Origin of the sequence: Paraburkholderia sp. Ac-20342 (genome assembly GCF_017104985.1) — a bacterium.
Classification (GTDB): domain Bacteria; phylum Pseudomonadota; class Gammaproteobacteria; order Burkholderiales; family Burkholderiaceae; genus Paraburkholderia.
Genome location: NZ_JAAGPQ010000054.1, coordinates 1 through 57,671, shown reverse-complemented (window position 1 = coordinate 57,671; position 57,671 = coordinate 1). Strand labels below are relative to the sequence as shown.

The 57,671-nt window shown below is 63.8% G+C and carries 49 protein-coding genes and 1 pseudogene (1 of these 50 running past the window's edge); 29 read left to right on the top strand and 21 right to left on the bottom strand.

From position 1 onward, the window contains the following. The 3 genes from G3N58_RS21530 to G3N58_RS21520 form a co-directional block, all read right to left on the bottom strand. Window positions 1-351, bottom strand: partial view of a DUF2778 domain-containing protein gene (locus G3N58_RS21530; RefSeq protein WP_167042011.1) — the 5' portion only. 165 nt of this gene lie to the left of the window's left edge; the window shows 351 of its 516 coding nt (coding positions 1-351); the start codon lies at window positions 349-351; its stop codon lies beyond the left edge, outside the window. 264 nt (window positions 352-615) lie between these two features. Continuing rightward, on the bottom strand, window positions 616-849 hold the full coding sequence (locus G3N58_RS21525) for a hypothetical protein (RefSeq protein ID WP_167281681.1): 234 nt from the start codon (window positions 847-849) through the stop codon (window positions 616-618). Between the two features lie 4 nt (window positions 850-853). Beyond that, on the bottom strand, window positions 854-1,057 hold the full coding sequence (locus G3N58_RS21520; RefSeq protein ID WP_206000165.1) for a hypothetical protein: 204 nt from the start codon (window positions 1,055-1,057) through the stop codon (window positions 854-856). A 305-nt stretch (window positions 1,058-1,362) separates the two neighbouring features. Between G3N58_RS21520 and G3N58_RS21515 the strand changes: the two genes are divergently transcribed. From G3N58_RS21515 to G3N58_RS21485, 7 genes are all read left to right on the top strand, one after another. Beyond that, window positions 1,363-2,262, top strand: a complete 900-nt coding sequence (locus G3N58_RS21515) for a LysR family transcriptional regulator (RefSeq protein ID WP_167041950.1) — start codon at window positions 1,363-1,365, stop codon at window positions 2,260-2,262. A 56-nt stretch (window positions 2,263-2,318) separates the two neighbouring features. Further along, a complete protein-coding gene (locus G3N58_RS21510) occupies window positions 2,319-3,035 on the top strand; it encodes a substrate-binding domain-containing protein (protein ID WP_241016255.1) in 717 nt (238 codons plus the stop codon). A gap of 32 nt (window positions 3,036-3,067) precedes the next feature. After that, window positions 3,068-4,105 carry an amidohydrolase family protein gene (locus G3N58_RS21505; protein ID WP_206000164.1) on the top strand — a complete coding sequence of 346 codons (1,038 nt, stop codon included), beginning with the start codon at window positions 3,068-3,070 and terminating at the stop codon, window positions 4,103-4,105. Next, entirely contained in the window at window positions 4,098-4,781 is a 684-nt protein-coding gene (gene ligK, locus G3N58_RS21500; RefSeq protein WP_167041945.1) for a 4-carboxy-4-hydroxy-2-oxoadipate aldolase/oxaloacetate decarboxylase, read from the top strand. Before G3N58_RS21505 ends, ligK begins: the two co-directional genes overlap by 8 nt. 10 nt (window positions 4,782-4,791) lie before the next feature. Next, entirely contained in the window at window positions 4,792-5,736 is a 945-nt protein-coding gene (locus G3N58_RS21495; protein ID WP_167041943.1) for an amidohydrolase family protein, read from the top strand. A gap of 111 nt (window positions 5,737-5,847) precedes the next feature. After that, window positions 5,848-7,188, top strand: a complete 1,341-nt coding sequence (locus tag G3N58_RS21490; protein WP_167041941.1) for an MFS transporter — start codon at window positions 5,848-5,850, stop codon at window positions 7,186-7,188. Between the two features lie 159 nt (window positions 7,189-7,347). Continuing rightward, complete coding sequence (locus G3N58_RS21485) at window positions 7,348-8,415, top strand: porin (protein WP_206000163.1); 1,068 nt, start codon at window positions 7,348-7,350, stop codon at window positions 8,413-8,415. A gap of 370 nt (window positions 8,416-8,785) precedes the next feature. On the opposite strand, the gene G3N58_RS21480 is transcribed toward G3N58_RS21485, so the two are convergent. After that, window positions 8,786-11,611, bottom strand: a complete 2,826-nt coding sequence (locus tag G3N58_RS21480; protein WP_241017194.1) for a GH92 family glycosyl hydrolase — start codon at window positions 11,609-11,611, stop codon at window positions 8,786-8,788. 932 nt (window positions 11,612-12,543) lie between these two features. Between G3N58_RS21480 and G3N58_RS21475 the strand changes: the two genes are divergently transcribed. From G3N58_RS21475 to G3N58_RS21460, 4 genes are all read left to right on the top strand, one after another. Further along, entirely contained in the window at window positions 12,544-14,040 is a 1,497-nt protein-coding gene (locus G3N58_RS21475) for an amino acid permease (RefSeq protein WP_346778285.1), read from the top strand. 878 nt (window positions 14,041-14,918) lie between these two features. Next, window positions 14,919-16,142, top strand: coding sequence for an efflux RND transporter periplasmic adaptor subunit (locus tag G3N58_RS21470; protein WP_206000161.1), 1,224 nt, complete (start codon window positions 14,919-14,921; stop codon window positions 16,140-16,142). Window positions 16,143-16,153: 11 nt separating this feature from the next. Beyond that, complete coding sequence (locus tag G3N58_RS21465) at window positions 16,154-19,366, top strand: multidrug efflux RND transporter permease subunit (RefSeq protein WP_206000160.1); 3,213 nt, start codon at window positions 16,154-16,156, stop codon at window positions 19,364-19,366. A gap of 31 nt (window positions 19,367-19,397) precedes the next feature. Then, entirely contained in the window at window positions 19,398-20,894 is a 1,497-nt protein-coding gene (locus tag G3N58_RS21460) for an efflux transporter outer membrane subunit (RefSeq protein ID WP_240158919.1), read from the top strand. Between the two features lie 65 nt (window positions 20,895-20,959). Here G3N58_RS21460 and G3N58_RS21455 read toward each other — a convergent pair whose 3' ends face one another. Further along, a complete protein-coding gene (locus tag G3N58_RS21455) occupies window positions 20,960-22,372 on the bottom strand; it encodes a trypsin-like peptidase domain-containing protein (RefSeq protein WP_206000159.1) in 1,413 nt (470 codons plus the stop codon). Between the two features lie 307 nt (window positions 22,373-22,679). Between G3N58_RS21455 and G3N58_RS21450 the strand changes: the two genes are divergently transcribed. The 7 genes from G3N58_RS21450 to G3N58_RS21420 all read left to right on the top strand — a co-directional run bounded on the left by G3N58_RS21450 (window position 22,680) and on the right by G3N58_RS21420 (window position 29,025). Continuing rightward, window positions 22,680-23,201: a 2,4'-dihydroxyacetophenone dioxygenase family protein gene (locus G3N58_RS21450; RefSeq protein WP_206000158.1), complete on the top strand. Its 522-nt coding sequence runs from the start codon at window positions 22,680-22,682 to the stop codon at window positions 23,199-23,201. Window positions 23,202-23,212: 11 nt separating this feature from the next. After that, on the top strand, window positions 23,213-23,956 hold the full coding sequence (locus G3N58_RS21445; protein WP_167041922.1) for an SDR family NAD(P)-dependent oxidoreductase: 744 nt from the start codon (window positions 23,213-23,215) through the stop codon (window positions 23,954-23,956). Between the two features lie 96 nt (window positions 23,957-24,052). Continuing rightward, on the top strand, window positions 24,053-25,354 hold the full coding sequence (locus tag G3N58_RS21440) for an MFS transporter (protein ID WP_206000157.1): 1,302 nt from the start codon (window positions 24,053-24,055) through the stop codon (window positions 25,352-25,354). A 37-nt stretch (window positions 25,355-25,391) separates the two neighbouring features. Further along, complete coding sequence (locus G3N58_RS21435) at window positions 25,392-26,117, top strand: SDR family oxidoreductase (protein ID WP_206000156.1); 726 nt, start codon at window positions 25,392-25,394, stop codon at window positions 26,115-26,117. A gap of 248 nt (window positions 26,118-26,365) precedes the next feature. Next, window positions 26,366-27,157 carry an IclR family transcriptional regulator gene (locus tag G3N58_RS21430; protein WP_206000166.1) on the top strand — a complete coding sequence of 264 codons (792 nt, stop codon included), beginning with the start codon at window positions 26,366-26,368 and terminating at the stop codon, window positions 27,155-27,157. A 210-nt stretch (window positions 27,158-27,367) separates the two neighbouring features. Then, window positions 27,368-28,411 carry a rod shape-determining protein gene (locus G3N58_RS21425; RefSeq protein WP_167041916.1) on the top strand — a complete coding sequence of 348 codons (1,044 nt, stop codon included), beginning with the start codon at window positions 27,368-27,370 and terminating at the stop codon, window positions 28,409-28,411. Window positions 28,412-28,506: 95 nt separating this feature from the next. Further along, window positions 28,507-29,025 carry an SLATT domain-containing protein gene (locus G3N58_RS21420; protein WP_206000155.1) on the top strand — a complete coding sequence of 173 codons (519 nt, stop codon included), beginning with the start codon at window positions 28,507-28,509 and terminating at the stop codon, window positions 29,023-29,025. 138 nt (window positions 29,026-29,163) lie between these two features. Here G3N58_RS21420 and G3N58_RS21415 read toward each other — a convergent pair whose 3' ends face one another. Both G3N58_RS21415 and G3N58_RS21410 read right to left on the bottom strand, forming a co-directional pair. Continuing rightward, entirely contained in the window at window positions 29,164-29,856 is a 693-nt protein-coding gene (locus G3N58_RS21415; protein WP_167041910.1) for a YceH family protein, read from the bottom strand. A 200-nt stretch (window positions 29,857-30,056) separates the two neighbouring features. Continuing rightward, entirely contained in the window at window positions 30,057-30,452 is a 396-nt protein-coding gene (locus G3N58_RS21410) for a PaaI family thioesterase (protein WP_167041907.1), read from the bottom strand. Between the two features lie 183 nt (window positions 30,453-30,635). Here G3N58_RS21410 and G3N58_RS21405 point away from each other — a divergent pair, with 183 nt between their 5' ends. Then, complete coding sequence (locus G3N58_RS21405; protein ID WP_206000154.1) at window positions 30,636-30,890, top strand: BON domain-containing protein; 255 nt, start codon at window positions 30,636-30,638, stop codon at window positions 30,888-30,890. Here the strand turns inward: G3N58_RS21405 and G3N58_RS21400 are convergent. Next, window positions 30,887-32,131 carry an acetate/propionate family kinase gene (locus G3N58_RS21400; protein ID WP_206000153.1) on the bottom strand — a complete coding sequence of 415 codons (1,245 nt, stop codon included), beginning with the start codon at window positions 32,129-32,131 and terminating at the stop codon, window positions 30,887-30,889. The genes G3N58_RS21405 and G3N58_RS21400 overlap by 4 nt on opposite strands. An 11-nt stretch (window positions 32,132-32,142) precedes the next feature. Next, entirely contained in the window at window positions 32,143-34,536 is a 2,394-nt protein-coding gene (locus G3N58_RS21395) for a phosphoketolase family protein (protein ID WP_206000152.1), read from the bottom strand. A gap of 509 nt (window positions 34,537-35,045) precedes the next feature. On the opposite strand from G3N58_RS21395, the gene G3N58_RS34535 reads away from it, so the two are divergent. Then, window positions 35,046-35,174: a hypothetical protein gene (locus G3N58_RS34535; RefSeq protein ID WP_275691437.1), complete on the top strand. Its 129-nt coding sequence runs from the start codon at window positions 35,046-35,048 to the stop codon at window positions 35,172-35,174. 65 nt (window positions 35,175-35,239) lie between these two features. Here G3N58_RS34535 and G3N58_RS21390 read toward each other — a convergent pair whose 3' ends face one another. The 3 genes from G3N58_RS21390 to G3N58_RS21380 all read right to left on the bottom strand — a co-directional run bounded on the left by G3N58_RS21390 (window position 35,240) and on the right by G3N58_RS21380 (window position 38,874). Then, entirely contained in the window at window positions 35,240-35,935 is a 696-nt protein-coding gene (locus tag G3N58_RS21390; protein WP_167041895.1) for an HAD family hydrolase, read from the bottom strand. A 176-nt stretch (window positions 35,936-36,111) separates the two neighbouring features. Continuing rightward, window positions 36,112-37,209 (bottom strand): phosphogluconate dehydrogenase (NAD(+)-dependent, decarboxylating), encoded by a 1,098-nt coding sequence (gene gnd, locus G3N58_RS21385; RefSeq protein ID WP_206000151.1) that lies wholly within the window; start codon window positions 37,207-37,209, stop codon window positions 36,112-36,114. Window positions 37,210-37,530: 321 nt separating this feature from the next. Beyond that, window positions 37,531-38,874, bottom strand: coding sequence for a sugar efflux transporter (locus tag G3N58_RS21380; RefSeq protein WP_205988571.1), 1,344 nt, complete (start codon window positions 38,872-38,874; stop codon window positions 37,531-37,533). Window positions 38,875-38,990: 116 nt separating this feature from the next. Between G3N58_RS21380 and G3N58_RS21375 the strand changes: the two genes are divergently transcribed. Continuing rightward, a complete protein-coding gene (locus G3N58_RS21375; protein ID WP_206000167.1) occupies window positions 38,991-39,179 on the top strand; it encodes a hypothetical protein in 189 nt (62 codons plus the stop codon). Next, on the top strand, window positions 39,176-39,403 hold the full coding sequence (locus G3N58_RS21370; protein ID WP_206000150.1) for a hypothetical protein: 228 nt from the start codon (window positions 39,176-39,178) through the stop codon (window positions 39,401-39,403). The genes G3N58_RS21375 and G3N58_RS21370 overlap by 4 nt, the downstream gene beginning before the upstream one ends. A 207-nt stretch (window positions 39,404-39,610) precedes the next feature. On the opposite strand, the gene G3N58_RS21365 is transcribed toward G3N58_RS21370, so the two are convergent. Then, window positions 39,611-39,907, bottom strand: a complete 297-nt coding sequence (locus tag G3N58_RS21365; protein WP_167041883.1) for a DUF2628 domain-containing protein — start codon at window positions 39,905-39,907, stop codon at window positions 39,611-39,613. A 305-nt stretch (window positions 39,908-40,212) separates the two neighbouring features. Here G3N58_RS21365 and G3N58_RS21360 point away from each other — a divergent pair, with 305 nt between their 5' ends. The 3 genes from G3N58_RS21360 (at window position 40,213) to G3N58_RS21350 (ending at window position 42,486) form a co-directional block, all read left to right on the top strand. After that, window positions 40,213-40,533 (top strand): thioredoxin family protein, encoded by a 321-nt coding sequence (locus tag G3N58_RS21360; protein WP_167041881.1) that lies wholly within the window; start codon window positions 40,213-40,215, stop codon window positions 40,531-40,533. A 227-nt stretch (window positions 40,534-40,760) separates the two neighbouring features. Then, complete coding sequence (locus G3N58_RS21355; RefSeq protein ID WP_206000149.1) at window positions 40,761-41,180, top strand: secondary thiamine-phosphate synthase enzyme YjbQ; 420 nt, start codon at window positions 40,761-40,763, stop codon at window positions 41,178-41,180. Between the two features lie 286 nt (window positions 41,181-41,466). Further along, entirely contained in the window at window positions 41,467-42,486 is a 1,020-nt protein-coding gene (locus G3N58_RS21350; protein ID WP_206000148.1) for a class I fructose-bisphosphate aldolase, read from the top strand. A 15-nt stretch (window positions 42,487-42,501) separates the two neighbouring features. On the opposite strand, the gene G3N58_RS21340 is transcribed toward G3N58_RS21350, so the two are convergent. The 5 genes from G3N58_RS21340 to G3N58_RS21320 all read right to left on the bottom strand — a co-directional run bounded on the left by G3N58_RS21340 (window position 42,502) and on the right by G3N58_RS21320 (window position 49,242). Beyond that, on the bottom strand, window positions 42,502-43,545 hold the full coding sequence (locus tag G3N58_RS21340) for a ShlB/FhaC/HecB family hemolysin secretion/activation protein (RefSeq protein WP_346778284.1): 1,044 nt from the start codon (window positions 43,543-43,545) through the stop codon (window positions 42,502-42,504). Between the two features lie 256 nt (window positions 43,546-43,801). Beyond that, window positions 43,802-45,949 (bottom strand): hybrid sensor histidine kinase/response regulator, encoded by a 2,148-nt coding sequence (locus G3N58_RS21335; protein WP_206000147.1) that lies wholly within the window; start codon window positions 45,947-45,949, stop codon window positions 43,802-43,804. A gap of 298 nt (window positions 45,950-46,247) precedes the next feature. After that, window positions 46,248-48,467 carry a glycogen debranching protein GlgX gene (gene glgX / locus G3N58_RS21330; protein ID WP_206000146.1) on the bottom strand — a complete coding sequence of 740 codons (2,220 nt, stop codon included), beginning with the start codon at window positions 48,465-48,467 and terminating at the stop codon, window positions 46,248-46,250. Window positions 48,468-48,535: 68 nt separating this feature from the next. Continuing rightward, window positions 48,536-48,673: a hypothetical protein gene (locus tag G3N58_RS21325; RefSeq protein WP_205988563.1), complete on the bottom strand. Its 138-nt coding sequence runs from the start codon at window positions 48,671-48,673 to the stop codon at window positions 48,536-48,538. A gap of 110 nt (window positions 48,674-48,783) precedes the next feature. Next, entirely contained in the window at window positions 48,784-49,242 is a 459-nt protein-coding gene (locus tag G3N58_RS21320; protein WP_167041866.1) for a response regulator, read from the bottom strand. A gap of 616 nt (window positions 49,243-49,858) precedes the next feature. Between G3N58_RS21320 and G3N58_RS21315 the strand changes: the two genes are divergently transcribed. Beyond that, a complete protein-coding gene (locus tag G3N58_RS21315) occupies window positions 49,859-50,761 on the top strand; it encodes a YihY/virulence factor BrkB family protein (protein ID WP_167281725.1) in 903 nt (300 codons plus the stop codon). Between the two features lie 287 nt (window positions 50,762-51,048). Beyond that, window positions 51,049-52,146: a cell division protein ZapE gene (zapE, locus tag G3N58_RS21310; protein WP_206000145.1), complete on the top strand. Its 1,098-nt coding sequence runs from the start codon at window positions 51,049-51,051 to the stop codon at window positions 52,144-52,146. A 172-nt stretch (window positions 52,147-52,318) separates the two neighbouring features. On the opposite strand, the gene G3N58_RS21305 is transcribed toward zapE, so the two are convergent. From G3N58_RS21305 to G3N58_RS21295, 3 genes are all read right to left on the bottom strand, one after another. Beyond that, complete coding sequence (locus tag G3N58_RS21305; RefSeq protein ID WP_206000144.1) at window positions 52,319-52,618, bottom strand: hypothetical protein; 300 nt, start codon at window positions 52,616-52,618, stop codon at window positions 52,319-52,321. A gap of 134 nt (window positions 52,619-52,752) precedes the next feature. Beyond that, the gene (gene tkt, locus G3N58_RS21300; protein ID WP_206000143.1) at window positions 52,753-54,828 is read right to left on the bottom strand and encodes a transketolase; all 2,076 of its coding nucleotides are present in this window, start codon (window positions 54,826-54,828) and stop codon (window positions 52,753-52,755) included. A 286-nt stretch (window positions 54,829-55,114) separates the two neighbouring features. Further along, window positions 55,115-55,360, bottom strand: coding sequence for a DUF6723 family protein (locus G3N58_RS21295; protein WP_167041851.1), 246 nt, complete (start codon window positions 55,358-55,360; stop codon window positions 55,115-55,117). 326 nt (window positions 55,361-55,686) lie between these two features. Here G3N58_RS21295 and G3N58_RS21290 point away from each other — a divergent pair, with 326 nt between their 5' ends. Together G3N58_RS21290 and G3N58_RS21285 are read left to right on the top strand one after the other, a co-directional pair. Then, complete coding sequence (locus G3N58_RS21290) at window positions 55,687-56,952, top strand: AAA family ATPase (protein ID WP_206000142.1); 1,266 nt, start codon at window positions 55,687-55,689, stop codon at window positions 56,950-56,952. A 60-nt stretch (window positions 56,953-57,012) separates the two neighbouring features. After that, a pseudogene (locus G3N58_RS21285) lies at window positions 57,013-57,671 on the top strand (cobalamin biosynthesis protein CobT); the annotation flags it as partial.

Here is a 57,671-nt window from a genome sequence, read left to right as displayed (position 1 = left end):
TGCTGGGTGCAAGCGGAATTGTCCGCGCTCGACACCATTAATCCAGGTGTGGTCATCGATAATGCCGTCGTCACGATAAAGTGCGAACCACTCTTCATGATTAGTACGTCGGCCGACTACGCCGCTCCAGATGTCTTTTGCATGCGCTTCAGTTCTGGATCTGAATCCGCCTGTTGGACGATCTACTATCCAATAGATCCCTGTTGGAAGCGGACCATTATCAGGCACCGTAGTACAGCCTCCTTTGTTCCGATAGATACCGTCACCTGAGTATGCTTTAAATGTACCAATGCCGGGAATAATCAATGAAGATCTGTCCTTATCGATTATAAATTTTCCATAAAACGCCAATTGATGCACTCCCCTTGTGTCGATTATTTAATCAGAATGCCACGTAAGAGAAAGCGCAAGGTATCTTAATAATGCCCTGTTGCTGATTAACATCAGACAATATGGAATTATTAAAAATCAGAAAATTCCTAATCCCACGGACAGAAAATTCCTGTATCGGCCCCCTGCAGGTTACTCGATCACCGTTGGATTTTCAGGCAGCGGAGAGTATGTACCGAATTACCTTGGGCTCGGCGCCGCCGAGCCTGTCCCACTCGCGCGACCTCACTGATAGCCGTGGCTGCCGAGTACCTGCTGCATGTTGGAGCCTTCCCACGAACCGGACCGGCTATTCGTCATAGCCGCGTCCTCGGCCAACATGGCAAGCAACTTCGGCACAGTCATCGAACCGTGCGTCGTCTCGTTCGGGTCAACCCGGTTGCAGCTATCGACCACAACCTGCAGATCATTGTAGACAGCCTGTGGAATCTCCATCTCGATCTTCACGATGCCAGTCATCACGTCACTCCTGGATAAGCCGGAACGTATCCATACTCACACTGACTCTGTAGCGTCGCAGCTGGTCCGGGTGCGCGACGATCTCCGTCGTCACCTCGACGTCGTGGCCACCGTCGCTGAGTGCGATGAGGTGCTCACCCGGCACGGCATACCGGTGGACTTGCTGCGACTGGCGCCGCGCCGCAGCTTCCTTACCGTCGACCCGCACGCGCTCCGGGGTCTGAGATATCCAAACCTTAAAATATGTTCAACGTAAATTAAATTACCACCCCCAAATTTGTAGGTCCCAAATAGAAATGTCGTGTTTGCGGGTTCAGGCTGGTAGCCAGCATTCGTTGAGGAGCGCCAGCCATGAACGCTATTGTAGTGACTCAGTTGCATGAACCGGTCCCGCTGAGCGCCCATCCACTTGCAGTATGCTTTGCGCGTGCCCCCCGGCATGTGCCTTTATTTCGCTCCCGATGTCCCGCGTTGCACCCGGGATCGGGAGCATCCACTCTTGCGAAAGGCAAAATGAATCTCAAGCAGCTGGAGTACTTCGTTCGCGTCGCCGAGTTGGGCAGCTTCGGCAAGGCTGCCATGCAACTGAACATGACCCAGCCGGCGCTTTCGCGTCAGGTGCGGCTACTGGAGACGGATCTGCGCGCGACGCTGCTGATCCGTAACGGACGAGGCGTTGTCCTGACCGAAATCGGCAAGCGTCTATTCGATCATGGCGTGAGCATCCTGCGGCTTGTCGCGAGCGTCACCGAAGACATCGAAGCCGCGCGCGACGAGCCGTCCGGACACATCGTGCTGGGACTACCGCCGAGCATGACCCGGCGGCTGACGCCGTTCCTTGTCGATACTTTCCGCCGCGAATTGCCGGCTGCATCGCTGGCCATCGTCGAGGGGCTTTCGACCCATCTCGTCGAATGGATTGCAATGGGCCGGGTGGATCTGGGCCTCATCCACAATCCCCAACCCAATCCGGCTATCGAGATCACGCCCGTGCTCGACGAGGCGCTTGGCCTCGTGAGCCGCGCGACGCGTGGCGATGCGAAAGCCAAACCGCTGCCCTTTTCCCAGCTCGCCGACTATCCCCTGATTCTTCCCGGACACACTCACGCGATGCGCCGGCTTCTCGACACCCAGGCGGCCATGTCCGGGGTGAAGCTGAATATCGCCCTGGAAGTTTCGAGCGTCCCGTCCATTCTCGATCTCGTCAATGCAGGCTACGGCCATGCCGTACTGCCCCAGACAGCGCTTGCCGCCTCGGATCGGCCGAAGGCATTCACGCTGCGCCCGTTCAAGGACCCCATGCTGACCAGTACGCTGTGTCTCGCGGAATCCGCGCACAAGCCGACCAGCCGGCTCGTGCGGCAGACCGCCCGGCTGCTGCGCGAGATCGTTTCCCATGCCGAATCGTTATAGCAGCTAGTAGGATCGTTGTACTAGGCAATGCATACCCCAATGGCCAGAATCGGGCCATGGAAAACTTTGCTGCTTCTGTTCGTTCCGACGCGAGACTTTCCGGCGTCTCGTCGATGGCGACCCGCCTGCTGCTCGCCGATATCGGCACGTTATACCGCGAGCAACGCGGTATCGACGTGCATTTCAGGTCTGTCGGCGGCGTCGATGCCGCGCGGCTCGTGCGTGACGGCCATCCCTTCGATCTTGCCGTACTCGCGAGCGACGCCATCGACGCACTGATCGCAAGCGGCCATCTCGTGAGCGACAGCAGGACCGATGTCGCCCGCTCGAACGTCGCCGTGGCGGTCCGCGCCGGCGCGCCCCATCCCGCGATCCATAACGCAAAGGCATTGCGCGAAGCGCTGCTCGGCGCGCATAGCGTGGGCTATTCCACGGGACCGAGCGGCACGGCCCTCATGAATCTGCTTGAAACGTGGGGGATTCGGGACGCCATGGCCGATCGCTTCGTGCTGGCAGCGCCCGGCGTACCGGTCGGCCAGCTTGTTGCCGATGGCGTCGTGGAACTCGGCTTCCAGCAACTCAGCGAACTCATGAATCTGCCCGGCATCGACGTGCTGGGAACCATGCCGCACGACTGCGCGATCGTGACGACATTCTCCGCCGCGCTTTGCACGGGTGCGGCTCATCCCGACCCTGCGCGCGATCTGCTTCAGGTCCTGCACTCAGCCATCACTGACGAACTCAAGCATCGCCACGGCATGGAACCCGCGTGAGCGAGCGCACTTCCCTTCTTCAAGAACTCCTCATGATTATCGACATACACGGTCACTACACGACGGCGCCCAAGGCGCTCGAAGCATGGCGCAATCGCCAGATCGCCGGCATCGCGGACCCCGCACAGATGCCGCGCGTCTCGGAACTCGTCATCACCGACGACGAGCTTCGCGAGAGCATCGAGAATAATCAGCTCAGCAAGATGCGCGAGCGCGGCTCCGACCTCACGGTGTTTTCGCCGCGCGCGAGCTTCATGGCCCATCACATTGGCGACTTCAACGTCAGCAGCACGTGGGCGGCGATCTGCAACGAACTGATCCATCGCGTCTCGGCGCTCTTCCCCGCTCATTTCATCGGCGCGGCCATGCTGCCCCAGTCGCCCGGCGTCGATCCGCGCTCGTGTATTCCCGAGCTCGAACGATGCGTCAGGGACTACGGATTCGTTGCTGTCAATCTGAATCCGGACCCATCGGGCGGTCACTGGACTTCGCCGCCGCTCACGGACCGGCACTGGTATCCGCTGTACGAAAAGCTGGTGGAGCTCGACGTTCCCGCGATGATCCACGTCTCGACCTCGTGCAACGCATGCTTTCACACGACGGGCGCGCACTACATCAACGCCGACACGACAGCATTCATGCAACTGGTTCAGGGCGATCTGTTCAGGGATTTTCCGACGCTCAGGTTCGTGATCCCGCACGGCGGCGGCGCTGCACCCTATCACTGGGGACGCTATCGCGGTCTCGCGCAGGAACTGAAAAAGCCGCTGCTCACGGAACATCTGCTCAACAACGTCTTCTTCGATACCTGCGTCTATCACCAGCCCGGTATCGACCTGCTCACGAAGGTCATTCCCGTCGATAACATCCTCTTTGCGTCCGAGATGATCGGCGCGGTTCGTGGGATCGATCCGGAAACCGGCCATTACTACGACGATACGCGGCGCTACATCGAGGCGACGCTCAACCTCAGTGCGGAGGAGCGTTACAAGGTCTACGAAGGTAACGCGCGCCGTGTCTATCCGCGTCTGGACGCGGCACTCGAAAAGAAGGAGAAACAGAATGTTTGAACTCGGCGTCGTACATCGCCATATCGAACGCACGGAGCCGGCGCTTGCCGGCGCATTCGCAGGCTACGGCTGTGCCACCGTGCACGAGGCCATGGGCCGTGTCGGTCTCATGAAGCCGTATATGCGTCCGATCTATGCCGGCGCCCAGGTTGCCGGTACGGCCGTCACCGTCCTGCTGCAACCGGGCGACAACTGGATGCTCCACGTCGTGGCCGAACAGATCCAGCCGGGCGATATCGTCGTTGCCGCGGTCACGGCGGAGTGCTCGGATGGCTATTTCGGCGACCTGCTGGCGACCAGCTTCAAGGCGCGCGGCGCGCGCGCGCTCGTGATCGACGCGGGCGTGCGTGACGTCAGGACGCTCACGGAGATGCAGTTTCCCGTCTGGAGCCGTTTCGTCAGCGCGAAGGGGACGATCAAGGCCACGCCCGGTTCCGTGAACATCCCGCTGGTGTGTGCCGGTGCGCTCGTCACGCCGGGTGACGTGATCGTGGCCGACGACGACGGCGTGGTCTGTGTGCCGCGCGGTATCGCGCAAGAGGCACTCGAAGCCGCGAGGTCACGCGAGGCCAATGAAGCGGGCAAACGCGAGAAGCTCGCCAGCGGCGTGCTGGGGCTCGATATGTACGGCATGCGCGAGCCTCTGGCGAAAGCCGGCCTCCGCTACGTTGATTGAGGAGACGCACATGTCCAGCACAAATTCCAGAATCACCACGGGTCCCTTCGAGAAAACGCCGGGTTGGCTCGACTGGTTGGAAAACCCGAGCCGCCCGCTATTCGCCCTGCCCGCTGGCGCCGTGGACGCGCATTGCCACGTGTTCGGTCCGGGCGAGCAGTTCCCGTACGCACCGCAACGCAAGTACACGCCGTGCGATGCCTCGAAGGAACAGCTCTTCGCGCTGCGCGATCATCTCGGCTTTGCACGCAACGTGGTCGTTCAGGCGACCTGCCACGGGTCCGACAATCGCGCGATGGTCGATGCGCTGATTCATTCGAATGGGCGTGCGCGGGGCGTCGCCACGCTGCCTTTCGACGTTACCGACGCGGAACTGCAACGCCTGCACGACGTGGGCGTGCGCGGTGTGCGCTTTAACTATGTCCGGCGCCTCGTGGACATCACGCCTGCCGATGAACTGCTGAAAATGGCTCACCGCATTGCTCCGCTCGGCTGGCATGTCGTGATCTATTTCGAGGCGCCGGATCTCCCGGAGTTGTGGGACTTCTTTACCTCGTTGCCGACTACCGTTGTTGTAGACCACATGGGGCGCCCGGATGTGACGAAGCCGGTCGACGGTCCCGAATTCGAGCTCTTCGTGCGCTTCATGCGCGAGAACCCGAACGTGTGGTCCAAGGTCACCTGCCCGGAGCGTCTTTCCGTTTCCGGTCCGGCTGCGCTGGATGGTCAGCGCGCGGCCTATCGCGACGTCGTGCCGTTTGCCCGCCGCCTCGTCGAAACTTTCCCGGATCGCGTGCTTTGGGGTACTGACTGGCCGCATCCGAACCTGACCGCGCACATGCCCGACGATGGCCTGCTGGTCGACTTCATTCCGCAGATCGCGCCGACGGCAGCGCTTCAGAAGAGCCTGCTGGTCGATAATCCGATGCGCCTGTACTGGCCAGAGGAAACCTGAACAGTTTTTCCCGCACTGCCTGGATTTCGTGGCGGGCATGGCAACGTGCCGTGACTCTCAGGCCCCTCGGGCCCGCCACTTCACTCATCGATAATACAAGGAGACATCCCCGTGCAATCCGCGCCTACCCAAGCCGCGGGTCTCGTACTCACCCCCTGGCAGAAATCGCAGGCAGTTGCGATGTCCTGTCTTGGCTGGGCATTCGACCTCTTCGACCTCTTTATCCTGCTGTACGTGGCGCCGATACTCGCCACGGTATTCTTCGACTCGTCGCGGCAGATGCTGTCGCTGGCCGCAGTCTACGGTGCTTTCACGGCGACGCTGATCATGCGTCCGGTCGGCGGCTATCTGTTCGGCCGGTACTCGGATCGTCATGGCCGCAAGAAGACGCTGGTGGTCGCATCCGTCGGGGTGGGCGTATCGACGGCACTCATGGGCACGATCCCAACCTATCAGAGCATCGGCATCCTCGCGCCGATGCTCTTTTTGCTGTTGCGCCTGATTCAGGGCGTGTATATGGGCGGGATGGTCGCGGCCACCCATACGCTCGGCACCGAATCGATCGGTCCGAAGTACCGGGGGTTGGCTTCGGGGATCATCTGCGGTGGCGGCTCCGGCATCGGCAAGCTCTTCGCCTCTCTTATCTTCGTGCTGGTGAGTGCCCTGATTCCGCCCGCGGCATTCACGGCGTGGGGCTGGCGCATCATGTTCTTCTCCGGCCTCGCGAGTTCGCTGCTTGGCCTGTTCGTTTTCACACGCCTTCAGGAGTCGCCGCTGTGGCTCGCACTCGCGGCGCAACATCGCGCGGCACCGACGAGGCCGCAGAAGAAGGCCAGTGCGCTGAGCGGCGGCTTCGTGGGCATCACGGTCGGGTGCGTATTGCTGACCCTCGCCGGCGGCGGCCTGTCGTATCTCACTTCGGGTTACCTGCCGACATTCCTGAAGATCGTCAATCACGTACCGCACACCACGATGGGTATGATCCTGAGCGTGTCCGCCGTGTGCGTGAGCCTGACGTCGGTGCTGGCGGGCGCGCTCACGGACCGCATCGGCCGGCGGCGCGCGATGCTTTTCTACGGCCTGATCTCGTTGGTGTCGATCCCCTTGCTGTACCTCGGGTTGACCCATGCCGAGGGAATCGGCGCAATTGCGGTCTATACGATTGCACTCAGCTCCATCGGCACGTTCTGCTATTCACCGCTCGTGATCGTGCTCAATGAGCGCTTTCCGACCGCGATCCGTTCGAGTGGCACCGCCATCTCGTGGAACGTGGGCTTTGCCATCGGCGGCTCGATGCCGACTCTCGTCTCGCTGCTCGCGACCGACGTCGGCGCCCTACCGATGACGCTGGCTACGGTCAGCGCGCTCGTCAGCCTCGTGTATCTGGCCGTCGTATTCCTGATGCCGGAGACGAAGGGCGCGATGGACGAATCTTCCGTGCCGGCGGCATAGCGGGTTTTCGCGGCATCGGGGCGTATCCGCTTCAGCCGGTACTGTCGTCGCTCCGATCCTTCTTATCTCTTCGTTTCGATCCTGTCATCGGGGTGCGGCTCGTGGCCGACGCCCCGGACAGGTGTCGAAAAAAATAACAATTAATCAGGATGACAAATCATGGATCAAAGCCAGGGATCCGGAAAGCTTCGTGCAATCAGCGTTGCCTCTCTCGCCTGTGCCTCTCTTGCCATGTGTGTGGGCGATGCGCATGCGGCCACGCTTTCAGGCGACGATTCGTCGTCGGTTAACCTGTACGGTTTGATCGGCACGTACGTTACCCAGTCGAAGCTCAGCACGACACCGAAGGGGACGGTTCAGATGGGCGGCGGCGGACTCACGACCTCATACTGGGGCATGAGCGGCAATGGGGCGCTGGGTGGCGGGACTCGCGTCATTTTCAAGCTCGAAAGCTTTTTTCGGCCCAATACCGGCCAGATGGGCCGCAACACCACCGATGGCCTGTTCTCGCGTAACGCGTATGTGGGGCTGGCAAACGACACCTACGGGACAGTCAAGTTCGGCCTGCAGACGACGCAGACGTATCTGAACCAGAGCATGCTCAATCCGTTCGGATCGTCCGTCGTGTTTTCGCCGCTCGTCGTGCAGTCGTACGTGGCAGGCTACAACGGACAGGTGATCGGCGATACCGTCTGGGGCAATACGCTCGGCTACTATTCGCCTTCGTTCTACGGGCTGACGGGTGTCGTTCAGTATTCGGTCAGCAGCGTGGCGGGTCAGCAGGGGCGCGACAATCTCGGCCTGCACCTCGTCTACGAGCATGGGCCTGTGCAGGCCGCGTTTTCGGCTCAGCGGGTGCGAGGGGCGCCGAATTCTCCTGGGGTGGATCAAACGCTCTACCTCGCGGGTGCGACCTATAACGCGCAGTTCGCGAAGTTCTACGGCACACTCCAGACCACGAATACCACGACTTCGCACATTGGCACGCATACGTACCAGCTCGGCGTATCCGTTCCGGTGACTGCGGTATCGTACATACTCGCCTCATGGGCCACCACCCGGCAGAGCGCGCCATCAAACCAGGATTCGGTGCATAACACGGGATCGATCGGCTACGACTACTATCTCTCGAAACGCACGGATGTCTATGGTGTGTATTCGTACGACAGGATTTCCGCGCATCCTTCGGGCAGCACCTATGGTGCGGGGATCCGGCATCTGTTTTGATGCGAGGGGATTTCCGGTTCAGCTTCCCGGTCAACTTTGTCGCCATCCAGTCAATGACGTGACTTCGCAGTCTTTCGTGGCCTTTGCCCAATAGCGGAGCAACCACGCCACCGGCACTATGACACCACGGCATTGGTTCGCTGAAAGCGCTTCGTCGTAGAACAGTAGCTACCGCCCGCGAAAAACATGGCAGAAAGTAAAACGCCCGCTATACGCGGGCGTTCGTTTGTCCATCAATACCTGAATCGACCATCCTCGCCACACATTCCAGGACAACCCCGCAACCCGAAACGATCGATTCATCGAACCGCGCATCCCGCCGTCATGACGTCAATCAAACCGTCATCATGGCCGGATACGCGTATTTCCATCAGCCCGCTACCGAGATGCCGAAAACGTGCATCTTGCCGGCGCTGACATTCGCGGGCAGCGTCACGCTCTGCACGATCTTGGTCGGGTCGATCGCGATCGCCTGCGAGAACAGATAGCTCTTCGTGTTGTCACGGGCACCCGACGCGTTGTTGCGATAGGTCATCGTCACCGCGGCCGTATTCGTCAGCGTGCCGCCGCCGCCATTCAACGTGCCGTCGTCGAGCGTCAGCGATGCGGAGAGGCTCGTGCCGTCCGTGTAGTGGACCGTCACCGTGCCGGTGCTCGGCCCGTTGCCCGATGCGCCGAGGAACACGAGGCTCGAACCCTTCGAACCGGCCGGCATGTCGATCGTCTGACCGGCCACGACCACGTTATCGAGCGACTGCTGGTTCTGCGTCAGGTTGACCGGCAACGAGAACGTTGCGCCGAGCGTCGTCACGCTGCCCGACGAACCGATCGCTGCCGCGAGGGCCGTCGTCGACAGGCTGTTCAGGCTGCCGTCGAATGCCGCGCCGGTACCGGCGGTAGCGCTGCTGCCGTCGAGGCTGAAGCCCTGGTTGTTGAAGGCGTCGGCGAGGCTCGTGTATTCAGGCAGACCGAACGACGGCGGCGGATTGGACGGATCGGTACCCCAGCCCGATGCCGAGCTGCCCATCGAATAGGCGAGCGAGCCGCCGTTCGAGACGTCGGCAAACGACAGCCACGGCGCATTGGCCGCCTTGCCGTTGACCATCAGCGACTGCACGTAGTTCGAGTTCGGTGCGCCAGGAGCCGTGATCTTGATCTGCTTGCCGTTCTCCAGCGTGATCGTGGCTGCTGCAACCTGCGGGCTATGCAATGCGAAACCCGCCACGCCCGGGACTTCCGGATACATGCCGATCATCGCCCAGACATACCAGCTCGACATCGCGCCCATATCGTCGTTGCCCGGCAGACCGCCCGGCGTCGCCGCGAACTGCGTCGTGACGATTTTCTGAATCAGGTCGGACGTCTTGGACGGTGCGCCAGCCCAGTTGTACACCCAGGGAATCGCAAACGAGGGCTCGTTGCCGATGTACAGGTAAGGCGACCCGTTGCCGGCATTGAGCTGGGTCTGCATGGTGTCGAGGCGTGTCTGCACCGTGCTGTTGCCACCGAGCAGCGAGACGAGTCCGGAAAGATTCCAGGGCACCATCCACGTGTACTGCTCCGCGCTGCCTTGCTCGTAATTGTCAGTACTGCTCTGGGTTTCGTTCGTGTATGCCCCGCCCGTCGTACGCGCGGTGAGCAGCGGCGGCGTATCGGCGGTGTCGATCGAGTACTGCCAGCCGGCCGAACGGCCCAGCGCCTGCTTCGCCATCCACGTGTTGCCGAGCGCGGCCGCAAATTGCGAGGCGGCGAAATCGGTCTGGTTGTATTCGAGGCTCGACGACGCGATCGCGCTTTCGCCCGACGTGATGTAGCCGAACTTCAGATAGGTCGACCGCCCGCCGTTCACGCCGATCGTGCTGCCGCCCGAGTTCTTGCACACGGCCAGGTTGTTCGTGTTCAGCTGCGCCATGATGTGATTCAGCGCGCCGGTCGTGTCGAACTTCTGCGCGCCGAACGCGTACGCGGTCGCCACGATGTTCGTGCCGCCGTCGCCGACCATCGTGCCCGAATCGTAGTTGTCGTTGACCCAGCGCGGAATCGCACCGCACTGGTCCGCGTCGTTGAGCAGCGACTGCACCATGTCGCTCGTCTCGGTCGGGAACAGCATTGCGCGCAACGGCATCTGCGAACGATAGACGTCCCAGTTCGAGAAGCCGGTGTACTGCGCGTTCTGGCCGTTGGCGACCGTGTGGACCGTACCGTCGAAGCCGAGGTACTGGCCGTTCGTGTCGCTGAAGATGCTCGGCGCCCACAGCGCGTGGTAGAGCGCCGTGTAGAAGTTGGTCATCGAGTCGCTCGAACTCGGCGTGATGGCGATCGTGCTGAGGCGCTGATTCCAGGCCGTGTCGGCGGCATTCTTGATGCCGTCGAAGTCCCAGCCGGCATTCTCGGTGTCGAGATTCTGCTTGGCATTGGCCATGCTGACGTACGAAATGCCGACCTTCACGAGCACTTGCGCGCCCGGCGCGAAGGACAGGTCGGCAACGCCGGCGCTGACCGTCGAGGACTGGATCGGCTGGCTGAACTCGGCGTAGAAGTAAACCGGCACGCGGCTCGACGAGCTTTCGAAATTGCCGCCCACCGTATAGCCCGCGACTTCGGTGCTCGAGATCTGGGTAATCTGGCCCGTCGTCGATTGCAGCGTATTGGTGTGGGTGGTGTCGATATGGATGAACGCCGGGTTGTTCGCCGGGAACGTGAAGCGCCCGAAGCCCGTGCGCAGCGTGGCGGTCAGCTCGACCTTCACCGAGTTGTCGAGCGCGACGGCGTAGTAGCCGGGCTTGGCCGTCTCGTTCGCGTGCGAGAACGTCGGCGTCAGATTCGCGAGGCTGGTGGTCGCGACAAACGGAATTTCACCGTCGTTGCCCTGCCCGCCGGTGCCGCTCATGTGCGTCAGGCTGAAACCCGCGATCGAGTTGAGGTCGTAGTAGTAGCCAGAGGGCGAACCCGGTTCGGCGGTGGAGCTGGAAGCCGGCGTCGTATTGGTATCGGGCCCCCACTGCACCATGCCCGACGGCAGTCCGGCCGCCGGCAGCGTGTTGCCGCCCGCGCCGTGCGCGGTCGGCGTCGGCGAAGTGCCCGGCGCCGTGCCGATCAGCGGATTGACGTATTGCGTCAGCGACTGCGCGACCGGCGGGGTCGTCGAGCCACCCGACGGCGGCGTCGTGGTCGACCCGCCAGGTGAGGTCGGCAATCCGCCCTGCGGCGATGACGGCGACGACGGAGCCGTGTTGTTCGTGCTGCCCCCGCACCCCGCCAGGATTAATGTGGTAAGTGTTCCTACCGCCCCAAGCCGTATTTTATTTAACATACCCAATTGCCCTATTAAAAATAAAATATCCGGCGTACGTTACGCCGCCAGATTCCGTTAATTCATTCTTATTGATCTGAAACTACATGAATAAACTGGGCGGACAACGGCCTCGCCAACTGGAACGGTCTCCCGGTCCGGTTACGAAAAGGCAGCGCAATCCATTTGGAATATCGCGATGGGCGGCATTATCAGTGTGAAATATAACGATTTCGTTTAATAAACATGACTGGGGCGTGAAAGTGTCAGGCATTCGTAAAGTAATGGGGAAAACGCTTTACCGTGTTTCGCGGCGCATGCCGCAGCGGTCGCGACGTGTGTTGATGGTGAGGAGACGACGGATGGTTTCGCGCTTCAGTCCGTTGCGAAGACCGGTATCGCGATAGCGCGTCAGGCACGAAGGTAGCAGTCGTGTCTTGCTGCTTCACTCGTTCTTGAAGCCGCCTGTCACGATCGTTGCGTAGTGCTGCGCTGCGGGCGCACCCATGTGTTCCGCTATAACAAGGATCGAGCACTCTCTTCTTTCCGTGAATTCCGCAAGTGCACATTGCAATAATCCACTTAATCGATAGGAGAGCTTGTAATCGCAATCCGCGAATCCAGATTCTTGCCGTGCATCAAATACGCCACGAGAGAACATCTCCCGCGTCTTTTCGCTGTCGATAAAACCTGCGGATATTTCCCTTTGCTTTTAATCCGGCATACACTGAATTCAACCTTCTTCCATCGGGCTTGCTTCTGCTTTACCGCTGCCGTTCCTCGGGAACGGATGTTGTTTGCCGTGCTTCGCGAGCCGACGCAAGCCGGGCCGGTTCGTGACCCATCATCATCTGAACGGGACGATCATCATGGCCAATACGAATTACATGGCGCGCAAGACCATCGCCGATATCGTCGGAAGCGCCGACGTGGAAGGCGCCCACGCGCTGTCGAAAACGCTCGGCGCGGCCAGCATCACGGCAATGGGCATCGGTGCGATCATCGGCGCGGGCATTTTCGTGCTAACCGGCACGGCCGCCGCACAATTCGCAGGCCCAAGCATCACGCTGTCGTTCGTGCTGGGCGGCATCGCGTGCGCGTTCGTCGGCCTGTGCTACTCGGAACTCGCGGCGATGCTGCCCGTGTGCGGCAGCAGTTACACGTACACCTATGCGACGCTCGGCGAGATCTTCGCGTGGATCATCGGCTGGGACCTGATCCTCGAATATGCAATGGGCGCGGCGACCGTCGCGGTCGGCTGGTCGGGCTATATCGTGAGTCTGCTGCGCAACGTGGGCATCAACATTCCACCGGCTCTCGCCGCCGCGCCCGGCACCGTCGTCAAGCTCGCCGACGGTTCGAGCGTCACCGGCCTCGTCAATCTGCCGGCCGTGCTCATCGTCGCGATCCTCACGACGATGCTCGTGCTCGGCACCAAAGAATCCGCGCGGCTCAACAACGTGATGGTCGCAATCAAGCTCGTGGTGGTGGTGGCGTTCATTGCGATCGGCGTGTTCTTCATCAAGCCCGAAAACTGGCATCCGTTCATTCCGGCCAATACCGGGCAGTTCGGCAGCTTCGGCATGAGCGGCATTCTGCGCGGCTCGGCCGTGGTGTTCTTCGCGTTCATCGGTTTCGATGCGGTGTCCACTGCCGCGCAGGAAGCGCGACAGCCGCAACGCGACATGCCGATCGGCATCCTCGGTTCGCTGGTCATCTGCACGGTGCTCTATATCCTCGTTGCGGGCGTGCTCACCGGGCTCGTGCCCTACGCCGATCTGAACGTTCCCGATCCGATCGCGAAAGGCGTCGACGCGATCGGCCTGAACTGGTTCGCGATCCTGATCAAGATCGGCGCGCTGACGGGGCTGACGACCGTGATTCTCGTGCTGCTCTATGGACAGAGCCGCATCTTCTTCACGATGTCGCAGGACGGCTTGCTGCCGCCGCTCTTTGCGAACGTGCATCCGCGTCTGCAGACGCCGTATCTGAGCCAGATGCTGATCGGCGCGGTCGTTGCGGTGGTCGCCGCGTTGACGCCGATCGGCGTGCTGGGCGAGATGGTCAGCATCGGCACGCTGTTCGCGTTCATCCTCGTGTGCGGCGCGGTGATCTATCTGCGCCGCAGCGATTCGAACGCGATGCGCCCGTTCCGCGTGCCCGGCGTGCCGGTCGTACCGGTGCTGGGCATCCTGTTCTGTCTGCTGCTGATGGTGGGGCTGCCGCTCATTACATGGTTGCGGCTCGTCGTGTGGCTCGTGATCGGGATGACGATTTATCTGTCGTATGGGCGCAATCATTCGGCGCTGCGGAATCCGGAGCGGCGCCGGTGAGCGATTGGGGGCCGGGCGTTTGCGGAAAGTGCTGCGCCTGGCTCTTTTTCTTGTGCTTCTTATGAGGTTGGTCGTTCAACCGAAATCGGCAGAATACTTAGCTCTGCAATTTTTCAGAGTTTTCCGATTTTTCTTATCTCTACCTTGCCCTACTCTGCGCACTCCACGACTTGCTGCTTGAAAGCAGGAGTGCCGTTGTCGACGCGTCAATGAACGGTAAATCCGGCCAGGCAGTTTTTTGAATCAATATAAGAGGCACATTGACCGGTTTCCGTACCGCTGCAAAATATATGAGAAAAATTGCCACGAAGATATTGGCCGTTCCGGTTCTCGTTGCGCTATCCATGATAGGCGGATGGCAACTGACCTATGTAATCGACAGATTGCCTTTCAATATGCCGGACTCGGTGGATAGGTTCATCGCTTCTGTCTGCTACAGGCAACGACGAGCTTGCCAATCCCGACGATATGGAAGTACTCGTCTTGCTGCTCTACTGGGCATTGGCCACGCTATTTGTCGGCACACTTCTGTATTTGGCCGCTCGGGTGACGTGCCATTTGCATGCGAGAAAAAACTCACAGAAATATATTTAAAAAGCATCGTCATGCAAAGTTCTCATTTGTGAATTCATTGCCGATTCTTGTGAAATTTACTTAATTGTGAATTCAATGACATCTCTCCTGTTGCGAGTTCATTCAACTCGCAACACCCAAAATAAATTGACAAGTTATCCAGACAATGTACGATCAACGGAAATCTTTTCGGGCATTGTCGTGTCCGCCCGTTCAATAGCGCCTGGCGCAATCAAGCATAACGCCGTTAAACCGTAGTCGATCTCACGCGTAAAAAGAGTAGTGCCTTCACCGAGGAGTCTCTCTTGCTCTGCTCCGCATACCGTCTGCGTAGTCGTGCCGTACTGCTTCTGATCGCGGGTTTGCCGCTACTCGTTGCCGGTTGCAACGACCGGCAGGAAGCTCCCACCGCCGCATCGATGCCGCCGCTCCCCGTGCTCGTCGAAACGATCTCGACTACGCCTGTCGCCGATGTGGTCGAACTGCCCGGCCGTATCGAGGCGGTGCGCACCGCGGAGATTCGCGCACGCGTCGACGGTATCGTTCAGCGCACGCTCTACCAGGAAGGCACGGACCTAGCGGCTAATGCGCCGCTGTTTCAGATCGACCCCAGCGACTATCGCGCACAATTGCAGCAGGCGCAGGCGGCACTCGCGCGTGCGACCGCCGTACGCGACAACGCGGCTTCGGTTGTCGATCGCTTCAAGCCGCTCGTCGGCCGCCATGCGGTGAGTGCGCAGGAATACGACGCCGCGCTCGCGACGCAGCAGCAGGCCCAGGCCAACGTTGCCGATGCTCGGGCAGCCGTTTCGCTGGCGCAGCTACGGCTCGACCGCTGCATCGTGCGCACGCCGATCGCCGGGCGCGCGGGCCGCGCGCTCGTCACCGAAGGCGCGCTGGTGAGCGCGGGCGCGGCCACCCTGCTCACCCAGGTCAATCAGCTTACGCCGATCAACGCCGTGTTCACGCAGTCGAACACGGCAACGCTCGACATCGAGCAGCAGATCCAGTCGGGCGCGCGCAAGCCGACCGACATGAAGCACGTCGAGGTGCAACTGATTCTCGCCAACGGCCAGGTCTACAGCGAGCGCGGCTTTCTCGACTTCGCCGATCTCGTCGTCGATCCGTCCACCGGCACGCAGACCGTGCGCGCGCAATTCGCCAATCCTGCGCGCACGCTATTGCCGGGGCAGTTCGTGCGCGGGCGCATCATCGCGGCGGGCAATCTGCGCGGCATCCGCATTCCCGAGCGCGCGGTGCAGCTCGATAACGGCGTGGCGAGCGTCGCGCTCGTGGCCGACGACGGCACCGTGGTTCGCCGCAACGTCGATCTCGGCGAACAGGGCGAAGGCCGCTGGACCGTGCGCGATGGGCTCAAGGCCGGCGAGCGTCTGATCGTCGATGGCTGGCAGAAGGTGCAGCCGGGTCAGCGCGTCGAGGCACGGCCCGTAAGCGACGGGCCACCAGCGTCGGCCGCAGCCGCGGACCCTCCGGCCGCCCATCCCGCCGCCGCTTCGATCACGCACTGACGGGCCCGCCGATGAATCGATTCTTCGTCGCCCGTCCGGTCTTCGCGTGGGTCATCGCCCTCTTCACGGTGCTGTTCGGCGGGATCGCGGTTGCGCTGCTGCCGGTCGAGCAGTATCCCGATGTTGCCCCGCCATCGCTGAGCATCTCGGCGGTCTTCAGCGGCGCCGATGCGCGCACGCTCGAACGCACTGTCACCTCGATCATCGAGGACGAGATGAACGGCATCGAGAATTTTCTCTACATGTCGTCGGTGAGCCGCGCCAACGGCACGATGCAGATCACGGTCGTGCTCAAGCCCGGCACCAATCTCGACATCGCGCGCAGCCAGGTGCAGGACCGCCTGAGCCGTGTCGAGCCGCGTCTGCCGCTCGAAGTCCGGCAGATCGGCGTGAGCGTGACCAAGGCTTCATCCGGCTTCCTGATGCTGCTCGCGCTGCAGGCGACCGACGGCGCCACCAACGCGGTCGCGATGGGCAACTTTGCGTCGAACAATATCGTCAACGAGTTGCGCCGCATCGACGGCGTCGGCGACGTGCAGCTTTTCGGCTCGTCGTACGCGATGCGAATCTGGCTCGATCCGCGCAAGCTCGCGGGCTTCGGTCTCTCCGCGAGCGAGGTGTTGCAGGCGGTCCAGGAACAGAACAGTCAGACCGCGGGCGGTGGCCTCGGCGACCAGCCGATCGCGCCGGGCTCCGAATTCACTGCACAGATCGTCACGCAAAGCCGCTTCTCGACGCCCGAGCAGTTCCGCGAGGTCATCGTGCGCGCCAATCCGGACGGTTCGACCGTGCGCCTCGGCGACGTCGCTCGCGTCGAACTCGGCAACGACAGCTATGGCAACCGGCTGACCGTGAACGGCAAGGCGTCGGCCGGCATCGCGATCCAGCTTGCGAGCGGTGCCAATGCACTTGCGGTTGCCAGGGCGGTGCGCCAGCGCATGACCGAGCTGGAGCCGACCTTTCCGCGCGGCATGACGTGGACCGTGCCGTTCGACACCACGCCGTTCATCACGACTTCCGTGCACGGCGTCATGCAGACGATGGTCGAGGCGCTGCTGCTCGTGACCGTCGTCGTGTTCCTGTTCCTGCAGGACTGGCGCGCGACCGTGATTCCCACGATCGTCGTGCCGATCGCACTGATCGGCACCTGCGCGGGGCTCTATCTGTTCGGGCTGTCGATCAACATCCTGTCGCTGTTCGGCATGGTCGTCGCGATCGGTATCCTCAACGACGATGCGATCGTCGTCGTCGAAAACGTTGCGCGCATCATGCGCGAGGAAAAACTCAGCGCGCCGCGCGCGACCGTCAAGGCGATCGGCCAGATTTCGGGCGCGGCGATCGCGAGTACGCTCGTGCTCGTCGCCGTGTTCATTCCGATGGCGTTTTTCCCCGGCTCGACGGGCGGCATCTACCGGCAGTTCTCGGTCACGCTGGCCGTGTCGATCACGCTCTCGACGCTGCTGGCGCTCACGCTCGGCGCGGCCTTGTGCGCGGCACTGCTGCGCAGCGAAGAGGCCAGCGGGCCGCCGAAAAATGCGGCCTCGCGTCTACTGCAGCGGGTATTCGACGGCTTCAATCGCGGTCTCGACGCGGGCACCGGCCGCTATATCGGCGGCGTCGATTCGATGCTGCGCTCGCCGTTGCGCTGGCTGCTCGTGTTCGTCGCGGCCTGCGTAATCACCGCGTATTTCTTCGTACGCCTGCCGACCGGTTTTCTGCCAACCGAGGATCAGGGGCATATCTTCGTCACGTATACCGGCGCGCCGGGTTCCACCGAGCAGCGCACGCAACGCGCGGTCGATCAGGTCGAGGCGTTCTTGCGGCAACAGCCGCAGGTGCGCAACGTCGCTTCGGTAACCGGCTTCAGCTTCTTCGGCCAGGGGCAATCGGCGGCGATGTCGTTCGTCGATCTGAAGCCCTGGAACGAACGCTCCGGCGAGGCGAATTCGGCCAGCGCGCTCGTGCGCCGCGCAAATGCCGCGTTCCGGCAGATTCCCGAGGCCGTCATCTTCGCGCTCGATCCGCCGCCGATTCCATCGCTCGGCAATGCAACCGGCTTCACGATGAAGATCCAGGACCGCAGCGGCGTTGGCGGCGAAGCGCTGCAGCAGGCCGCGCGGCGCATGATGATCGAGGCATCGCAAAGTCCCCTGCTCGCAGGCGTGCGTACCGAGGGCATGCCCGAAGCGCCGCAGCTTTACGTCGATATCGATCGCGTGAAGGCGCGCGCGCTCGGTTTGCAGATCGGCCAGGTCAATCAGGCGCTCGCGCTGACGTTCGGTTCGAACTACGTGAACGACTTCGTATTCGAGGGCAATGTACTGCGCGTGCTGCTGCAAGCGGATGCCGAGCAGCGCATGCGCGCCGAGGACGTGACCTCGCTGCGCCTGCGCAACAACCGCGGCGAAATGGTGCCGTTCTCGGCGTTCACGCGCGTGCGCTGGATTTCCGGGCCGCAGCAGCTCGAACGCTATAACGGCTTTCCCTCCGCGACGCTGTCGGGCCAGGCCGCTGCGGGCCGTTCGAGCGGCGCGGCGATCGCCGAGATGGAGCGTATCGCCTCGCACGTGCTGACCGGCAATCTCACCTACGAATGGACCGGCACCGCCTTCGAGGAGAAACAGGCGGCCGGCCAGATCGGCATGCTGCTCGGGCTCTCGCTCGTGGTCGTGTTCCTGCTGCTCGCGGCGCTCTACGAGAGCTGGGCGATTCCGGTGGCGGTGCTGCTGATCATTCCGTTCGGCGTGATCGGCGCGGTGCTGCTGACGATGCTGCGGGGCCTTTCCGCGGACGTGTACTTCAACATCGGGCTGGTGACGATCATCGGGCTCGCGGCGAAGAACGCGATTCTGATCGTGGAGTTCGCCATCAAGGAGGAATCCGAAGGAAAGGATGCGATGACGGCCGCGAAGAACGGCGCGCAACAGCGCCTGCGTCCAATCCTGATGACGAGCGTCACGTTCGTGCTCGGCATGCTGCCGCTCGTGCTCGCGACCGGCGCGGGCGCGGCGAGCCGGCGCGCGGTCGGCACCGGCGTGATGGGCAGCATGTTGACGGCGACGCTGTTCGGCATCTTCTTCACGCCGCTGTTCTATGTGGCTACGCGCCGCTGGCTGAGCCGCAAGAAACGGCCTGTCGATCTCGGCGACGACGATTCTCCGACACCCGCGTCGGCACCCGTGCCGGGAGCCGGAGAATTAAGCGGAGGGTCACGCGATGCGTAAGCGCCCCTACAGGAACTTGCCTACGCGCCTGATGCTTCCGCTTTTCTGCTGTTCGCTGGCCGCCTGCAATTTTGCGCCGAGGTATCAGCAGCCCGATCTGCCGATTGCCGATCACTTCGACATGATGGAGACGGTCAATCCGGCTACCACGCATCTCGCCAGCGAGATCGACTGGCAAACCTTCTTCGCCGATCCGCAACTGAAGCTGCTGATCGAGGCGGCGTTGCAGCACAACCGCGATCTCGCGGCGTCGATGGCGCGCATCGAGCAGGCGCAGGCGTTTTATCGCATCCAGAACGCCGCGCGTTTGCCGCACGTCAATGCCAACGCGAGCGCCACGCGCACCAAGGCTCCGCTCGGCTCGATCGACCCCGAGTTCGACAACACCGACGTATCGGTCAAATTCAATCAGTACAACGTGCAAGCCGTGGTGACGTCGTTCGAACTCGACTTCTGGGGACGCGTGCGCAACATGAGCGAGGCGGCCCGCCGCCGATATCTCGCGAGCGTCGAGGCGCAACGCGCGTTTCGTCTGTCGCTGATCGGCAACGTCGCGGCGAACTACTACGCGATCCGCTCGGGCGAAGAAGGCGTCGAACTCGCGCAGCGTACGCTCGAAACGCGCCGCTATGCGCTCGATGTCGCGAAGCTGCGGCTCGATGCGGGCGTTACGTCGACGGTCGATTACGAACAGGCCGCCGTGCTCGTCACGCAAGCGCAGACGCAGCTCGCGGAGTTGCAGCGGACCACCGCGCAGCAGCGCAATCTGCTTGAAGTGCTGGTCGGCGGACCGCTTGGCGATACGCTGCCGCTCGCAACGCCGATCGCCGACGCGAGGCAGTTCGGCGACCTCGACCCGGGGTTGCCGTCCGGGCTGCTCGTCAATCGTCCCGACATCCAGCAGGCCGAGCAGCAACTGCGCGCGGCGGATGCCGATATCGGCGCGGCGCGCGCGAACTTCTTCCCGCGTATCGCGTTGACGGGCAGCTTCGGCTACGTGTCGCCGGAACTCGGCGACCTGTTCGTGCCCGGCAAGCAGGCGTGGTCGGTCGGTGCGCTCGTCGGCATGCCGATTTTCGATGCTGGTCAACGTCAGGCGCAACTGGCGCAGGCGCGCGCACGGCGCGACGAACTGGTGGCCGATTACCAGCGCACCGTGCAGAACGCATTTCGTGAGGTATCCGATGCATTGATCGGACGGCAGCGCTACAAGGAACAGATCGCGGCGCAGGAGCAGGCCGTCGAGGCGCAGCGGCAACTCGCCGAAACAGCCGAATTGCGCTATGAGAACGGGATCTCGATCTATCTCGAGGTCGTGGACGCGCGCCGCAATCTGTTCTCGGCCGAGCAGCAACTGATCCAGTTGCGCGCGACCGCTTTGCAGAATGGCGTATCGCTGTATGTTGCACTGGGTGGCGGCCCCGATGCGCCTCGTACGCCTGATGCGTCAGGCGACGTGCCGCCCACTACGGTGCAAGGCACGTCGCAGCGAACCTCACAGGTGAACGGAGCGCATCCGCCCAATTGATCGAGGCACGCGCGCTTCCTGGGCGTCGTGCCCGCCGCCGGCATTGCGCCGGAGGGTCAAACCGGTCAGCCGAGCGTGACGTCGACCGATGCTTCTTCGCCATTGCGCACGACGGTGAGGGACACACTGTCGTCGGCCTGGGCGATCATGCGCTTCAGTTGCTCGACGCCGTGAATCACTTTGCCGTCGACCGCAACGATGATGTCGCCGGCCTCGATGCCGGCCTCGGCGGCCGGGCCGGTGGCCTGTTGCACGATCACGCCACCCGGCAACGACGCTTCCTGCTGCTCGTCTTCGCTGAGCGGGCGCACGGCCACGCCGAGACGCGGACGGCCCTGTTGCTGCCGCGGCTCCTGCTGCATGCGCGGTTCGGCCGACGCCACGTCGGACGACCGCGCGCCCACCGTGATCGACAGCTTGCGCTCGCCGCCATTGCGCCATACGTTGAGCGTCGCGTCGGTACCGGGCGACAGTTGCGCGACCTGCCCGACCAGTTCGGTCGTGTTGCCGATCCGCTTGCCGTTCACGGCGACGATCACGTCGCCCTGCCGCAAGCCGGCCGCCTGTGCGGGGCCGCTCGGATCGACCGAGCCGACCAGCGCGCCGGCCGCCGAATCGAGGCCGAGCTTCTTCGCCTGCTCGGCGCTAAGCGGCTGCACGCCCACGCCGATACGGCCGCGAGTCACGTGACCGGTACTCACGAGCTGGTCTTTCACGTGCATGGCCGCGTCGATCGGAATCGCGAACGACAGGCCCTGGAAGCCGCCGGTGCGAGAATAGATCATCGAGTTGATGCCGATCACTTCGCCGTTCAGATTGAACAGCGGACCACCCGAGTTACCGGGATTGACCGGCACGTCGGTCTGGATAAAGGGGATAGGACTGTCGTCCGAGAAGGAGCGCGATTTCGCGCTGATGATGCCCGAGGTCACCGTGCTGTCGAAGCCGTACGGCGAGCCGATTGCCACCACCCATTCGCCGACCTTGCTGTTGTCGGGATTGCCGATCTTCACGGTCGGCAGATTCGTCGCTTCGATCTTCACCACGGCGACGTCGGTGGTCTTGTCCTTGCCGATCACACGGGCGCGGAATTCGCGGCCGTCCGTGAGTTTCACGCTCACGCTGCTCGCGCCGTCGACGACATGGTTGTTGGTCAGGATGTACCCGTCCTGGCTGATGATGAAGCCCGAACCGAGCGCTTCGCCACCGCTTTTGCGTTCGCCGTTTTCATCGACGGACACGGCCTCTTTCACGCCGATATGCACGACCGCCGGACTATAGCGCGACACGATGCCGGAGAAGTCCGGCGCGGACGAACGGGACCCGATGATGTCCGATGCCGCGCGCAGCGATGACACCGGGCCTTGCGCATCGCTGACGGATGCATCGGCATTGTGATGGCTAAGCGTATAGGCGCCGCCGATCGCGAGTACGACGCAGACTGCCGCGCTGCCGCGCCAATATTTCTTGGTGGTCATAGTGGGAGATTGTTGCGATGGGTTACGAGGTGGATGCGTAATGTAGTGGCCCCCACTTAAAGCAGTCTTAAAGATAGTGAGCGATCTGAAAGCACCGCAGAAGGCGCTCGCGAGTCCTGTTTTGCAGGCTTATCCGTACATCACACACGTTTGCGGCGAGGATTGCACAGATCTTTTTTCCGCGCTTTTTCATCTCGGCCCCGTGATTTCCCCAGGATTGACCTCACCGGAAGGGGTTCCGATAATAGCCATATCGTGGACTTTATATCCACATTGTGGACATTCGGTAATTTCACAAGGAACTCCCATGCCCGAGGCCAATCGCTCCGAGATGACGCCGTACCAGTTGCCGTTCCCCAAGGAAGCGCAGCAGGAAATCGTCGTGCCCTTCGCCATTCCGACCGATGAGCGCGTGTGGGTGCCGCAAGCCGAAAACGTGTCGTTCCGGCCGCTGTGTCTGAATGCGTCGCAGGGTTACTGGATGAATCTGCTGCGCGTGCGCAAGTCGGGCGTGCTGAGCCGTCATCGTCATCCGCAGAGCGTGCACGGCATGGTGCTCAAGGGCCGCTGGCGTTACCTGGAGCACGACTGGATCGCCACCGAAGGCAGCTACGTATACGAGCCGCCGGGCGAAACGCATACGCTCTACGTGCCCGACGACGTCGAGGAAATGATCACGTATTTTCAGGTCAACGGCGTGATGTTCTATTGCGACCCGTACGGCAACTACACCGGCTACGAGGACGTGTTCACGAAGATCGACATGTGCCGCAAGCACTACGCGGCGGTCGGTCTCGGCGAGGACTACGTCGACCAGTTCATCCGATGAGCGCGCCCGCCATGCGTACCCGCGCCGCCCGATACGATTTCTCCGGGCGCATCGCGGTCGTGACCGGCGCGGCCACCGGCATTGGCCGCGCGATCTGCGAGGCTTTCGCGCGCGATGGCGCGGTAGCGCTCAACTGGGACCGCGTGCCGGGCGCCGAGGACACGCCCGATGTGCCTCGCCACTTCGAGGTCGACATCACGCAGCCCGCGTCGATCGAGGCCGCGCTCGCCGCGACGCTCGACGCTTACGGCCGCATCGACTACCTCGTCAACAACGCGGGTTTCGCGGGGCCGACGCTGCCGCTCGACGAATACGATCCGCTCGAATGGCAGCGCGTGATCGACGTGAACCTGCTCGGCACCTATCACGTGAGCCGCTTCGTCGTGCCGGCGATGCGGCGCGCGAACGCCGGGCGCATCGTCAATGTTGCATCGCTTGCGGGCAAGGAAGGCACGCCGAATGCGTCCGCCTATAGCGCGGCGAAAGCCGGCGTGATTGCGATGACCAAATCGCTCGGCAAGGAGCTCGCGCAGACCGGCATTCTCGTGAACGGCATCGCGCCCGCCGCGGTGCAAACCACCCTGCTCGAACAGATGTCGCCGCAACACGTGCAAACGATGATCGACAAGAGCCCGATGAAGCGGCTCGGCACCGTCGAAGAAGTCGCGCAACTCGTGCTGTGGCTTTGTTCGGATTCCTGCTCGTTCAGCACGGGTGCGATCTTCGATCTGTCGGGAGGGCGCTCGACCTATTGACGCCCACCGGCGAGCTTGCAGAAAAATCTTGTAGAAAAACCGCGGCATGGCAGCACCATTCCTACATCGGCAGGACACCTTGCGCAGGAGACAAACATGCTTCAGAAGTCACAGCGTCTGAAACGGATCCAGGTGGTCGCGGTCGTCTTCCTGACGGTTGCGGGCATCGTCAACTATCTCGATCGCAGCACGCTGTCGATCGCGAATCATCTGGTGAGCGAGGAACTGCATCTGTCGGCCTCGCAGATGGGTTTGCTGCTGTCCGCGTTTTCTCTTTCGTATGCGTTCGCGCAGTTGCCGGTCGGCGCACTGCTCGATCGTTTCGGCTCGCGCGTGATGCTCGGGCTCGGCATGCTCGTATGGTCGGTCGCGCAGGTCGCGGGCGGCTTCATTCAGACGCTCAATCACTTCCTGAGCGCGCGCGTCGTGCTCGGCGTGGCCGAGGCGCCGCTCTTTCCCGCCGGCGCGAAGGTCGTCAACGAATGGTTCGCGGTGCGCGAACGCGGCGCACCGATCGGCACGTTCATTTCCTCGTCGACCGTCGCGCCGATGATCGCGCCGCCGCTGCTCACCGTGCTGATGCTTTCTTTCGGATGGCGAACGATGTTCGTCATCATGGGTGTGCTCGGCGTTATCGTCGCGGTGGCGTGGTACATGGTCTATCGCAATCGCAGCGAAATCGCGCTGACGGAAGAAGAAACCGCGCACCTCAACGAAGGCGCCAACGTCGCGGAAAATCCGCAGAGTCTGAGCTGGGCCGAATGGGGCGCGCTCTTCAAGCTGCGCAACACGTGGGGCATGATTTTCGGCTTCATGGGCGTGATCTACATGGTGTGGCTGTATCTGACGTGGCTGCCGGGCTATCTCGAGAACGAGCGGCATCTGAGCATTGCGCACACCGGCTGGCTCGTGTCGATTCCGTATATCTTCGGTACGATCGGCATGGCGAGCAGCGGCTATATCGCCGACGCCCTGCTCAAGCGCGGCATGGCGCCGATCCGCAGTCGCAAGTGGCCGCTGTGCATCGGCCTCGTCGGCGCCGCGGCGTTCACGGTGCCGGCCGCGTACACGCCGAGCACGACGCTCGCCATCGTCTACGTGTCGCTCGCGATGCTGTTCGTCAACCTGTCGAGCGGCAGCGCGTGGGCGCTCGTCAGCGTCGCGGCGCCGCGCCATCTGGTGGCGTCGCTCGGCAGCATGCAAAACTTCGGCGGCTATCTGGGCGGCTCGTTCGCGCCGGTCATCACGGGCATCGTCGTCGATCAGACGCACTCGTTCGTCAATGCGCTGCTGATCAGCGCGGGCGTCGCGTTCGCCGCGGCGCTCGTCTACCTGTTCGTCGTCAGGGAAGTGGCGCCCGCGCCGCTGTCCGGTTCGATCGAAACGCAACCGACCTGAACCTTCGCCCGACCACCCTCCAGAAGCTGCGACTCACATGACATTCCAGAACGATCTACTCGAAGGCAAAACCGCATTCGTGACGGGTGGTTTTTCCGGCATCGGCGCGGCAATCGCGAATGCGCTCGCGCAACTCGGCGCACACGTCGTGGCAGCCGGTGTGCCGTTGCCCGAAGGCGCGCCGGACGCATTGAACCGCGCGGTCCGGCGCATCACGCTCGACGTGCGCTCGGACGACATCGCCGCCGCGCTGCACGCGTTCGAGCGTCTCGACATCGTGGTCAATTGCGCGGGCGTCATCAGCCGTGGCGACGAGCATCGGATCGACGTGTTCGAGCGCGTGATGGACATCAACCTGAACGGCACGATGCGCGTCTGCACGGCCGCGCGCGCCTTGCTGAAGGCGTCGGGCGGCTGCATCGTGAACACCGCGTCGATGCTGAGCTTTTTCGGCGGCGGTCTCGTGCCCGCCTACAGCGCGAGCAAGGGCGCGGTCGTGCAGTTGACCAAGTCGCTCGCGCTCGCCTACGCGGCCGACGGCATCCGCGTCAATGCGATCGCGCCGGGCTGGATCGCGACGCCGCTCACCGAGGCGCTGCAGAGCGACGACGGCCGCTCGCAGGCGATTCTCGAGCGCACGCCGCTGCGCCGCTGGGGTACGCCCGACGAGGTCGCGCAGGTTGCGGTGTTTCTCTGCACGCCGGCGGCGTCGTTCATGACGGGCGCGATCGTCGCGGTCGACGGCGGCTACCTCGTCGCGTGACGGCGTGAAGCGGCGTCGCGATCGTTCGGCCGCGCGAATGAAGGCATAATGGCCTCCCCGCGCCCTGCTCCTGTCCGATGCCGACTTCCGCTGCAAAAAACGTGTCCAGACCTGCTGCAAAAACCGCCTCGAAGGCCGTGGCAAAAACCGCTTCGAAGCCGGGTTCAAAGCCGGGTTCAAATCCCGCCTCAAAGCCGGGCTCCCGTCCCGCCACGCGCGCCGCCGCGGCCGACGCCGTCGCCGGAAAAATCGGCGCCGGAGCCGACAGCAAAGCCGTGGCCGGCGCGGCCGCATTCTCGAAGTTCATCGCGGTGCTGCAACTGATCGCCGACGCGCAGACGCCGCCCAACGTCGCGAAGCTGAGCGCGGCGAGCGGCTATCCGCGTCCGACCGTGCATCGCATCGTGGCCGCGTTGCAGGCCGAGGGGCTGATCGTCGCGACGGGCAGCGGTAGCACGTTCGGCCTCGGCCCGCGGCTGATCAACCTCGCGAGCCATAGCTGGGAGCGCTCGGACCTGCGGCTCGCCGCGGTCGACGCGTTGATGGCACTACGCGACGTCACGGCCGAGACGATCCACCTCGCGGTGCCGAGCCAGGGCGAGATGGTCTACATCGAAAAACTCGAAAGCCCGCACGCGGTGCGGATGGCGTCGCGCATCGGCACGCGCGTCTCGCTGACGTCGAGTTCGGTCGGCAAGGCTTACATGGCGACGCTCGGCACGGCCGAACGCGAGGCGCTGCTGAAGGACGCGCCGCTCGTGCGTTTTACCGAACACACGCTCACCGATCTCGACGCGGTTCGCCGCGAACTCGACGTCACCGCGCAACGCGGCTATGCGGAAGACCGCGAGGAAAACGAGGTGTCGATCTGCTGCTACGGCGCGGCGATTCGCGGTCCGGACGGACGCGTGGCCGGCTGCGTGAGCATCAGCATGCCGACGTTCCGCCGCCGCGCTGACGCGCGCACGAGCTATATCGAGCCGCTGCTCGCGGCATGCGAGGCTATCGCGCGGCGGCTCGGCCCGGCGAGCGGGCGGTAGCGGCCAAGGTTGCCTGCGGTAATCGTTACCGCCGTTGTATAAGGACCGCAGATCGGCCGCGCGCCGGCGCGAGGATGCCGCCGCGCCGGCCGAAACTGCTATTCTTCCTCTCGCGCGCCCCGATCGGGCCGCCCGCCGCCCACAAGCGGCAGACCCCGACAGCCTCCCGGCGGCGCTCACGCGCCCGACTTCGCAAAGACAGGAATACGCATGTTCGGTTTTCTGCGCGGCTATTTTTCCAACGACCTCGCGATCGACCTCGGCACGTCGAACACGCTCATCTACATGCGCGGCAAGGGCATCGTGCTCGACGAGCCCTCGGTCGTGTCGATCCGCCAGGAAGGCGGCCCGAACGGCAAGAAGATCATCCTCGCCGTCGGCCGCGAGGCGAAGCAGATGCTCGGCAAGGTGCCGGGCAACATCGAGGCGATCCGCCCGATGAAAGACGGCGTGATCGCCGATTTCAACATCACCCAGCAGATGATCAAGCGCTTCATCCAGATGGCGCACGAGTCGCGACTCTTCGCGCCGTCGCCGCGCATCATCATCTGTGTGCCGTGCGGCTCGACCCAGGTCGAGCGGCGCGCGATCAAGGAGGCCGCGCACAGCGCGGGCGCCTCGCAGGTCTATCTGATCGAGGAGCCGATGGCCGCCGCGACCGGCTCAGGCCTGCCGGTGTCGGATGCGACCGGCTCGATGGTCGTCGACATCGGCGGCGGCACGACCGAGGTCGGTGTGATCTCGCTCGGCGGCATCGTCTACAAAGGCTCGGTGCGCGTCGGCGGCGACAAGTTCGACGACGCGATCGTCAACTACATCCGCCGCAACTACGGCATGCTGATCGGCGAGCAGACCGCCGAGGCGATCAAGAAGGAAATCGGCTCCGCGTTTCCGGGCTCCGAGGTCATGGAGATGGAAGTGAAAGGCCGCAATATGTCCGAGGGCATTCCGCGCAGCTTCACGGTGTCGAGCAACGAGATTCTCGAAGCGCTGACCGATCCGCTGAACCAGATCGTGTCGGCCGTGAAGATCGCGCTCGAGCAAACGCCGCCGGAACTCGGTGCCGACATCGCCGAGCGCGGCATCATGCTGGCGGGCGGCGGCGCGCTGCTGCGCGACCTCGACCGCCTGCTCGCCGAAGAGACCGGCCTGCCGGTGTTCGTCGCCGAGGCGCCGCTGACCTGCGTCGTGCGCGGCTCGGGCATGGCGCTGGAGCGCATCGAGAAATTCGGCGGTTCGTTTTCCTACGATTGATGCGTGCGTTGCGGTGCGGGCCGCCTTGCGCGTGGCCGTGCACCGTTACCGCGACCGCGACCGCGACCGCCGCAACGATTATCCACCCCGGCAACATGACGACCCTGCCCGACTACGAGCCCCCCGCCGACGAAAACGCGCTGCTGCTGAAGTGGATTCGCCGCGCGCGCGAATCACAGATGAGCCATTACGACATGGCCGACCTGCTGTCGGCGCGCGAGCGCCGCATCGGCTGGCTCGTGACGGTGTTGAGCGCATTCGTCGGCACGGCCGTGTTCGCGTCGCTGAGTACGCCGCCGTTGTCGATCGGGATGAGGATTTTTGTCGGGCTCGTCAGTGTGACGGCCGCGGTATCCGCGGCGTTGCAGACGTTCCTGCGCTATGCCGGGCGCGCCGAAAAGCATCGCGCGGCCGGTGCGCGCTATGGCGCTGTGCGGCGCAGGCTCGAAGCGGTGTTTGCCGGCGACGCCGACGCGCGCGACGCGCACTACCTGGCCTCGATCCGCATCGAACTCGACCGGCTCGCCGAGGATTCGCCGAACGTGCCGCCGCGTGTTTTCTATCGCACGCAACGCGCGCTGCTCGCGGACAAGGCGCGCGGGCGCGATGCGTGAATGTGGCTCATGAAGGTGACCCATGAGGGCGGCACCTGAAGGCGATGCATCACGGCAATTGACGGCAAGGCATGAAAACGCGGCAGCCGGCGCCGCGTGACGCATGCCCTTGCCTTTACCGTTCTCCTTACCCGCCGCTCACAGATCGTCGGCGCTGATCCCCAACTCGCCCGCCATGCGCCGCACGACGGCCTGCAGCCGACTCACCTCGTCGGCAAGGCGCTTCTGTTCGGCCTTCAGCGATTCGAACGCGGAAAGTGGCACGCTGTCGTCCTCGGCTGCGGACAGCGCGGCCTCGCTCACGCTGACCTCGCCGCACAGCAGATGCGTCCAGCGATGCTCGCGCTCGCCCGCCATACGCGGCAGCCTGACGACGCGCGCCGGATCGTTCGCGGCCAGTTCGTCGAGAAACGCCTCGACCGAGGAGATATCGGCGAAACCATGCAGGCGCGCGCTATTGAGGCGCAGCTCGGCGGCCGTTTGCGGACCGCGCAGCAGCAGCGTGGTCAACAGTGCGACCGACTGCCCCGGCAGACCGTAGACGCGATTCATGTTGTGCTCGAAGCGCGGCACGCGGCTGCTGCTGCCTTCGATCACGAGGCTCAGACGCTTTAATCCGTCGATGGCGGTCATCACCTCGGCCTCGGTCGCGTTCATGACCGGCGCGCGGCCGGTCTTCTGATTACAGCCGAGCGTCAGCGCGTTCAGCGAAAGCGGATAACTGTCCGGCACGGTGTGCTGTTTTTCGACGAGCACGCCGAGCACGCGCCCTTCGAGCGCCGTCAGCGCGCGGATCGAGGGACGGGAAGAAGCGTCGGGAATGGAGTTCATGGGGGAATGCCGGGTCTCGTGGTGGATGCGCGCGCCCTGCTGCGGCTAGCCGCGCGTTCGGTCGGGTGGGCACTATGATAAACGGCCCGGACCGGCGCGCGGCGTCAATCGTGAGGCCCGGATGCCCGGCGAGGCGCGGCCTGGTTCGGTCGATTCCGCCGGCTCCGATTCATCCGCTGCGTTTCCCCAGGTGCGTGTCCTCAGGTGCGTCTCGCATACTTGAACGTGCCCTGCGCGCTCGCGATCAGCAGCCGGCCGTCCACCCAGGCCTCGCCGCGCGAAAAGAAGATCGAGCGGCCCGCGCGTTCCAGAAAGCCCTTCGCGGTGACCGACGCGCCGAGTCCCTTGTCGAGATAGTTGGTGGTCAGCGACAGCGTGAAGCCATGCCGAGGGGGCTGCCCAGGCGGCGCGTAGAGCCCCGCGTAACCGGCCGCCGCGTCGAGCAGCGTCGCGATCGCGCCGCCTTGCAGCACGCCCTGGCGGTTGAGCTTGCTCGCGTCGATCGGCATGAGCAGTTCCGCGTAACCGTCGCGCCATTGCGTGAGACGCACGCCGAGGGATTCGAGGAAGGGATTGTCGATGGGAAGATCGGACATGGTGCGAGGAGCCTGAACTGTTCTGGAACGAAACGTGAGCATACCCGCGATCCGCCCGCGATTGCGACGATTGCGACGAACCGTGTGCGCCTGGTGCCCTGTCTGTGCCCTGTCCGCGACGCGCGGCAGGAACCGTCGCATCTGCTAGTGTTGCGGGATCAGCGTTTCTTTCGTGGAAAACTCATGCCGTCCATGCGCTCCGCCGCCCGCCGAAGCGCTCGCCTCAGCGATGCGCAGATTGCCGCCGAAGCCGCTCGCCGTCTTGCATGGGACGCGGCCGTCCCGCCGCACGCCGTGCGCGTGAAGGTCCGGCGCGGCCACGTGACGCTTTTCGGCGAACTGCGGGACGCGCGCCAGCGGCGCGCGATGCTCGAAGACGTCGCGCGCCTGTTCGGCGTCACCGGCGTGACGGATCGCACCGTCGCCGCAACGCGCTAGCGCGGGCCCGCACCAGGAGATTGCGCCGTTTCGTCGCGCAGCAATGCCCGGCAATGCCGCGCGATCTGCTTTTCCTCTTCGGTGTGCAGCACCCTCACCTTTCCCGCCAGGTCGTTCGGACCGCTCGGATCATTTTCGGCCAGTCCGAGAAACGCGAGTCCCTCGCACACGCGCCGCCGCACCTGCGCGCTGTGTTCGCCGATGCCGCCCGTGAACACGAGCAGATCGATCCCGCCAAGCAGCGCCGCATAGCCGCCGATCGTCTTGCGCACCGCGCTCGCGAACGCATCGATGGCGAGCGCGGCTTGCGCGTCGCCGCTGGCCGCGCGTTTTTCGAGCGCCTGCATGTCGCTCTCGCCATCGGCGTAACCGGCCAGGCCGCTGTGGCGATTGAGCAGCGTTTCCAGGGCATCGGCATCGAGCTTTTCGGCACGCATCAGATACAGCAGCACGCCGGGATCGAGGTCGCCCGAGCGCGTGCCCATCGGGATGCCGCCGGTCGGCGTCAAGCCCATCGACGTATCGACCGATTGGCCGTCGAGCAGCGCGCAGACGCTCGACCCGTTGCCGAGATGCGCGAACACCGCGCGCGGCGGCAACGCCGCGCCCAACTGCGCGACGAGCGATTCGTACGAAAGCCCATGAAAACCGTAGCGGATCACGCCGGCATCCGCATAACGGCGCGGCAAGGCGAATTGCGCCGCGCGCGGCGGCAGCGTCGCATGGAACGCCGTGTCGAAGCACGCGAAGTGCGTGGCGTCGCCGAAGATTTTCGTCGCCTCGTCGATCAACGCGAGCGCCGGCGGTATATGCAGCGGCGCGAAGTGCAGCGCTTCGCGTAACCGGCGCCGTACCTCGCCGGTAAGCCGCTGGTGCGTGCGCAGGTGCGGACCGCCATGCACGACGCGATGCCCGACCGCCACGGGCCGCGCATGATGCTGCTGCGCGAGCACTTGCGAGAGCTTTTGCAGCGCGTCGGTTTGCGTTTCGAGTCGTTGCTCCTGCTGCAATAGCACGCGGCCGTCGGACGCCTTGATGCGCAGGCGGCCGTCGCCGCGCCCGATGCCTTCGGCCGCGCCTTCGAGCAGCAGCGCTTCGTCATCGTCATCGTCGTCATCGTCGGCATGAGCGGTATCGCTGGCATGAGTGTGACGAGTGCCACGAGCGAACAGCCCGAATTTCAGCGACGACGAACCGCTGTTGAGTACCAGAATCGTCTGCTCCTGAGCGTCGGTGTGCATGGCGTCCTCGCTCAGCCTTTCCACGTCCAGTTGCGGATGTCTTCCTTGTCGATGCCCTCGGCGTGCGCATACGCGAGATGCTCGATGATCTGCCCGCGCAGCCACTCCTTCGTATGATCGCCGACGCCGCGCAGCGCCGGCACGCGGTCGATCGCGTCGATCGCGAGCGTAAAGCGGTCCACGCCGTTGATGATCGCGAGTTCGAGCGGCGTGTTGATGTTGCCCTTCTCGCGATAGCCGTGCACGTGCAGGTTCGCGTGATTCGCGCGGTTGTACGTGAGCTTGTGCACGAGCGACGCATACGAATGGAAGTTGAAGATCACGGGCTTGTCCGTCGTAAACAGCGAATCGAAATCGCGGTCGGACAGCCCGTGCGGATGCGCATGCTCGGGCATCAGCCGGAACAGGTCGACCACGTTGACGAAGCGGATCTTCAGTGCGACGAAACGTTCCTTGAGAATCTGCACGGCGGCGAGTGCTTCCATCGTCGCGATGTCGCCCGCGCAGGCGATCACGACGTCGGGCTCGACGCCCTGGTCGGTCGAGGCCCAGTCCCAGATGCCGATGCCCTTCGTGCAATGCGTGACGGCCGCGTTCATGTCGAGATACGTCAGATGCGGCTGCTTGTCGGAGACGATCACGTTCACGTAGTCGCGCGAACGCAGGCAGTGGTCGGCGACGCTCAGCAGCGTGTTCGCGTCGGGCGGCAGATAGATGCGCACCACGTCGGGGCTCTTGTTCGTGACGACGTCGAGAAAGCCCGGGTCCTGGTGCGTGAAGCCGTTGTGATCCTGGCGCCACACGAGCGACGTGATGAGCAGGTTGATCGACGGCACCGGTTGCCGCCAGTCCAGTTCGCGCTTGGCTTTTTCGAGCCACTTCGCGTGCTGGTTGAACATCGAGTCGATCACATGGACGAACGCCTCGTAGGTCGCGAAAAGCCCGTGGCGGCCGGTCAGCGTATAGCCTTCGAACCAGCCTTCGAGCGTGTGTTCGCTGAGCATTTCCATCACGCGGCCATCGGGTGACAGCTCGCCGCCGTCGGCGTCGCTCTCCTCCATCCCGGCAAGCCAGGTCTTGCCCGACGCCTCGTAGACCGCCTGCAGCTTGTTGCTGGCGGTTTCATCGGGACCGAACAGGCGGAAGTTCGTCATGTTGTTGCGCATCACGTCGCGCAGGAACGTGCCGAGCACGCCGGTGGGCGAGATGTACGAGGCGGCGGGCCTCTTCACGTCCACCGCGTAGTCGCGAAACGGCGGCATGTCGAGCGCCTTGCAGAGCAGCCCGCCGTTCGCATGCGGATTCGCGCTGATGCGGCGCGCGCCGTCGGGCGCGAGCGCGCGCAGTTCCGCGACGAGCCGGCCATTGGCGTCGAACAGCGTGTCGGGGCCGTAGCCGCGCATCCAGTCCTCGACGATCTTCAGACTCTTGCGGTTGGTCGCCGGATCGAGCACCGGCACCTGGTGCGCGCGCCACGAACCTTCCACCTTGTGGCCGTCGACTTCCTTCGGCCCGGTCCAGCCCTTCGGCGAGCGCAGCACGATCATCGGCCAGCGCGGCCGCGTCGGGTCGTTGTTCTGGCGCGCATGCTGCTGGATCGCGCGGATTTCGCCGATCGCCTGTTCGAGCGTCGCGGCCATCTGCTGATGCATCGTGTCGGGATCGTCGCCTTCGACGAAATACGGCTTGTGGCCGTAGCCGACCAGCAGCGCTTCGAGTTCCTCGCGCGGAATGCGCGCGAGCAGCGTCGGATTGGCGATCTTGTAGCCGTTCAGATGCAGCACCGGCAGCACCGCGCCGTCGCGGATCGGGTTGAGGAATTTGTTCGAATGCCACGACGTGGCGAGCGGACCGGTTTCGGCCTCGCCGTCGCCGATCATCGCGGTCACAATCAACCCGGGGTTGTCGAACGCGGCGCCGTAGGCATGCGAAAGGCTGTAGCCGAGCTCGCCGCCTTCGTGGATCGACCCCGGCGTCTCCGGCGTGCAATGCGAGCCGATGCCGCCCGGGAACGAGAATTGCCGGAAGAAGCGCCGCAGGCCGGCTTCGTCCTCGCCGCGGTCGGGATAGATTTCCGAGTAGCGGCCTTCCAGGTAGCAGTGCGCGAGACTCGCGGGCGCACCATGGCCGGGACCGGACAGAAAGATCACGTCGAGATCGAGCTGGCGGATCAGGCGGTTCAGATGCACGAGCACGAAGCTCTGCCCCGCGTCGGAGCCCCAGTGGCCGAGCAGCCGGTTCTTGATGTGCTCGGGCTTCAGCGGTTCGCGCAGCAGCGGGTTGTCGCGCAGATAGATCATGCCGACCGACAGGTAATTGCAGGCGCGCCAGTAGCGGTCCATCTTGCGCAGCGTGTCGGCGTCCAGAACTGGCGGCGGATTGGGATGCGAGGTTGCTTCGGCCATGGCGTCACTCCTCGAAAAGGACTGCAAGCAGGTTGGCGGGTGTTGAAGCAGGTGTTGCGGTGGATGTTGCAGCGGATGTTCGCGCGGCGGCTGGCGTGAAGCGGGCGTGGGCCGCGCTGTCTGATGTGGCTTCGGGTGCGCGTTGCTGTCATGCGTGGTGCATCGCGGGGCGGACACGAACTACGGACACGAACGCATGATTCGACAGAGTGCGGCGCGGCGGCACGGGATGCCCGGTGCGGCGCACGCGGGCGATCCACGGTCGCGCTCGTCAGGAATCTGACAGGCTGGCCGTCGCATGGTTCGGTGCAATCCGGCGTAATTTGGTGCAATTCGGTGTAATCGCGCGGAAGCTGCCATGCGTGGCGCGAATGTATTAAGCTGCACAGGCTTCGTGCCGCGCGCAACCGGTGCTTCAGGCGCCGGGCATGGCTGTCATGCATTGCCGCCGCGCATTGTCACGGTATCGGATGCTCGCCATCTCCTCCTTGTTTCAGATCAAGCCCGCCATGTCGACATCTAAAGGTCCCCTCAAAGTACTGACCGTTCTTATCCTCTCGCTCGTGTTGCCGGGCATCGCGCTTGCCGTGCTGATCGGCGTGTTCGGGCTGGTCGTCAAGCTGTTCGGCCACGGCTAGCGGCGAGCCTCGCGGCCGGCCCGCGAAGGCATGAGCGCGTAGCCCGCACCCAGGATAACTCGCGCCTAAGCCTTCGCGCTGCGCAGCAGCGTATCGATATCGATCTCCGCCAGCTCGCCGATCCGCTCCACCGTCACGTCGGCGGGCGGATTGTTCGCGATCTCCTTCTGATCGAACGCATAGTGCCCCTGGCGCGGAAAGACCGTCGTCAATTTCGTGCCCCAGGTCTTTTTCATCGCGCTGAGAATCCGCAGCTTGTCGTCGACCATCACGTAATGGCGCGCCGGATAGCACTCCATTACCTGATCGAGCATCAGCTCCTTGTGGATGTAGATCAGCACGCGTCCGTCGACTTCGTCCCACAGGCCCGAGCGCGCGACCTTGCGCGGCTGGAACACGACGTCGCCGTCGGACAGGATCACCGTCGGTCCGCGCGTTGCCAGATGCCGCAGCGCGTCGAGCGCGCCCGGATAGAGCCGGTTCGCAAACGGATAGTCGATCAGGAACGAGGACATCAGCAGCAGGCGCGTGTCGCGCGGATGCTCGGTCCGATAGCGTTGCAGCGCGCCGAGGTAGTCGGCGTAACCGAGTTCCGTGCGCAGGTTCTCGAAGATTTCCCAGTAACGCGCGCTGTTCTCTTCGCCGAACTCGTGCGTCATGTGTTTGCGCAAGTCCTGCAACACGTGATCGTTGTCGAGCAGCGTGTTGTCGCAGTCGAGCAGAAACACGACGTCGTGCGGCGTGGCGGTGGTGACGGGCATTGAGGCTCCTTCTTTCCATGATTTCGCGCGCGCATTGTCGCGCGGGCGGGGTGATCCTGCCGAGGGTTGTGCCGATCGGCTTTGCCGATGGCGCCATGAGGCTACGGCTCAAGTGTCCTCAGGTGTCGTTTCGCCGACGGTTTGCGGGCGGGCACGTCGCCGGCTTGCAGCGCGCGCTAGCCGTTCTGCCCGCCGTCCGGCGTGGCGGGTTTCTCGACGTGGCCGCCGAAATCGTGACGCATCGCCGACAGCACGCGGTTCGCGAAATCGGCGTCGCCGCGCGAGCTGAAACGCGCGAACAGCGCGGCGCTCAGCACCGGCGTCGGCACGCCTTCGTCGATCGCGGCCGCGACGGTCCAGCGCCCCTCGCCCGAATCGGACACGCGGCCCGCGTAGTTTTTCAGCTCGGCGTCGCCCGCGAGCGAGCCCGCGATCAGATCGAGCAGCCATGAGCCGATCACGCTGCCGCGCCGCCACACTTCGGCGATCTCGGCGAGATTCAGGTCGTACTGGTAAAGCTCGGGACGGCGCAGCGGCGAGGTTTCCGCATCGGCTTCGCGCGTGTGGCGGCCGGCGTTGGCGTGGCGCAGAACGTTGAGGCCCTCGGCATAGGCGGCCATCATCCCGTACTCGATGCCGTTGTGGACCATCTTGACGAAATGCCCCGCGCCGTGCGGACCGCAATGCAGGAAGCCCTGGTCGGCAGTGCTGGCGTGGCGGGTTTCGCTGCCGGCGGCTTGCCCGGCCGCGCCATTGACTGCATTGCTGGCGGGATCCGTCGCGCGGCCGGGCGTCGGTGGCGCCGCGCCGACGCCCGGTGCGAGCGCCGCAAAGACCGGTTCGAGCCGCTGCACGATTTCGGTCTCGCCGCCGATCATCAGGCAGTAGCCGCGCTCGCGGCCGGCCACGCCGCCGCTCGTGCCGACGTCGACGTAATGAAGTCCGCGCGCGCCGAGTTCTTCCGCGCGGCGGATGTCGTCGTGATAGTAGGAGTTGCCGCCGTCGATCACGACATCGCCCGGATCGAGCAGCGGCACGAGCTTGCCGAGCGTCTCGTCGACCACTGCGGCGGGCACCATCAGCCACACGGCGCGCGGCTTGTCGAGTTGCGCGACGAAATTCTCAAGCGAGGTTTCGCCGGCGATGCCTTCCTGCCTGAGCCGGTCCACCGCCGCCGGCTGCACGTCGTAGACGACGCATTGCTGAGCGCCCTTCGTCAGGCGGCGCACCATGTCGGCGCCCATACGTCCCAATCCAATCATGCCTAGCTGCATATCTCGCTCCGGAAGGTGCTGCGTTGCGGGTCTGATTTACAGGTTTTCTGACTGTGGCGCTGCGGTTACGTGCCCCGTACGGCCGTTTTTTTATGGTGGAGACCGCTGGCCGCGGTCGGGTCGCATGACGACGCACGCGCCGTGGCACGTCATCGTGACACATCGATCACTGTAGTCGCGCCGATGCGCGCATGCCGGACAACATGACCGCGCCGGGACCTCGGCGTCGCGACACAACCTATGCATAGCCTACGCGAGCGCGAGGGCTTCCGCGTGACGCGACCGCCCGAGGCCTTGCTTTTTTAGATCACCTCACTCACTTCACTCGCTGCGCTCCGGCATGCGCCCCCCGCGTCGCGCGAGCCACCTGGCATACTGCGCCGCGGCAAAGCGCCGGATCGCGCGCCACATCAACGGATAGCGATACCCCGGCACCGCGAACAGCACGAGCGCGCACAGCCCGAGCAGGCCGCAGAACAGGAACGTGCCGCGATAGCTGAACGCTTGCACGAGCAGCCCGGACAGCACGCCCGACAGAATCGAGCCGACCCGCGCCGCGTTGAAGAACAGCGCGGTCGCGCGGCCCGGCGCATGCGGCATCAGGTCTTGCACGTAGGTCATGCCGAGGCACGAGGTCACGGCGACCACGAACGCGTTGAGCATCTGCATCGGGATCAGCACGTTGATGCTGCCCGCCAGCGACATCGCGACGAAATACACCGCATGCACCGCCGCGCACGCGGCGAGCCAGTTCGGCTTGTGCAGCGACGACGACTTCGCGCCGAGCGCGAGCATCATCGGGATTTCGGTCAGTGCGCCGAGGCCGAGCATGACCGACACGTCGAGATGCGAGCCGTTCAGGCCGTGCACGATGTAGAGCGGCAGCACGATCATCGTCGCGTTCGCGGCGAGGCCGAGCAGCGTCAGCGCGGCCACCGCGCGCATGATGTCGTTGGCGGAAGCTGTCGGCAGCGTTTCGTGCGCGTCCTCGCCCGGCGCGGTCAGCGGCGGCACGGTGATCGACGCGGACGGCTCCGCGGCGGTGTCCTCGACCGTGTGATCGCCGAAGTGGCTTTGCGGCTCGCGCATGCGCCAGACGATGAACGCGCAGGTCGCGAAGCTCGCGGCCGCGAACAGGAACAGCCCGTAGAAGCTGGTGGCCGCGAGCACGAGCGCGCCGACCGACGGCCCGAACACCCATGCCGCCGACAGAATGGTCCGCAACGTCGCGCTCGCGAACACGCGCTCGGCGGGGTCCGGCACCGGCAGCGCCGCGCGGCTGAACGAGAACACCATCGAGATCGCCGAGCCGCCCGCGCCAATGAAGACGATGCCGACCACGAGCAGCAGCCGGTAATCGCGCACTACGCAGAGCGAGAGATAACCGAGCGCGGCCGCGACGAGCGCCGCCAGCAGCAGCGGCCGATGCCGCCCGCTCGCATCGCTCCAGCGGCCGGCGAGCGTGCTCGCGAGCACGCCGCTCGCGGCGATCAGCGTCATGAAGATGCCGAGCCTGAGCGGCGTCATGCCGGCGCGCTCGACGCCGAACAGCGACAGATACGGAGCGGTGAACGACATCGCCACACCGAGCATGAGGGTGGCGGCGGCCAGCGGCTTGAAGCCAGGGATGTAAAGCAGGCTGAAAAAACGCGAAGTTTTCAACACGGAGGCGGTGAGGTCGGGTGGAGCGGGCCTGACAACGCCGCAAGGCGCCTGACGGCACGATAGGCCCCGGGCTTCGGGGCCGGAACGACCGGGGCATTATCGACCCGGAGCGCGGGTTGCGTAAACTTTTGGGAGGGTGTCCCAAATACGCCGGAATGACCGCCGGCACGACGCCCGAAACCAGGAAATTCACCCAAGCCTCGACCGGCTGGGACGACAGGAACAATACGACTGGCGCCACCCGGACTGATTTCCTGAAATACTTCGAGTTTTACCGCTGGAATTTCATGGAGTTCAACCATTGATAGCGAGTTCTGCGTTTCTGGGCTCGGCGGCGGCGCTGGCTGACGGAGAGGCCGCGTATCTGCTCTGGATAATCGGCGTCTTCTCCGTTGTCGCGTTCCTGGTCGGTTTGCGGAAGGATGCGGGTAGCACGCGCTGGGTGCGCACGCTTCAATCGGTGGGACTGCTCGCCCTTCCCGCGCTGTTGCTCCTCGGGATGGTCGTCTCCATGATTCCTCCGGCATGAACCTAGGTGGTCAGATAGGCTGAGCGATTCCCTTTCGCACCACCCGGCAGGCTTGCCAATAACATCTCTCGAAGAAGGCCACGCTGGACGCGTGCGCTCAACGAGGCAACCCTCGTAGTGCGTTATGGGCCGTTTTCTGAGGCGCCTGCTACTTGCGGTGCTTCGCGCGCATTCGCTGCGCCGGCGGCGTGCCCTTCCCCGTCCACCTCACATCACGACATAACCCCGCTGTTCGAGCGTCCAGCGATGCCACCGGTTGCCATACGCACCGCATGCGATGCCGAACACAACCGACAGCACGAGTCCGATCAGATCGGCCGTTGTGCCCCACAGGCCGAACGCGAACAGGATCAGGTTGATCGCAAGCATCACGAACGCGGCAAACCACATTTTCTTCGACAGCGCCCAGATAAAGCCGAGCAGACACGCTCCCCAGCTGAAGCCGGTCGCGACCGCGACGGTTTCCGTGGCGCCGGGACGTTGCAGATAAATTCGCGCTTCCATGTTCTTTCCTGAATTCCTTGCTCTGATTTGTTTCCGATTCGCTCCTGAACCGTTCCCGCGAGTGCGGGCGGCGCGTGGCGGTGCGATGGCACGCGCTTCGCTTTTTAACACGCCATGACGACAAAATGCCGAGCGAAAGCGCACTGCGTGCCGCCCGCGCCGCCTTCCATGACGACCCGCGGCATAGCTGCTACGCTTGACGAATCCCGACGCCGAGCCTCGCGCCCTATTCGTCGTCAAGGCGCGAAGAGCACCGCGCCAGCGGCACGCGCGATCTCTCCATCCGTACCGTACCCGGAGCCTGCATGACATCCCCGACCGCCTATTCCCCGCAAGCCCCCACGCGCGCCGAACTCGACGCGCTGCCGGGCGTCACCGTCGTCGAATTCGGCACGAACTGGTGCGGCTATTGCCAGGGCGCGCAGGCATCGATTGCGAAGGCGCTCGGGCCGCACGCCGGGCTCAGACACCTGAAGGTCGAGGACGGCCCCGGCCGCGCGCTCGGCCGCTCGTTCAAGGTCAAGCTGTGGCCGACGCTCGTGCTGATGCGCAACGGCGCCGAACTCGCGCGCGTGGTGCGTCCGACGAGCGCGGCCGATATCGAGGACGCGTTCGCGGCGCTGTGAACGGCTTTGATGCGCATCGAGGCGGCAGTGCGCGCGTCGCGGCGCGGTATTGTCGTGCCATTGCGCTCGCCTTCTGGCCGTTCGGTGGTTCGGTTCAGTTGGCGAGCCGTGCCGTTCCGCGCCTCGGCTTCGCTGCTTCATCGCGGGCAGTCATCGCCGGCAGGCGCGATCGGCCCACGTTTCCGCTATCCGCTTTGCTGTCGTTTCCCGTTCATCGCACGTCTCTCATGCGCCAGGCCATTCACCATCTGAGCATCAAGGCCCGCAGTCGCGGGCTCGTCGAATTTACCGATGAAGCGCGCCGTTTCGTCGCCGATCAGGGCATCACGACCGGTTTGCTGACGCTGTTTTGCCGCCATACGGCCGCCTCGCTGCTGATTCAGGAGAATGCCGACCCGTCCGTGCAGCGCGATCTCGAACGCTACTTCGCGAGCCTCGCGCCCGAAGACGCCGGGCGCTACGAGCACGATACCGAAGGCCCCGACGACATGCCCGCGCACTTGCGCACCGCGCTCACGCAGGTGCAACTGTCGGTGCCCGTCGAACACGGACGGATGGTGCTCGGCACGTGGCAGGGGCTGTATCTGTTCGAACATCGCCGGCATACGCAGCCTCGCGATATCGTGCTGCATCTGCTCGGCGAATGATGCGGCGCCCGCGCGCTCCAGGCACGGCATGCGAGGACCGCCGAGATAGTTCATCGGGTCGTTCACCGACCTGACGGTTCGAGGGCCGGTTGGCTCGCCCGATCGCCAACCATGCCGGATAACCTGAAGCCTGATAGTCTGAGCCTGGCAGTTTGAACACGGACCGCCCTTTTTTCGGCTTTCTGATTCTTTTCGTACAGACGCACACGCATCGCGCCAAGGAAACTGTCCCCGCCTCTTCACCGCACCCCGGATCGAACGGAGCCAACCTAAGGGAGCACCTCTCATGGATACCCGTAGCGAACTGCAAGCCACCGTCGACGCGATGGTCCAACCCGGCAAGGGCCTGCTCGCCGCCGACGAAAGCGGCCCGACCATCGCCAAACGCTTCAGGACGATCGGCCTCGAATCGACCGAGGAAAACCGCCGCGCCTATCGCAACCTGCTGCTCACGACGCCCGGCCTCGGCGACTTCGTGAGCGGCGTGATTCTCTACGCGGAAACGCTCGGCCAGCAAGCCGACGACGGTACGCCGTTCCCGCAAGTCGCCGCCGCCAACGGCATCGTGCCCGGCATCAAGGTCGATCTCGGCAAGGTGCCGCTCGCGCTCGCGCCGGGCGACGAAATCACCGAAGGGCTCGACGGCCTCGCCAAACGCTTCGTCGATTACAAACGGCAAGGCGCGCGCTTTGCGAAATGGCGCGCGGTCTACAACATCACGGCGAGCCTGCCGAGCCGGCTCGCGATCGAGGCGAACGCGGATTCGCTCGCGCGCTATGCGGCGATCAGCCAGGAAGCCGGCATCGTGCCGATCGTCGAACCCGAAGTGCTGATGGACGGCGAGCATACGATCGGGCGCAGCGCGGAAGTGACCGAGGCCGTGTTGCACGAGGTTTTTCATGCGCTGCATCGGCATCGCGTGGTGCTCGAACATATCCTGCTGAAGCCGAGCATGGTGCTGGCCGGCTCGGAACACGCGCAACCGTCGACGACCGCTGAGATTGCCGCGGCGACCGTGCGCGTGCTCAAGCGCACGGTGCCCTCGGCGGTGCCGGGCATCGTGTTTCTGTCGGGCGGGCAATCTCCCGAGGAAGCGACCGCGAATCTCGATGCGATGAACCGGCTTGGACGATTGCCGTGGAATTTGAGCTTCTCGTATGGACGTGCATTGCAGGAGCCGCCGTTGCAGGCCTGGGGTGGACAGGCGGGGAATGTGGCGGTCGCGCAGCAGGCGCTGCTCAAGCGCGCGCGGCTCAATGGAGCGGCGGCGTTGGGACGGTATGAGGCGGGGATGGAGAAAGAGTGAGCGTCCGCGGATTGCCTAGAACTGCGAAGTCAGCTGAAAGCCGAGCGTGACGCGCGTAGTTGGAAATCCTGACGGTTTATAGACCGGTGTGCCGGCGAACAGATCATAGGCAAGCGCGCCCGCCTTTGCCGATACGCTGCCCTTCACGCCGATCACCGCACCCGCGAGTTGCGATCCGGCGAGATAGGCCGCGTTCGGGCCGAACACATGGCCGTAGTCGAGACCTGCGTATAGCGACTGGCCGGTGGCGCCGATCGGCCATTGCAATTCATTGCGCCAGAAGAAGCCACGCTCGGCGGCAAGCATCGTTTCGCCGTCGAAGCCGCGCACCGTGTAGCGGCTGCCGATCGTCAGATCGTCGATATAGTTCACCGTGGTCGCCGTCAGGTTGCCGCCCGCGACGACCGCCACGTCGAAGCCGGTCAGATTGCCGCTGGCGTCGAGCCGTGGCGTGCCGGTCGTCAGAATGCCGCGCGTCGTATTGATGAAGCCGCCGCCATCGACGACGATGCCCGAGCCGTTCGCCACCACCACTTCCGCTTTATTGCCGGCGACTTCGAGATAACCACGCAATTGACTCGGTGAATTGCTATTGACCTGATTCAGAATGATCCGCGCCGATTGTCCCGGCGACAGATCCGGATTGCCGTTGATCTGCCCCGCCTGCTGCGTCTGAACGATGGTCGGCGAGTTATTCAGAATCACGCCCGGCTTTTGCACGTCGAATTGCGAATACGTGTTGACCGAAACCCCCGCGCCACCCGGCTTGTTGATATTGACTTGCGGCAAACCGTTCTGCGTCTGGATGACCGTTGGCGCATGCGCACCCGCGCCGACCACTTGCGCGTCGACGGGCACGGGCGCCGCGCCAAACGCGAGCAGCGCGCCGAAAACCGCGGGCCTGAGCGCAAACAGCGAGATTTCCGGGAATTGTGCTGCGGGACGATGAGGACGGGTTTCACCCGAATCCGCTTTGCCTGCCGCGCTGGCGGTTTCGGCCACGGCGACCAGCATGCCCCGAATCCGGCTATATACCAGCCGAAACGTATTCTGATTCATTGCCTGTTGCTTCGATTTATCCGATTGAATGGAAATTAACTCAAATCAGAAAATCGAATTACAAACAAGCGTCAACTTTTATGCGTATATGGAAATATAATTATAAATAGGGCGAATCTGATTGATATATTCGGATAAATTAAAATAAAAAAGAGAAAATAAAATTCGGATTTCCGTAGAATTTATCAAAGACGGAATATCGAATTTTCAGGAAATTATCGCCAGCATATAGCGCAGCCGGCACCGATACAACCCGCTACGCCCCGCACGCCACCAACGCATGCAGCTCGTCGATATCGAAGGGCTTCGCGAGAATCGCCACGCCAAGCCGGCGCGCGCGTTCGAGTTCGTCGGCGTAACCGGTCATCAGTGCGATCTTCTGCGACGGCCACGCGCTGCGGACTCTCTCTGCGAGGTCGATGCCGTTGAGCTTGCCCGGCATCTGGATGTCGGACAGCACGAGTTCGAAGCGGGCGCCGCCGCTCAGCACGTCGAGCGCCTGATCGGCGGTCGGTTCGTGGCGCACCTCGCAGCCGAAGGTTTCGAGCACCGCAGTCACGCCCGCCGCAACGTCCTCGTTGTCCTCGACGAGCAGCACGGCGCCGGCGGGCATCAATGCTGGCTGCTGCGCATCGGCGCTCGCGGCCGCTGCGCCACGCTCGCGATAGCGCGGCAGATAGAGCCGCACCGCCGTGCCGCTGCCCGGCACGCTGTCGATCTTCGCGGTGCCGCCCGCCTGCTCGCACATCGACAGCACCTGCGCGAGCCCGAGCCCCGTGCCCGAGCCGCGCAGCTTGGTCGTGAAAAGCGGTTCGAACGCGCGCCGCGCGACCGCGTCGGGCATGCCCTCACCATCGTCGGAGCAGGTAATCAGCACATATTCGCCGTCGGGCAGCAGCGTGTCGCTGCCGACGAGCCGATTGTTCTGACAGCGGATCACGAAGCGCCCGCCATGCGGCATCGCATCGGACGCGTTCACCGCGAGATTCATGATCGCGAATTCGAGGTCGGTGGGATCGGCCAGCACCTGCCACAGGTTATCAGGCATCCTGAGCGAAAACTCGATCGTGTCGCCGAGTGCCGCGTCGATCAGCGGTGCGGCCGCGGGCAGCCAGTGCACGAGATCGACCGGCTCCTGCTTGAGCGGCTGCTTGCGCGCGACGCTCAGCAAACGCCGCGTCAACGATTCGGCGGCTGCGGTCGCGCGTGCGACCGCATGCACTTCCTTCCCGACATCGTTGAAATGCTTGAGCCGCGCCAGCTCGGTGTTCGCCGAGACCACCATCAGCAGATTGTTGAAATCGTGCGCGATATTTGCAACCAGGTTGCCGAGCGCGCCCATGCGCAGCAGTTGCCGGCTCGACGCTTCGGCGGAAAGCCGCATCGCGACCTCGCCCTGCCAGCGCTCCCACGCACGGCGCTCGCCTTCGAGCTGACGCAGCGAATAGACCACGAGCAGCCAGATCGCGATGCACGGCACGGCCGTGAGTGCGGCGATGGTCAGAAAGTGGCTGCGCCATGCGGCCATGATCGACGACGTCGCGTACGCGCTCAGCACGTAGAGCGGATAGTCGCCGACGCGGCGAAACGCGACCAGCCGCTCGATGCCGTCGGCGGTCGAAGTCAGACGCACGTGGCCGAACAGCTGCTTGTCGCGCAACGCCGCGGTAAACGCGGTGTGGATCGGTTGGCGGACGCCGGCCGGCCACGCCGGATAACGCACGAGCAGATTGCCGTCCTGGCGATACAGGCCGAGCGCGAGCGCCGGGTCGCCGTCGGTCAGTTCCTGGTAGAAGCGCGAGAAGTACGCGTTGCGCAACGCCACCGTGACCACGCCGAGAAACTGGCCGTTCGTGTCCGAGCGGCCGATCGCGGTCGTGAACACGTCGGTCTTCGAGAGCGTGCTGTACATCGGCAGCGAAAAATACGGTTGCGGGCGCATCGCCTTCGCGGCGAGAAAGTCGTCGCGTTGGCCGATCGACATCGCCGGCGCCGGATACGCGAGGCTCGATACGAGCAGATCGCCGTTCACGCCGACCAGCGCAATCGACGACACTTGCGGAAAATCGCCGCCGATATCGCGCAAGCGCCCATGCAACCCGGCTTGCTGCACGCGGATTTGCATGTCGTCGGAATTGCCGAGCAGATCGACGATGCGCGAGGCCATCTGCCGGTTCAGGTCCAGCACCTTGACGGCCTGCTCTTCGGTCACGCGCACGAGCCGGTCGATCACGTCGTCGGCATCGGCAATGCGGCGCTCGTAATCGAAATAGCCATAGCCGGCGAGACAGACGAGCGGAAACACGATCGACACGGCGAGCACGATCAGCAGCATGCGCCGCGTCGCCGCGAAGTTGCGCGAAGGCATCGGAAAATCGACTGCGACACGTTCCGCACGCTGCACGGTCAGTCACTCCATGAAAATGACATACGACGAGAGAAAGCATTGCACCTCAGTTCGCGCCCTGCTATTCGCATGGTGCGGTTCGCGTATTGCTGTTCGCTCGCTAATTCGTTTTACTCCGGAATTTACCGCACTTCCCCGTTTTGTCCCAAGCGCGTCGGCAGCGTGATCGGGTTCGCGGTTCGGGCCCATGTCCGGCGATGGCTCAGGCACACGCTTAGGCACACGGATTGCTACTTGCGAATGCTCACCTGCTCCATCGCACGGCTCCCGCAAGCGCAAGCGACGCGGCGAAGCGTCAGGCACCCGGTGCGGCCGACGCGCCCTCATCGGACGTGAGCTGTTCTTCAAGCCGGTCGAACACGCGCTGCGTCGCGCGGCTCGGCGCTTCGAGCGCGAACAGCAGCAGCGAGCGGCCCGTCACCTGATAGGCGTCGCCCGCGCGGAATTGCGGCAGTTCCGCACGCACCGGCATGTTCGTATCGACGAGACAGGTCCAGTGTTCGCCTTCGGGAATCTCGGGCAGCGTGAAATTGACCACGTCGTGATGCGCGTTCAGGACGAGCAGCAAGGTCGCATCGGAAGCGAGGCGGCGAATGCCGCTCGCCTGCGCGCGGCCGTCGATCACGAGGCCGAAGCAGCGCATCTGCGGATCGTCCCACTGCTCGTGCGCGATGTCGGTGCCGTCGGGCGACAGCCAGCGCGTATCGGTCACGCCGAGCGCTTCGTTGTACTCGCCGGTGAGAAAGCGGCCGCGCCGCAGCACCGGCAAACGATGCCGCAGCGTGGTCAGATTGCGCACGAATTCGGTCAGCGCGCGGCCATCGTCGTCGATCGCATCCCAATCGACCCAGCTGATCTCGTTGTCCAGGCAATACGCGTTGTTGTTGCCGCGCTGCGTGCGGCCGAATTCGTCGCCCGCGAGAAGCATCGGCGTGCCTTGCGACAGCAGCAAGGTCGCAAGCAGATTGCGTTTCTGGCGCTCGCGCTGCTGGCGGATGTCGGCGTCGTCGGTCGGTCCTTCGACGCCCATGTTCCAGGATTTATTGTCCGAGTGGCCGTCCTTGTTGTCTTCACCATTTGCTTCGTTATGTTTATCGTTGTAGGAGACGAGGTCGTTGAGCGTGAAACCGTCGTGCGCGGCGATGAAGTTCACGCTGGCCCACGGCCGCCGGCCGCGATGATTGAATTTGTCGCCCGATGCGGTGAGCCGTGTCGCGAGATCGGCGGCCTTGCCTTCGTCGCCTTTCCAGTACTCGCGCACGGTGTCGCGAAAGCGGTCGTTCCATTCGGCCCAGCCCGGCGGAAAACCGCCCACCTGATAGCCGCCCGGACCGCAATCCCACGGCTCGGCAATCAGCCGCACGCTGGAGAGCACCGGGTCCTGGCGGCAACTGTCGAGAAAGCCGCCGCCTTCGTCGAAGCCATGCGTCTCTCGGCCGAGAATCGTCGCGAGATCGAAACGGAAGCCGTCGACCTTCATTTCCGTGACCCAGTAGCGCAGGCTGTCGGTGACCATCTGCAGCACGCGCGGATGCGACAGGTTCAGCGTGTTGCCGGTGCCGGTATCGTTGATGTAGTAGCGCGCCTCGTCGGGCAGCAGACGGTAGTACGACGCGTTGTCGATGCCCTTGAACGAGATCGTCGGGCCGCGTTCGTTGCCTTCGGCCGTGTGGTTGTAGACCACATCGAGAATCACTTCGAGGTCGGCCTGATGGAAACGGTCGACCATCTCCTTGAACTCGCCGACCGAATCGTTCGACGATGCGAAGTAACGCGGGTCGGCCGCGAAGAAGCCGATCGTGTTGTAGCCCCAGTAGTTCGTCAAACCTTTATCGAGCAGATAGCTGTCGTTGACGAAGGTCTGGACCGGCAGCAGTTCGACCGACGTCACGCCGAGGCCGCGAATGTAGTCGAGCACGGCCTGCTGCCCGAGCGCCGCGAACGTGCCGCGCAAATGCTCGGGCACTTGCGGATGACGCTTCGTCAAGCCGCGCACGTGGGTTTCGTAAAGAATCACGCGCTCCCACGGCAACGCGTTGCGCTCGGGATGCGTCCACGAGAAGTTGGCGTCGACCACCTTGCATTTCGGCACGAAGGCGGCGCTATCGCGTTCGTCGAACGAAAGGTCGCCGTCCGGCGAGTCGAGCGTATAGCCGAAAATCTCCGGCGCCCACTTCAGTTCGCCGATGTGCGCTTTCGCATACGGATCAAGCAGCAGCTTGTTCGGATTGAAGCGATGGCCGTTCTCCGGCTCGCAAGGACCATGCACGCGATAGCCATAGACCGCGCCCGGTTTCAGATTCGGCACGAACACGTGCCATACCTCGTCGGTGTACTCGGGCAGTTCGATGCGCTCGATTTCGTGCTGCCCCGTTTCATCGAACAGGCATAGTTCGACTTTCGTCGCATGCGCCGAGAACAGCGCGAAATTGACGCCGCTGCCGTTCCATGTCGCGCCGAGCGGAAACGGCGTGCCTTCCGAAATGCGCGTCGAGTAGTGAGCCGGAGTTGACATAGGAGCGGTTCCTGTGGACGCGAGGGACGTTATCGCGGCGTTGGTATTCGTTGCGTATGGCTTCGCCGCTATTCCAGCGTCGGCGGCCGGACGGCGATGCGGCCATTCAGCCACGCCGCGCAGCCGGCCCGCTCATGCAGCAATTTGCAGACCTGAAACCATGCCTGATTTGCGCTGCCGTTCGCTCGCCGCGCTGCGGGCTTCACGCAAGCTCCTGCGGGCGTGACAAATGTCAAACGTCTAGGCGGTACGAGAGCGCGGCAAAGCGGCCCCGTATCAAGCGGAGATCAATCGGAAACTCATCGGAACCGTTCTTTCACAATGGCCCGGCCACATGCAGCGCCGCCGCCGATTCGAGCACGCGCAGCAGACGCTCGGGCGTCAACGGCTTCGCGCAATGGGCATCGAAGCCGGCGGCTTTCGCGCGCGCGCGGTCTTCGCGTGACGCAAATGCCGTACACGCAACCAGCAACATATGTGAAGTCTGGGAATGAGCGCGCAGCCGGCGCGCGAGTTCGAGCCCGTCGAGCCCCGGCATCTTGATGTCGAGCACCACCGCGAACGGCTGCCATTCGCGCGCCATGTCGCAGACGGCAAACGGATCATCGAGCGCGCGGCAGTCGAAGCCGTCGGCGATCAGCAGCATCTGCAACGCCTCGGCCGCTTCGCGGTAGTCGTCGACCACCAGCACGCGACGATGCGCGGCCATCGCGTAGCGGATCGGCCGCCACACGAGCACGTCGTCGTTGCTATCCACGCTGTCGTTGAACGTCATTTTTACTTGCCTTATTCCATTCCGCTCTGACGGGCATTGCCCCACACGGCAATATCTGCTCCCGTCTCCCTTGCGCAATCGTTGTATTCGCCGTTAACCCCGTTCAAACGCCGCGACCAACGCGGCGCGCCCGCATACCCGCGAGGAATGCGGTTCAGCTTGCCAATTCACTACGGCGTTTAAATGACACGGCTCGCGACAGACGCATGCGCGCCATCGTTCGAACGCACTGTCCTCGTGCGACCGCCCCGCTCAAGGGCCCGGCACGATGTCGTTTTAAAAACGGATTGAGGGGATGTCGTTTATAAGCCGCTTGCGCTCTTGGCGGCGCACATCGATAAAGCGGTCATAACCACAGCATAAGCGACGCCGCCGATAAAAAAATGCTCGACATGTTAGGGGTTTGCGCTCTGCGGGTTATCCCGCACGATAGGCCGGCTCATATATGCGGACAGGTATCCGGCCCGGTACGGCGATAAGCAAGCTGTATTCCCGGGGCGCGGCCGCGCATGGGGTCGCGGTCCTGCTTACGATATTCCGCTTACGGTATATAAAGCAAACAGACGTGCCGGGAGCGGCCGCCACCCGGCGGCCCCGGTCCGTATCGCGAGACTTCATGCCGCTTTTTCTCGACCAGCATGCGCTGTATATCGCCAAACATCCCGGCCGTTTCGTGTTGCAGACGCTGAAAGCCTTTCGCGCGAACCAGGGGCTGCTGCTGGCGGGCGCGGTGGCGTATTACGCGCTGCTGTCGATCGTGCCGCTGCTGATCCTGGTCGTCATCGTGCTCTCGCGCGTGGTGCCGCAGCCGCTCGTGCTCGATGCACTCGGCCATCTGTTGCGCTGGCTCGTGCCGGGACAGTCGAATGCGCTCGTGCGCGAGCTTGCCAATTTTCTCGAGCATCGCGCAGTGATCGGCTGGGTACTGCTGCTCACGATGATCTTCTTCAGTTCGCTCGCGTTTACCGTGCTCGAAAACGCGATGTCGCTGATCTTCGTGCATCGTGTCGTCGTGAAGCGGCGGCACTTTCTGATCTCGGCGCTGCTGCCTTACTGCTACATCCTGTGTCTCGGCATCGGCCTGTTGATCGTGACGTGCGTGTCGAGCGCGCTCGAAACGATCGGCGCGGAAGGGATCGAACTGCTCGGCCTGCACGTGCCGCTCGCGGGCTTCTCGCGCATCGTGCTGTACGTGCTCGGGCTCGCCGGCGAAATCTTCGTGCTGACCTCGATCTATCTCGTGATGCCGGTCGGGCGTCCTTCGATCAAACACGCGCTGATCGGCGGCGTCGTAGCGGGCGTGTTGTGGGAAATCACGCGGCACGTTCTGGTCTGGTATTTCGCCACGCTCTCGCAGGTGAGCCTCGTCTACGGCTCGCTGACGATGGCGATCGTGATCCTGCTGAGCTTCGAATGGCTCGCCACGCTGCTGCTGTTTGGCGCGCAGGTGATTTCGCAATACGAGCGCTTCGGTCATGAACCGCTCGATGCGCCGCAACCGCGCATAGAAACGGGCTGAGGGTATTGCTCGAACGGAGCGAACGAAACTTGCCGCGAGCAACACCGCCTGTTTCTCGCTGTTTGTCGCGTTATGTGGGAACCATGCGCAATGAAAGACCATGCGAAGTTCGACGCATCGCAGGGGGCAGGCATCGGGAGGCGGCTGTTAAAATAACGCGCGCATTGCATGTGCTTACTGCATGCCGCCTGTTGCATGCCACTACGTCCCTGCCCTCACACACATGCCGCAATTTCTCCAGACTGAAGCCAAGACGTTCGGCGTGACTCCGTTAATCACGCGTGCCGATGCTTGACGAAACCCGCATCACGCGCGCGCTCGACGCTCGCGACATCACGCCCGATACGCGCCAGCGCGAAGCAATCGGCGCGCTCGCGGCGCTGCTCGGCGCACAGCAGCATGCTCGGCGTGCATGGTCTTCGTCCGCATTTGCCTCGCAAGGCGTCTATTGCCACGGGCTGCCCGGACGCGGCAAAAGCCTCGTCGTCGATACGGTGTTCGAACTCGCGCCGTGCCGCAAACGGCGTCTGCACTTCCACGAATTTCTGCGCGAGATGAACCGGCGGCTCGTCAATGCGCCGCGCAGCGACGACCGTCTCGGCGATGTCTCACGGCAATGGCTCGACGGCATCGAGTTGCTGTGCTTCGACGAATTCCATGTACACGACATTGCCGATGCCTTCCTGATGGGCCGCTTTCTCGATACCGCAATCGGCCTCGGCACGCGCATCGTGCTCACGTCGAACTACGCACCCGACGATCTGCTGCCCGACCCCGAGTTTCACGAGCGTTTCCTGCCGAGCATTGCGCAGATCAAGCGCTGCTTCACCGTCATCCATTTCGATGGCGCGCGCGATTATCGCTTCGGCGGCGAGGCGGCAGAGGTGCCGCGTTTCTTTGCGCCGCTCGACGCGGCGAGCCATGCGGCGCTGCGCGCTATCTTCGCGCATCATGAACGCGACGCGCGTATCGAACCGGTCACGCTCAGCGCGGCGGGCCGGCCGCTTGCCGCGCGCGCCGCGGGCAATGCACTGCTGTGGGCGGACTTCGAGCCGCTCTGCGTGGCAAGCCGTTCGCACCTCGACTACCTCGATCTCGCCGGGCAATGGCAAGGGATCATCGTCGACAATCTGGATACGGTCGCGCTTGCGCAGTCGCATACGTTGCAGCGGCTCGTGTGGCTTATCGACATCGTCTACGATCGCAAGCGCGCGCTGTTCATCGCTTCAGATCAACCGATCGAGTCGGCGCTCGTCGGGCTCGAAGGCGCGCATGATTTGTCGCGCACGCTGAGCCGGCTGGCGGAAATGCAGTCGCGCGCGTATCGCAGCACGCTCGATGGAACACGCGACGACAACAGCATGAACGCTGTCGACGCATCGTGAACACGGTACACGGTGCCGCATAGATCGCACACGCCACATCGGGCGCTTCGGGTTCATGTAAATCTTGCATTTCGATTCGAAATACGCGTTCACGGTCGTACGGAATCTGATGGCGCTCGCGGAAGCCGATACGAGCAGTAAGGCACCGGTGGTGACGATTCCGGCGAATTGATTAGCCAGTACGATGCTTCTTCAGATGCCGTTTCAATATGAAGAGAGCACTCGACAATACAACCGCGACGACAATGCAGTACGTGAGGAATAACAGAAAAAGGCCGATTGTCTCGATGTCATCGGGATCAAGCGGGTCGGGTACGCCCGCCAGGTGCATACCGGCCCGAATAGTGACATCGAGCCAATACGGCATGTCAAAGGAAAACGGCGAGAGAAGTTCTCCCAGCCACCAACCGCCGGCTACCGACGCGCCGAGGAATGCCAGCACACGTGCAGTACACCAGACTATCCGTTTCATCGAATCTCCACCGTACCGTCAGCGTGCAACGCGCTGCCGGGTACCTGAAAAAATGGCACCTTATAGCACGCTCGGTCAACGGTGAATCTCAATAACGGCCCGGCCAGAAATTGCTGGACCTGGTCGGTGCGCTGCTACGCACCGACCCGTACCCTCTCGATCTGCTGCTTCGCCGCCTCATACACCCGCTCCGGCGTAAAGCCGAATTTCTTCTTCAGATCGGCCAGCGGCGCCGATGCACCGAACGTATGCATGACGACCTGCGCGCCGAACTGTCCCGCGTAGCGATCCCAGCCAAGCGCCGCGGCCTGTTCGACCGCAACGCGCGCCTCGACGTCGGCGGGCAGCACCGACTCCCGATACACCTGGTCCTCGCGCTCGAAGATGTCCCACGACGGCATCGACACCACGCGCGCCGCGATGCCCTCGCCCTTGAGCTTCTCGTACACGTCGACGCAGATCGAAACTTCGCTGCCGCTCGCCATCAGAATCACCGCGGGCTTCTCGCCGGCGGGGGCATCGGCGAGTACATAGGCACCGTGCTGCACGCCGCTCGCGGCCGCATAGCGCTGGCGGTCGAGCGTCGGCAGCGGCTGGCGCGTCAGAACCAGACACGACGGCCTGCGCGGATGCGCGAGCGCAACGCGCCACGCCTCGGCCGCCTCGTTCGCATCGGCGGGGCGCAGCACCGTGAGTCCCGGCACGCCGCGCAACGACGCAAGCTGCTCGATCGGCTGATGCGTCGGACCGTCCTCGCCGACGCCGATCGAATCGTGCGTGAACACATAGATGGCCGGCACTTCCATGATCGCCGAGAGCCGAATCGGCGGCTTCATGTAGTCGCTGAAAATCAGGAACGTCGAGCCGTACGGCCGCAGATTCGATAGCGCGAGGCCGTTCACGATCGCGCCCATCGCGTGCTCGCGAATGCCGAAGTGCAGATTGCGGCCGCCATAGTCGTCCGCTTCGAAACTGCCCGCGCCCTCGAATTTGAGGTTGGTTTTCGTCGACGGGGAAAGATCCGCCGCGCCGCCGAGCAGCCACGGCACGCGCGCGGCAATCGCATTGAGCACCTTGCCCGACGATTCGCGCGTGGCGATGCCCTTCGCGTCGGCCTCGAAACTCGGGATGTCGCTGTCCCAGCCCTGCGGCAATTCATGTGCTTCGATCTGCGCGAATTCGCGCGCGAGGTCCGGATACGTCTTCTTATAGGTTTCGTATTGCGTCTGCCATTGCTCGCGCGCCGCCTTGCCGCGCGCGCCGAAACCTTGCGCAAAGCGTTCGTGCACGCCATCCGGCACGTAGAAGAATTTATCCTCGGGCCAGCCGTAGGCTTGCTTCGCGAGCGCGACTTCTTCGACGCCGAGCGGTTCGCCGTGCGCGGCCGCCGTGTCCTGCTTATGCGGCGCGCCCCAGCCGATCAGGCTATGCACCACGATCAGCGTCGGCCGGTCCTGCACGCTCTTCGCCTCGACGAGCGCCGCTTCGAGCGCGGCCGTGTCGTTCGCATCGTCGACGTGCAGCGTGTGCCAGCGATAGCCGCGAAAACGGCTCTCGACATCGTCGCTATACGCGAGGTCCGTATGGCCTTCGATCGTCACGCGATTGCTGTCGTAAATCCAGATCAGGTTCGACAGCTTCAGATGCCCCGCGAGCGAGGCCGCTTCGTGCGAGATGCCTTCCATCATGTCGCCGTCGCCGCATAGCGCGTAGACGCGGTAATCGAACAGCGGCGCGTCGGTCTTGTTGAAACGGTTCTCGTACCAGCGCGCGGCCATCGCCATGCCGACGCTGTTGCCGAGCCCCTGGCCGAGCGGTCCCGTGGTCGTCTCGACGCCGGTGGTCATGCGGTACTCGGGGTGGCCCGGCGTCCTGCTGCCGAGCTGGCGGAAATGCTCGATGTCGTCGAGCGATACGGCCGGCCCGCCGGTGGGCTGGCCGTGCTCGTCGACGGCCTTCACGTTGGCCAGATGCAGCAGCGAATACAGCAGCATCGACGCATGCCCGACCGACAGCACGAAGCGGTCGCGATTCGGCCACAACGGTTCGTCCGGGTCGTAGCGCAGATGGTGTTGCCACAACTGGTACGCGACCGGCGCCAATGCCATCGGCGTACCGGGGTGGCCGGAATTGGCTTTCTGCACGGCGTCCATCGACAGCGTGCGGATCGTGTTGATGCACAGCTGATCGAGGGCGGGATCGTTTTGCATGGGACGCTCCTTGTTCGGCAATTCGGAGGACAGCCGGAACGCACGGCGCGGCGCTCGCGCGTACCGGCGCATGGGATCGACGTGGAAGCTCGCGTGGGAACATGCGCAAAAGCATGCCGGGGACAGCGCGCGAAAACTCACGCACGGGAGCACACGTATGAAAAATCGCGGCGAAGCTCACCGATGATGCGCCGATATGCGTGAATCTGCACGCATTCACATGGCCGCCAACATGGGCCGTTGCGTGGCGGGTCGCCCTGATTGCACGCCCCCGTCGCTCAACCGCTCAACTCTCCGGCGACGCGCGATCCGCCGCGACGATCTCGCGGCCGTAGTCGATCGCCGCTCGCCGCGCTTCGTCGGCGGTCGCGTAGGGGCCGATCTGCGGCGCGCCGTCGAATGGAAACAGCACTTTCCGGTCAGCCTTTCTGACGACCTTCAGTCCACCTATGTAACGTCCGTCGCCGGTTCCATGATAGCTGGCGTAAATCTCGAAGTCGTCGTCAGCCACGTCGGCCTTGTGTCTTGCCATGTGCATGCCTCGTCCTGGGTTTCCCATCCATGCGGCCCCGTTGCGGCGATATCCACTGCCGCGTACGCACTTCGCCAGATCGCGATCTCGCGCGCGACGAAGGCAAGCAATACCCGTTCCTCGCAGCTCGGCTCGCTCATACACGCACATGCACACGCGCACTCAACGACGGGCGCACTCTCGCGGCGGAAAGCCTGGGTATTGAAAGCGGAAGAACCGGACGGATTCGCGACACGCAGGCGTTCGAAAGCCGCCCAAGATAAGATAGTCGGCAAACCGGCCCGAGCCAAATCAAAACATCGTTTGTCATTCGACATTTTTTTGCCATGAGCATGCCCGACCTGCCTGAAAGCGAAGACGGAAACAAGGACGAAAACCTCGGCCTCTATCGGCGCGCGACGCAGACCGGCGCCGAATGGTGGCGCGTGAGCGTGGCCGACCGGCCCGAGACCTATCGCCTCGAACACGGTGTCGACGACGGGAACGGCGCGGGCGGGGTCGATATCGATCTCGTCGTCGATGCGGAAAATCTGCGGGCCAAGCAGAAGAAGTGGCGCCGCGAGGGTTTTGCGATCGACAGCGGCGCGGCCGGCAACGATCCCGATGCGCGGACGCGCGTCGCCTTCATGCCGGAGTTGCAGCGGGCCAGCGCGAAGAGGCTGGCGGAGCAGTCGCGCGGGTCCGGGGAAGCCGACGCAGCAACGCAGGCCGAAGCGCACGGCACCGTGCGCATCGGCGACGTCGACGTCCCTTGCGGCATGCCCCACCCGCTCGTGCCGCGCATGAATCCTGCCTATCTGTTTTCGGCGCGCTTTAACGACATCGTGGCCGACATCGTCGAGAACCGCCGCGTGATGCTGATCGGCCACACGGGCGCGGGCAAGACGAGCCTCATCGAACAGGTTGCCGCGCGGGCGCGGCACGGCGTGCTGCGCTCGAACATGAACGGACAGACGACGGTCGGCGATTTCGTCGGCTTCTGGACCGTCAAGGGCGGCGAGACCCTGTGGGTCGACGGCGTGCTGCCCACGGCGATGCGCGAGGGCCTGTGGCTGATCGTCGATGAAATCGACTTCGCCGAACCGTCGATTCTCGCCGCGCTGACCGCCGTGCTCGAACCGCAAGGCCGTCTCGTGCTGAAGGAGAAAGGCAACGAGATCGTCGCCCCGCATCCGGCGTTCCGCCTCTTCGCGACCGCGAACGCGGTCGGCGCGATGAGCCAGTTCCGCCATCTGTACCAGGGCGCGAATCTGATGAACGAGGCCTTTCTCGATCGCTGGCGCGTCTACCTGCTCGACTATCTGACGCCGGCCGAGGAAACCGACGTGCTGCTGCGCACGCTCGCGCCGTATATGACGCGCGCGCTCGCCGTCACGCTTGCCGCGATCGCCGCCGACTGCCGCGCCGCGTTCGCGCGCGAAGACCTGTCGAGCGCCTTCTCGACGCGCCGGCTGCTCGACTGGGCCGAACTGATGCTGCGCACCGGCGATCCGGAGCGCGCGGCGGGTCCGGCCATTTACGCGAAGGTAACGCCCGAGGATGCCGCGCTGATTCGCGGCATCGTCCGTCATCACATCGCGCCGGCTATCTGAGCGCCGGGAGCGGAAGCGATACGGAAGAACGGCACGGATGAACGACACGGAAGCGCGGCGATGAACGCACGGCACCCCGCCCCCACCTCGCGCAACGCACAGGGCTTCGCATTCGAATCGACGCTCGGCAAGGTCGCGCGCGTGCTGACCGGGCAATACGGCGTGACCGTCGTGTTCAGTCCCGATGGGCCGCGCGTCGAACCCGGCCGCATCGTGATTCCCGATTACGAACGCGATGGCGGTGTCGAGCGCGATGTATTGATCGGCTATCTCGATCTGCTCGTCGCGCGCGCCAAACATGCGTCGCTCGCGCAACTCGATGCGCTGCCGCAAGGCATCACGGCAAAGCTCGCGCAGGTGATCGACGATCGTCGCGTCTGCGCGCAACTGCTCGACGAATATCCGGGCGCGCGCTGGTTCATCGGCGCATTGCGCGCGCATACGGCCGAACGTGTGCGGCAACGCTGGCCGAAGCTGCATTGGCGCGACCGGCTCGCGTGGCTCGTCGAGCGCACATTGTGGGACGAAGCACCGACCCGCACCGAGGCGGTTCGTTCGCTGCTGGCGGCATTGCACGCGTCGCAGGATTTGCTGCACGAAGCCCGCGCGAGCGGTTCGACCGCGCGCAGCATCGCGGTCGCGCACGATCTCGTCGCGCGCGTGCGGGCATTGTCGGCCGGCGAGGCGAACAGCATGATGTTCACGGCCGATCCCATCGA

Excerpts from the sequence above, each read along its gene's own strand:
- G3N58_RS21525 (WP_167281681.1), bottom strand. The coding sequence starts at position 849 with ATGACTGGCATCGTGAAGATCGAGATGGAGATTCCACAGGCTGTCTAC.
- G3N58_RS21515 (WP_167041950.1), top strand. The coding sequence starts at position 1,363 with ATGAATCTCAAGCAGCTGGAGTACTTCGTTCGCGTCGCCGAGTTGGGC.
- G3N58_RS21510 (WP_241016255.1), top strand. The coding sequence starts at position 2,319 with ATGGAAAACTTTGCTGCTTCTGTTCGTTCCGACGCGAGACTTTCCGGC.
- G3N58_RS21505 (WP_206000164.1), top strand. The coding sequence starts at position 3,068 with ATGATTATCGACATACACGGTCACTACACGACGGCGCCCAAGGCGCTC.
- ligK (WP_167041945.1), top strand. The coding sequence starts at position 4,098 with ATGTTTGAACTCGGCGTCGTACATCGCCATATCGAACGCACGGAGCCG.
- G3N58_RS21495 (WP_167041943.1), top strand. The coding sequence starts at position 4,792 with ATGTCCAGCACAAATTCCAGAATCACCACGGGTCCCTTCGAGAAAACG.
- G3N58_RS21485 (WP_206000163.1), top strand. The coding sequence starts at position 7,348 with ATGGATCAAAGCCAGGGATCCGGAAAGCTTCGTGCAATCAGCGTTGCC.
- G3N58_RS21465 (WP_206000160.1), top strand. The coding sequence starts at position 16,154 with ATGAATCGATTCTTCGTCGCCCGTCCGGTCTTCGCGTGGGTCATCGCC.
- G3N58_RS21460 (WP_240158919.1), top strand. The coding sequence starts at position 19,398 with ATGCTTCCGCTTTTCTGCTGTTCGCTGGCCGCCTGCAATTTTGCGCCG.
- G3N58_RS21455 (WP_206000159.1), bottom strand. The coding sequence starts at position 22,372 with ATGACCACCAAGAAATATTGGCGCGGCAGCGCGGCAGTCTGCGTCGTA.
- G3N58_RS21450 (WP_206000158.1), top strand. The coding sequence starts at position 22,680 with ATGCCCGAGGCCAATCGCTCCGAGATGACGCCGTACCAGTTGCCGTTC.
- G3N58_RS21445 (WP_167041922.1), top strand. The coding sequence starts at position 23,213 with ATGCGTACCCGCGCCGCCCGATACGATTTCTCCGGGCGCATCGCGGTC.
- G3N58_RS21440 (WP_206000157.1), top strand. The coding sequence starts at position 24,053 with ATGCTTCAGAAGTCACAGCGTCTGAAACGGATCCAGGTGGTCGCGGTC.
- G3N58_RS21435 (WP_206000156.1), top strand. The coding sequence starts at position 25,392 with ATGACATTCCAGAACGATCTACTCGAAGGCAAAACCGCATTCGTGACG.
- G3N58_RS21425 (WP_167041916.1), top strand. The coding sequence starts at position 27,368 with ATGTTCGGTTTTCTGCGCGGCTATTTTTCCAACGACCTCGCGATCGAC.
- G3N58_RS21420 (WP_206000155.1), top strand. The coding sequence starts at position 28,507 with ATGACGACCCTGCCCGACTACGAGCCCCCCGCCGACGAAAACGCGCTG.
- G3N58_RS21415 (WP_167041910.1), bottom strand. The coding sequence starts at position 29,856 with ATGAACTCCATTCCCGACGCTTCTTCCCGTCCCTCGATCCGCGCGCTG.
- G3N58_RS21410 (WP_167041907.1), bottom strand. The coding sequence starts at position 30,452 with ATGTCCGATCTTCCCATCGACAATCCCTTCCTCGAATCCCTCGGCGTG.
- G3N58_RS21405 (WP_206000154.1), top strand. The coding sequence starts at position 30,636 with ATGCCGTCCATGCGCTCCGCCGCCCGCCGAAGCGCTCGCCTCAGCGAT.
- G3N58_RS21400 (WP_206000153.1), bottom strand. The coding sequence starts at position 32,131 with ATGCACACCGACGCTCAGGAGCAGACGATTCTGGTACTCAACAGCGGT.
- G3N58_RS21395 (WP_206000152.1), bottom strand. The coding sequence starts at position 34,536 with ATGGCCGAAGCAACCTCGCATCCCAATCCGCCGCCAGTTCTGGACGCC.
- G3N58_RS34535 (WP_275691437.1), top strand. The coding sequence starts at position 35,046 with ATGTCGACATCTAAAGGTCCCCTCAAAGTACTGACCGTTCTTATCCTC.
- G3N58_RS21390 (WP_167041895.1), bottom strand. The coding sequence starts at position 35,935 with ATGCCCGTCACCACCGCCACGCCGCACGACGTCGTGTTTCTGCTCGAC.
- gnd (WP_206000151.1), bottom strand. The coding sequence starts at position 37,209 with ATGCAGCTAGGCATGATTGGATTGGGACGTATGGGCGCCGACATGGTG.
- G3N58_RS21365 (WP_167041883.1), bottom strand. The coding sequence starts at position 39,907 with ATGGAAGCGCGAATTTATCTGCAACGTCCCGGCGCCACGGAAACCGTC.
- G3N58_RS21360 (WP_167041881.1), top strand. The coding sequence starts at position 40,213 with ATGACATCCCCGACCGCCTATTCCCCGCAAGCCCCCACGCGCGCCGAA.
- G3N58_RS21355 (WP_206000149.1), top strand. The coding sequence starts at position 40,761 with ATGCGCCAGGCCATTCACCATCTGAGCATCAAGGCCCGCAGTCGCGGG.
- G3N58_RS21350 (WP_206000148.1), top strand. The coding sequence starts at position 41,467 with ATGGATACCCGTAGCGAACTGCAAGCCACCGTCGACGCGATGGTCCAA.
- G3N58_RS21340 (WP_346778284.1), bottom strand. The coding sequence starts at position 43,545 with ATGAATCAGAATACGTTTCGGCTGGTATATAGCCGGATTCGGGGCATG.
- glgX (WP_206000146.1), bottom strand. The coding sequence starts at position 48,467 with ATGTCAACTCCGGCTCACTACTCGACGCGCATTTCGGAAGGCACGCCG.
- G3N58_RS21320 (WP_167041866.1), bottom strand. The coding sequence starts at position 49,242 with ATGACGTTCAACGACAGCGTGGATAGCAACGACGACGTGCTCGTGTGG.
- G3N58_RS21315 (WP_167281725.1), top strand. The coding sequence starts at position 49,859 with ATGCCGCTTTTTCTCGACCAGCATGCGCTGTATATCGCCAAACATCCC.
- zapE (WP_206000145.1), top strand. The coding sequence starts at position 51,049 with ATGCTTGACGAAACCCGCATCACGCGCGCGCTCGACGCTCGCGACATC.
- G3N58_RS21305 (WP_206000144.1), bottom strand. The coding sequence starts at position 52,618 with ATGAAACGGATAGTCTGGTGTACTGCACGTGTGCTGGCATTCCTCGGC.
- tkt (WP_206000143.1), bottom strand. The coding sequence starts at position 54,828 with ATGCAAAACGATCCCGCCCTCGATCAGCTGTGCATCAACACGATCCGC.
- G3N58_RS21295 (WP_167041851.1), bottom strand. The coding sequence starts at position 55,360 with ATGGCAAGACACAAGGCCGACGTGGCTGACGACGACTTCGAGATTTAC.
- G3N58_RS21290 (WP_206000142.1), top strand. The coding sequence starts at position 55,687 with ATGAGCATGCCCGACCTGCCTGAAAGCGAAGACGGAAACAAGGACGAA.